General features: G+C 61.2%; 49 protein-coding genes (1 of these 49 running past the window's edge). 33 read left to right on the top strand and 16 right to left on the bottom strand.

What is annotated here, in order from left to right:
• From QD409_RS26355 to QD409_RS26345, 3 genes are all read right to left on the bottom strand, one after another.
• On the bottom strand, positions 1-2890 hold the 5' portion of the coding sequence (locus tag QD409_RS26355; RefSeq protein WP_092848463.1) for an efflux RND transporter permease subunit. Its footprint begins 308 nt before the window's first position; only the first 2890 of its 3198 coding nucleotides appear in the window; the start codon lies at positions 2888-2890; its stop codon lies beyond the left edge, outside the window.
• A gap of 120 nt (positions 2891-3010) precedes the next feature.
• Positions 3011-4201, bottom strand: coding sequence for an efflux RND transporter periplasmic adaptor subunit (locus QD409_RS26350; RefSeq protein ID WP_092848469.1), 1191 nt, complete (start codon positions 4199-4201; stop codon positions 3011-3013).
• A gap of 172 nt (positions 4202-4373) precedes the next feature.
• A complete protein-coding gene (locus QD409_RS26345) occupies positions 4374-5186 on the bottom strand; it encodes an alpha/beta hydrolase fold domain-containing protein (RefSeq protein WP_092848479.1) in 813 nt (270 codons plus the stop codon).
• 234 nt (positions 5187-5420) lie between these two features.
• On the opposite strand from QD409_RS26345, the gene QD409_RS26340 reads away from it, so the two are divergent.
• Complete coding sequence (locus QD409_RS26340) at positions 5421-6332, top strand: LysR family transcriptional regulator (RefSeq protein ID WP_092848486.1); 912 nt, start codon at positions 5421-5423, stop codon at positions 6330-6332.
• 61 nt (positions 6333-6393) lie between these two features.
• Here QD409_RS26340 and QD409_RS26335 read toward each other — a convergent pair whose 3' ends face one another.
• On the bottom strand, positions 6394-6852 hold the full coding sequence (locus QD409_RS26335) for a carboxymuconolactone decarboxylase family protein (RefSeq protein WP_092848488.1): 459 nt from the start codon (positions 6850-6852) through the stop codon (positions 6394-6396).
• 135 nt (positions 6853-6987) lie between these two features.
• On the opposite strand from QD409_RS26335, the gene QD409_RS26330 reads away from it, so the two are divergent.
• Positions 6988-7872 (top strand): sigma-70 family RNA polymerase sigma factor, encoded by an 885-nt coding sequence (locus QD409_RS26330; RefSeq protein ID WP_430764051.1) that lies wholly within the window; start codon positions 6988-6990, stop codon positions 7870-7872.
• 5 nt (positions 7873-7877) lie between these two features.
• Here the strand turns inward: QD409_RS26330 and QD409_RS26325 are convergent, their stop codons facing one another.
• Positions 7878-8639 carry an AraC family transcriptional regulator gene (locus QD409_RS26325; protein WP_092848494.1) on the bottom strand — a complete coding sequence of 254 codons (762 nt, stop codon included), beginning with the start codon at positions 8637-8639 and terminating at the stop codon, positions 7878-7880.
• 140 nt (positions 8640-8779) lie between these two features.
• On the opposite strand from QD409_RS26325, the gene QD409_RS26320 reads away from it, so the two are divergent.
• The 7 genes from QD409_RS26320 (at position 8780) to QD409_RS26290 (ending at position 16023) form a co-directional block, all read left to right on the top strand.
• Positions 8780-9727 (top strand): DMT family transporter, encoded by a 948-nt coding sequence (locus QD409_RS26320; RefSeq protein ID WP_092848497.1) that lies wholly within the window; start codon positions 8780-8782, stop codon positions 9725-9727.
• Positions 9728-9809: 82 nt separating this feature from the next.
• On the top strand, positions 9810-10532 hold the full coding sequence (locus QD409_RS26315; RefSeq protein ID WP_092848502.1) for a GntR family transcriptional regulator: 723 nt from the start codon (positions 9810-9812) through the stop codon (positions 10530-10532).
• Positions 10533-10633: 101 nt separating this feature from the next.
• The gene (locus tag QD409_RS26310; RefSeq protein ID WP_092848510.1) at positions 10634-11914 is read left to right on the top strand and encodes a cysteine desulfurase-like protein; all 1281 of its coding nucleotides are present in this window, start codon (positions 10634-10636) and stop codon (positions 11912-11914) included.
• Between the two features lie 181 nt (positions 11915-12095).
• Entirely contained in the window at positions 12096-12878 is a 783-nt protein-coding gene (locus tag QD409_RS26305; RefSeq protein ID WP_092848517.1) for an HpcH/HpaI aldolase family protein, read from the top strand.
• A 187-nt stretch (positions 12879-13065) separates the two neighbouring features.
• Positions 13066-14274, top strand: a complete 1209-nt coding sequence (locus tag QD409_RS26300; RefSeq protein WP_092848885.1) for a pyridoxal phosphate-dependent aminotransferase — start codon at positions 13066-13068, stop codon at positions 14272-14274.
• A gap of 80 nt (positions 14275-14354) precedes the next feature.
• Entirely contained in the window at positions 14355-15152 is a 798-nt protein-coding gene (locus tag QD409_RS26295; RefSeq protein WP_092848524.1) for an ABC transporter substrate-binding protein, read from the top strand.
• A gap of 196 nt (positions 15153-15348) precedes the next feature.
• Complete coding sequence (locus QD409_RS26290) at positions 15349-16023, top strand: amino acid ABC transporter permease (RefSeq protein WP_092848530.1); 675 nt, start codon at positions 15349-15351, stop codon at positions 16021-16023.
• Positions 16024-16088: 65 nt separating this feature from the next.
• Here the strand turns inward: QD409_RS26290 and QD409_RS26285 are convergent, their stop codons facing one another.
• Complete coding sequence (locus QD409_RS26285; RefSeq protein ID WP_430764050.1) at positions 16089-16604, bottom strand: MarR family winged helix-turn-helix transcriptional regulator; 516 nt, start codon at positions 16602-16604, stop codon at positions 16089-16091.
• Positions 16605-16701: 97 nt separating this feature from the next.
• Positions 16702-18270 carry a phytoene desaturase family protein gene (locus QD409_RS26280; RefSeq protein WP_092848542.1) on the bottom strand — a complete coding sequence of 523 codons (1569 nt, stop codon included), beginning with the start codon at positions 18268-18270 and terminating at the stop codon, positions 16702-16704.
• Positions 18271-18666: 396 nt separating this feature from the next.
• On the opposite strand from QD409_RS26280, the gene QD409_RS26275 reads away from it, so the two are divergent.
• From QD409_RS26275 to QD409_RS26265, 3 genes are all read left to right on the top strand, one after another.
• The gene (locus QD409_RS26275; protein ID WP_092848551.1) at positions 18667-19449 is read left to right on the top strand and encodes a cyclase family protein; all 783 of its coding nucleotides are present in this window, start codon (positions 18667-18669) and stop codon (positions 19447-19449) included.
• 77 nt (positions 19450-19526) lie between these two features.
• On the top strand, positions 19527-21116 hold the full coding sequence (locus tag QD409_RS26270) for a phytoene desaturase family protein (RefSeq protein WP_430764049.1): 1590 nt from the start codon (positions 19527-19529) through the stop codon (positions 21114-21116).
• Between the two features lie 24 nt (positions 21117-21140).
• Positions 21141-21647 (top strand): MarR family winged helix-turn-helix transcriptional regulator, encoded by a 507-nt coding sequence (locus tag QD409_RS26265; protein WP_092848557.1) that lies wholly within the window; start codon positions 21141-21143, stop codon positions 21645-21647.
• Between the two features lie 57 nt (positions 21648-21704).
• Here the strand turns inward: QD409_RS26265 and QD409_RS26260 are convergent, their stop codons facing one another.
• Together QD409_RS26260 and QD409_RS26255 are read right to left on the bottom strand one after the other, a co-directional pair.
• Positions 21705-23264 carry an indolepyruvate oxidoreductase subunit beta family protein gene (locus tag QD409_RS26260; protein WP_092848560.1) on the bottom strand — a complete coding sequence of 520 codons (1560 nt, stop codon included), beginning with the start codon at positions 23262-23264 and terminating at the stop codon, positions 21705-21707.
• 9 nt (positions 23265-23273) lie between these two features.
• Complete coding sequence (locus QD409_RS26255; protein ID WP_092848562.1) at positions 23274-25427, bottom strand: indolepyruvate ferredoxin oxidoreductase subunit alpha; 2154 nt, start codon at positions 25425-25427, stop codon at positions 23274-23276.
• Between the two features lie 376 nt (positions 25428-25803).
• On the opposite strand from QD409_RS26255, the gene QD409_RS26250 reads away from it, so the two are divergent.
• The 5 genes from QD409_RS26250 (at position 25804) to QD409_RS26230 (ending at position 31174) form a co-directional block, all read left to right on the top strand.
• Positions 25804-27339: an ABC transporter substrate-binding protein gene (locus QD409_RS26250; RefSeq protein WP_092848570.1), complete on the top strand. Its 1536-nt coding sequence runs from the start codon at positions 25804-25806 to the stop codon at positions 27337-27339.
• Between the two features lie 227 nt (positions 27340-27566).
• Positions 27567-28574, top strand: coding sequence for an ABC transporter permease (locus QD409_RS26245; RefSeq protein ID WP_092848579.1), 1008 nt, complete (start codon positions 27567-27569; stop codon positions 28572-28574).
• A gap of 37 nt (positions 28575-28611) precedes the next feature.
• The gene (locus QD409_RS26240) at positions 28612-29460 is read left to right on the top strand and encodes an ABC transporter permease (RefSeq protein ID WP_430764048.1); all 849 of its coding nucleotides are present in this window, start codon (positions 28612-28614) and stop codon (positions 29458-29460) included.
• Positions 29457-30329: an ABC transporter ATP-binding protein gene (locus QD409_RS26235; protein WP_092848591.1), complete on the top strand. Its 873-nt coding sequence runs from the start codon at positions 29457-29459 to the stop codon at positions 30327-30329. Before QD409_RS26240 ends, QD409_RS26235 begins: the two co-directional genes overlap by 4 nt.
• The gene (locus QD409_RS26230) at positions 30326-31174 is read left to right on the top strand and encodes an ATP-binding cassette domain-containing protein (RefSeq protein ID WP_092848599.1); all 849 of its coding nucleotides are present in this window, start codon (positions 30326-30328) and stop codon (positions 31172-31174) included. The genes QD409_RS26235 and QD409_RS26230 overlap by 4 nt, the downstream gene beginning before the upstream one ends.
• Before the next feature lie 13 nt (positions 31175-31187).
• On the opposite strand, the gene QD409_RS26225 is transcribed toward QD409_RS26230, so the two are convergent.
• On the bottom strand, positions 31188-32798 hold the full coding sequence (locus QD409_RS26225) for an AMP-binding protein (protein WP_092848609.1): 1611 nt from the start codon (positions 32796-32798) through the stop codon (positions 31188-31190).
• 300 nt (positions 32799-33098) lie between these two features.
• Between QD409_RS26225 and QD409_RS26220 the strand changes: the two genes are divergently transcribed.
• The 8 genes from QD409_RS26220 to QD409_RS26185 all read left to right on the top strand — a co-directional run bounded on the left by QD409_RS26220 (position 33099) and on the right by QD409_RS26185 (position 42342).
• Positions 33099-35417 carry a bifunctional salicylyl-CoA 5-hydroxylase/oxidoreductase gene (locus QD409_RS26220; RefSeq protein ID WP_430764047.1) on the top strand — a complete coding sequence of 773 codons (2319 nt, stop codon included), beginning with the start codon at positions 33099-33101 and terminating at the stop codon, positions 35415-35417.
• 7 nt (positions 35418-35424) lie between these two features.
• A complete protein-coding gene (locus QD409_RS26215) occupies positions 35425-36204 on the top strand; it encodes an SDR family NAD(P)-dependent oxidoreductase (protein WP_092848623.1) in 780 nt (259 codons plus the stop codon).
• A gap of 5 nt (positions 36205-36209) precedes the next feature.
• Complete coding sequence (locus tag QD409_RS26210; RefSeq protein WP_092848634.1) at positions 36210-37061, top strand: enoyl-CoA hydratase family protein; 852 nt, start codon at positions 36210-36212, stop codon at positions 37059-37061.
• A 4-nt stretch (positions 37062-37065) separates the two neighbouring features.
• Complete coding sequence (locus tag QD409_RS26205; protein WP_092848646.1) at positions 37066-38244, top strand: acyl-CoA dehydrogenase family protein; 1179 nt, start codon at positions 37066-37068, stop codon at positions 38242-38244.
• 113 nt (positions 38245-38357) lie between these two features.
• On the top strand, positions 38358-39539 hold the full coding sequence (locus tag QD409_RS26200; protein ID WP_430764046.1) for an acyl-CoA dehydrogenase: 1182 nt from the start codon (positions 38358-38360) through the stop codon (positions 39537-39539).
• 8 nt (positions 39540-39547) lie between these two features.
• Entirely contained in the window at positions 39548-39979 is a 432-nt protein-coding gene (locus QD409_RS26195; protein WP_092848657.1) for an acyl-CoA thioesterase, read from the top strand.
• Positions 39957-40352 carry a RidA family protein gene (locus QD409_RS26190; protein WP_092848660.1) on the top strand — a complete coding sequence of 132 codons (396 nt, stop codon included), beginning with the start codon at positions 39957-39959 and terminating at the stop codon, positions 40350-40352. Before QD409_RS26195 ends, QD409_RS26190 begins: the two co-directional genes overlap by 23 nt.
• A 22-nt stretch (positions 40353-40374) precedes the next feature.
• Positions 40375-42342: a 3-hydroxyacyl-CoA dehydrogenase NAD-binding domain-containing protein gene (locus tag QD409_RS26185; RefSeq protein ID WP_092848663.1), complete on the top strand. Its 1968-nt coding sequence runs from the start codon at positions 40375-40377 to the stop codon at positions 42340-42342.
• 15 nt (positions 42343-42357) lie between these two features.
• Here QD409_RS26185 and QD409_RS26180 read toward each other — a convergent pair whose 3' ends face one another.
• The 3 genes from QD409_RS26180 to QD409_RS26170 all read right to left on the bottom strand — a co-directional run bounded on the left by QD409_RS26180 (position 42358) and on the right by QD409_RS26170 (position 45454).
• Entirely contained in the window at positions 42358-43569 is a 1212-nt protein-coding gene (locus tag QD409_RS26180; protein WP_092848668.1) for an adenylate/guanylate cyclase domain-containing protein, read from the bottom strand.
• Positions 43570-43725: 156 nt separating this feature from the next.
• Entirely contained in the window at positions 43726-44628 is a 903-nt protein-coding gene (locus QD409_RS26175) for an SDR family oxidoreductase (RefSeq protein ID WP_092848670.1), read from the bottom strand.
• Positions 44629-44713: 85 nt separating this feature from the next.
• A complete protein-coding gene (locus QD409_RS26170; protein ID WP_430764045.1) occupies positions 44714-45454 on the bottom strand; it encodes an SDR family oxidoreductase in 741 nt (246 codons plus the stop codon).
• 121 nt (positions 45455-45575) lie between these two features.
• On the opposite strand from QD409_RS26170, the gene QD409_RS26165 reads away from it, so the two are divergent.
• The 3 genes from QD409_RS26165 to QD409_RS26155 all read left to right on the top strand — a co-directional run bounded on the left by QD409_RS26165 (position 45576) and on the right by QD409_RS26155 (position 48525).
• Entirely contained in the window at positions 45576-46487 is a 912-nt protein-coding gene (locus tag QD409_RS26165; protein ID WP_092848679.1) for a LysR family transcriptional regulator, read from the top strand.
• Between the two features lie 137 nt (positions 46488-46624).
• Positions 46625-47971, top strand: coding sequence for an LLM class flavin-dependent oxidoreductase (locus QD409_RS26160; RefSeq protein WP_092848888.1), 1347 nt, complete (start codon positions 46625-46627; stop codon positions 47969-47971).
• 11 nt (positions 47972-47982) lie between these two features.
• Entirely contained in the window at positions 47983-48525 is a 543-nt protein-coding gene (locus tag QD409_RS26155; RefSeq protein WP_092848687.1) for a hypothetical protein, read from the top strand.
• Between the two features lie 224 nt (positions 48526-48749).
• Here QD409_RS26155 and QD409_RS26150 read toward each other — a convergent pair whose 3' ends face one another.
• A complete protein-coding gene (locus tag QD409_RS26150; RefSeq protein WP_092848697.1) occupies positions 48750-49178 on the bottom strand; it encodes an OsmC family protein in 429 nt (142 codons plus the stop codon).
• Between the two features lie 151 nt (positions 49179-49329).
• Here QD409_RS26150 and QD409_RS26145 point away from each other — a divergent pair, with 151 nt between their 5' ends.
• A complete protein-coding gene (locus QD409_RS26145) occupies positions 49330-50595 on the top strand; it encodes a glycerate kinase type-2 family protein (protein WP_430764044.1) in 1266 nt (421 codons plus the stop codon).
• Here QD409_RS26145 and QD409_RS26140 read toward each other — a convergent pair.
• Positions 50579-50788 (bottom strand): hypothetical protein, encoded by a 210-nt coding sequence (locus QD409_RS26140; RefSeq protein WP_092848715.1) that lies wholly within the window; start codon positions 50786-50788, stop codon positions 50579-50581. The genes QD409_RS26145 and QD409_RS26140 overlap by 17 nt on opposite strands.
• 334 nt (positions 50789-51122) lie before the next feature.
• Here QD409_RS26140 and ggt point away from each other — a divergent pair, with 334 nt between their 5' ends.
• Both ggt and QD409_RS26130 read left to right on the top strand, forming a co-directional pair.
• Positions 51123-52865 carry a gamma-glutamyltransferase gene (ggt, locus tag QD409_RS26135; RefSeq protein WP_092848720.1) on the top strand — a complete coding sequence of 581 codons (1743 nt, stop codon included), beginning with the start codon at positions 51123-51125 and terminating at the stop codon, positions 52863-52865.
• Positions 52866-53218: 353 nt separating this feature from the next.
• Positions 53219-54673, top strand: a complete 1455-nt coding sequence (locus QD409_RS26130) for an MFS transporter (RefSeq protein WP_430764043.1) — start codon at positions 53219-53221, stop codon at positions 54671-54673.
• A 203-nt stretch (positions 54674-54876) separates the two neighbouring features.
• Here QD409_RS26130 and QD409_RS26125 read toward each other — a convergent pair whose 3' ends face one another.
• Positions 54877-55086 carry a cold-shock protein gene (locus QD409_RS26125; protein ID WP_034503699.1) on the bottom strand — a complete coding sequence of 70 codons (210 nt, stop codon included), beginning with the start codon at positions 55084-55086 and terminating at the stop codon, positions 54877-54879.
• Positions 55087-55476: 390 nt separating this feature from the next.
• Between QD409_RS26125 and QD409_RS26120 the strand changes: the two genes are divergently transcribed.
• Together QD409_RS26120 and QD409_RS26115 are read left to right on the top strand one after the other, a co-directional pair.
• Entirely contained in the window at positions 55477-55770 is a 294-nt protein-coding gene (locus QD409_RS26120) for a hypothetical protein (protein ID WP_245298009.1), read from the top strand.
• Positions 55771-55891: 121 nt separating this feature from the next.
• Entirely contained in the window at positions 55892-57445 is a 1554-nt protein-coding gene (locus QD409_RS26115) for a VOC family protein (RefSeq protein ID WP_092848733.1), read from the top strand.
• Positions 57446-57671 lie beyond the last annotated feature (226 nt).

Genomic DNA, 57671 nt, shown 5'->3' with positions numbered 1-57671 from the left:
CTTCGAATTCCAGCTCGCGGGCAAATTCCACGATCAGGATCGCGTTCTTCGCCGACAAGCCCACCAACACCACCAGGCCGATCTGGGTGAAGATGTTGTTGTCCCCACCCGTGAGCCAGACGCCGGTCAGCGCCGCCAATACACCCATCGGCACGATCATGACGATGGCGAGCGGCAAGGTCAGGCTCTCGTATTGGGCGGCCAGCACGAGGAAGACCAGCAGCAGCGCCAACGGGAAGACGACGACGCTGGAATTGCCTGCCAGAATCTGCTGGTAGGTCAAGTCCGTCCATTCGAAGTCTATACCGGGCGGCAACGTCTCATGCAGAATCTTCTCGATCGCTGCTTGTGCCTGGCCCGACGAAAAACCGGGCGCCGGGCCGCCATTGATGTCGGCCGCCAGGAAACCGTTATAGCGGTTCGTGCGTTCCGGACCGGTCGTGGCGTTCACCTTCAGCAGGGCTGAAAGTGGGATCATCTGACCCGATGCCGAACGGACCTTCAACTGGCCGATATCTTCCGGCTGAGCCCGGAACTTGGCATCGGCCTGCACGCGGACGCTGTAGGTGCGGCCGAAGGCGTTGAAGTCGTTCACATAGAGCGAACCGAGATAGATCTGCAGCGTCTGGAAGACGTCGGTGACGGAGACCCCGAGTTGCTCGGCCTTGGCGCGGTCGAGATCGGCGAAAAGCTGCGGCACGTTAATCTGGAAGCTCGAGAAGATGCCGGCGAGTTCCGGTGTCTGGTAGGCCTTGCCGATCACTGCCTTGGCCGCCTGGTCGAGCGCCTGGTTGCCGAGGCCGGCGCGATCCTCGATCTGCAGCTTGAAGCCGCCTGTCGTGCCGAGACCGTTGACCGGCGGCGGCGGGAACATGGCGATGAAGGCATCCTGGATGACGCCGAACTTCTGGTTCAGCGCCATGGCGATCGCCCCGCCAGAAAGGTCCGGCGTCTTGCGCTCGTCGAAGTCCTTCAGCGTCACGAAAACGACGCCGGCATTCGAGGAATTGGTGAAACCGTTGATCGACAGGCCCGGGAAGGCGATCGCATTGGCGACGCCCGGCTGCTTCAGCGCAATGTCCGTCATGCGCTTAATCACGTCTTCCGTACGGTCGAGGCTTGCGGCATCCGGCAACTGTGCGAAGCCGATCAGATACTGTTTGTCCTGCGACGGCACGAAACCGCCTGGAACCGTTGTGAACAGACTATAGGTTGCTCCCACCAGCGCGAGATAGATCACCATGACGATGCTCTTGCGCGACAGCAGGCCGCCGATGCCCTTACCGTAGTATTTCGAACCTGCTCCGAACGCCCGGTTGAAGCCGCGGAAGAACCAGCCGAAGACCGCGTCCATGATCCGTGTCAACCGATCCTTCGGCGCATGATGGCCCTTCAGGAGCAGGGATGCCAGTGCCGGAGACAGGGTGAGCGAGTTGAAGGCCGAGATGACCGTCGAGATGGCGATCGTCAGCGCGAACTGGCGGTAGAACTGGCCGGACAGGCCGGAGATGAAGGCTAGCGGCACGAAGACCGCGACGAGGACCAGCGCGATCGCGATGATCGGACCGGAGACCTCCTTCATGGCCTTGTAGGTAGCGTCTCGCGGACTGAGCCCGTTCTCGATATTACGTTCGACGTTCTCGACCACCACGATCGCGTCGTCCACGACAATACCGATCGCTAGCACCAGGCCGAACAGACTAAGCGCGTTGATCGAGAAGCCGAAGACATACATCACCGCAAAAGTGCCGATGATCGACACCGGGACGGCGATTAGCGGGATGATCGAGGCGCGCCATGTCTGCAAGAACAGGATGACGACGAGGACGACGAGCGCGATGGCTTCGAGCAGCGTGTCGATCACCTTCTCGATCGAGGCACGGACGAATTTCGTCGTGTCGTAGACGATCTCGTACTTAACACCCGCAGGCATGGCCTGCTGCAGCACGTTCATGGTCGAGCGCACGTTATTCGCGATCTCGATCGCGTTCGAACCGGGCGCCTGGAGAACCGCGACGGCGACGGCCGGCTTGCCGTCGAGCAGCGAACGCAGCGTATAGTCTTGCGCACCAAGCTCGACGCGGGCGACGTCGCGAAGGCGGGTGATCTCGCCGTTGGCGCCCGTCTTGACGATGATGTTGCCGAACTCCTCAGGGGTGCGCAGGCGGCCCTGGGCATTGACGTTGAGTTGCAGATCCACGCCCGGCCGGCTGGGTGAGGCACCGATGATGCCAGCCGCAGCCTGGACGTTCTGCGAGCTGATCGCATTGCTAATGTCGCTGGCGGCAAGATTATGCTCGGCCGCCTTCTGCGGATCGATCCACACGCGCATGGAATAGTCGCCGGCGCCGAAGACCTGCACCTGCCCGACGCCTTCGATCCGGGCGAGCCGATCCTTAATGTTCAGGGTCGCATAGTTTCGCAGATAGGTGATGTCGTGGTCGGCCCCGTCCGAGACGAGGTTGACGACCACGATGAAATTGGGCGAGCTCTTGACGGTTGTGATGCCGAGGGCACGGACTTCCGCGGGCAGGCGCGGCTCGGCCTGCGAAACGCGGTTCTGCACGAGCTGCTGCGCCTTGTCCGGATCGGTGCCGAGCTTGAAGGTGACCGTCACGTTGAGAGCGCCGTCTGATGTCGCCTGGCTGGACATGTAGAGCATGCCCTCGACGCCGTTGATCTGCTCTTCGAGCGGCGTCGCCACCGTTTCGGCGATGACGGTCGGGTTGGCGCCGGGATAGGTGGCGCGCACGACAATAGACGGGGGCACGACCTCTGGATATTCGGAGATCGGCAGCGCTCTGAGGCCGATCAGGCCGGCGACCACGATGAGGACCGAAAGAACACCGGCAAAGACCGGACGGTCGACAAAGAATCTGGAGATGTTCATATCAAAGCCCCCTCTGGGGTGAGAACGGATGCAAAATTCCTGTCCGACGATTTGAGAGCCGCCGGCGGATCATGTGATTTCGGAATGTCGGCCTTCTGCCCTCGGGCAGAAGGCGAAGTCTTACTGAGCGGTCGCGACCTTCTCTGCCAACTGCGGTGCGACGACTGCACCGGGACGGATGCGCTGCAGCCCGTTGACGACGATCTTTTCGCCGGCTTTCAGGCCGTTCTCGATCACTCGCTGGCCGTCAACCAACGACCCGAGCTGGACCTGCCGGTAATTGACCTTGTTCTCGCCATCCACGACGAAGACGAACTTCTTGTCCTGGTCGGTGCCGACTGCCCGATCGTCGATGACGATCCTGTTCTCGGCCTTCGGCTGACCCATACGGACCCGCACGAACTGGCCGGGGATGAGACGTCCGCCGGGATTGTCGAAGACAGCCCGAACGCTGACGGTGCCGCTTGCCGCATCGACTTCGTTGTCAATCAGCTGCAACTTACCCTTGATCGGCGTGCCGCTGTCACTGGAGGTGCCGATCTGAACCGGGATCTGCTCGACCGGCGGAACCGCGCCACCGGTCGCCGGCAGCTCCGCCAGCGCCTGGGTGACGGTCTGCTCGTTCGCATTGAAGCTCGCATAGATCGGATCGACCGAAACGAGCGTCGTCAGCGCCGGGGATGACGAGCCGGCAGCGACGAGGTTGCCGACGGTGACGGCGATCTTGCCGACGCGGCCGGCGATCGGAGCGCGGACCTGCGTATAGTCGAGGTTCAATTGTGCCGTCTGCAAGGCCGCTTGCGCCGCCTTCAGATTGGCTTCCGCTTCGGCATAGTTGCTGGTGCGCGCATCCATGTCGCTCTGCGAAATCGTCTTGTTGTCGAAGAGCTTCTGGCCGCGGCCGACTTCGACCTTGGTCAGATCGAGCTTCGCCTTGGCAGCCGATACCTGCGCTTGTGCCTGTGCGACCGTTGCCTCATAGGGTGCAGGATCGATCGTCACAAGCAGGTCACCCTGCTTGATCAAAGCCCCTTCGCGGAAGTGCACTGACTGAATTGCGCCGGCGACCCGTGGGCGAACTTCGACGCGGTCGATGGCTTCCAGCCGGCCGGAAAACTCCTGCCAGGATGTGATATCGCGCGGCTCCACGGCTGCGACCGTGACCGGGATGGCCGGCTTCGCTACCGGACCGGTTGCCTCGGTTGCCTGAGCACCGCGCGGCAGCTCCAGATAGAAAGCCGCGCCTGAAATGGCCACAGCAACACCCATGCCGGCGCCCCACAGGGCCCAGCGCTTACCGTTGGACTTCATGTTAGTCTCTCCTTTGGTCCCCTCTTGGGACGCGGGAACCGAAAATTCCTATTGTCTCGATACAGTCAGGGGCCTGAAGCGCCGCGTATCCTCGCGGAGATCGCTTCTGCCTTTGCTTCCGGCATCCCATCCAGATCGGCGTTTTCCCTCGCGATCGGAATGCTGCCGTCGATCAAGCCTGCACGTCTTCGACAAAACCCTTGAAACAACAGCATACATCGTGTTGCCATGAAGGCCTGTCCTTCGAATGCCCGCCGTAGAGAGTGGGCCAGCCTGTCCCGGCGGGGAGGACTTGCTGGCGAACACGGACGCCAGCATCTCTCAGCCGACTGCCGTATTCCATGCTCTCGTCGCGGAGCGGGTCGTCCTCGGCCGTGAGCACCAATGCCGGCGCAAGGCCCGAAAGCCGCGAACAGTATCGAGGCGCCGCATAGGGGTGACAGACACCGCCCAGGAAACCCAGGTAACGGTTCCAACCCTCCGTCCAGCGCTCGCGCATGCCGCTTTCCTCCGCCTGGAGGAAAGATTTCGACCCCATGAAAGGATCGAGCAAAGGCGATATCAACACCTGTCCGTCCAGCGAACCGGGTATTTGATCGCGCGCCTTTAAAGCGACACCCGCTGCAACATTGCCACCCGATTCCTCTCCGGCGACAAACAGCAGCGATTTTTTCGCCCCGCCCAGCGCAAGCATGTTCCGCTTGTTGCTGAGGTAAGCGAGAATCCCGTAGGCGCATTCGAGCACCTTCGGAAAAGCATTCTGATTACAGCTCGTATAATCAGCCGCAACCACGATGGCTCCGGCCTCTGCGAGGCTTGCCGCCACCGGTCTGTTGATCGCATGGTCGGTATCGAGAAAAGCGCCGCCGTGCAGATAGAGCACGAGGGGTGCCGCCTTCTTCAAACCTTCGCCGTTATAGATCCGAGCTGCCACCGGCCCCGTAGGCACGTTTTCCAGCACAACATCTTTCCACGGCGCACTCATCGACCCAAATCCCTATCTGTTCGAGTGAATATGATCCATATCCAGCAGCCCTCTAACATGCTTTCAATCATATTCTCGATAATGCGGTCTTTGGCGCCCCCATGCCGCATTGCAACAATCACGATTAGAACATATTGTTATTCCGCTTCGAGAATAAGTAGCCTATATTCGATCAGACTATTCAGGATCACAAACAATCGACCTCTTTTCTGCGAGGTCAAGGGACATCACAGAATGGACCAATTATCAGCAATGCGGGCGTTCGCGCGCGTGGTCGAGACGGGTAACTTCACCCGCGCCGCCGCAGCCCTTTCCATGCCGAAGGCGACGGTGACGACGCTCATCCAATCGCTCGAGGCGCATCTTCACGCCAAGCTTCTGAACCGGACGACCCGGCGCGTCATGGTGACGACGGACGGTGCGCTTTATTACGAGCGCGCCATTCAGATCCTCTCCGAAATCGAGGAACTGGATGGCAGCATCAGCAATTCGCAAAGCCTGCCGGGCGGCCGCCTGCGCGTCGAAATGGCCGGCGCCTTCGCAGAACGGATCGTCATGCCCGCGCTATGTGACTTCCACCAGCGCTACCCCGACATCCACATCGATCTCGGCGTCGGCGACCGGCTCGTGGACTATCTGGCCGAGAATGTCGATTGCGCCTTGCGCGCCGGCATGCCCAGCGACCAGTCGCTGATCGCCCGGCGCGTCGGCGAAATGCACTTCGTCACATGCGCATCTCCCCTTTATATCGAGAAGCACGGCGTCCCGGAACGGCCGGAGAACCTTGAAACCAGTCACCATGCGGTCTGCTACTTTCGCTCGCAAACCGGCCGTACGGTTCCTTTCCTCTTCGAACGCGGCAATGAGTCTCTGGAGATCAGCCCCCGCTATATCGTCTCGGTAAATGACGGCCGCAGCTACATTCATGCGGCGTTGACCGGCCTCGGCATCGCGCAGGTGCCGAGCTTCATGGCGCGAGATGCCCTTGCCAGGGGAGACCTCGTGCCTGTCCTCTCCGGCTGGACCCGGCCCGTTATGCCCATGCACATCGTCTATCCGCCCAACCGGCACCTCAGCAATAAGGTGCGCGTTTTCGTCGATTGGCTGGCGAAATTGCTGGTGACAGCACGGGTTGGAGAAGCCTGAGACCAGGAAATCGCCTTCTCCCCTTTCGCAGGGGAGAAGGATCGGCACGCTCCGGCGTCCTTCAGTTCCAGGAGGCTCCTGCGCGCTGGCGAACTGTGGAGTTCAGCCGGTTCCAGACATTGTCGAGCGCGATCGCAACGATGAGGGCGGACAATGCCTTCTCGTCGTAATGTCTTGCGGCTTCATTCCAAATCTCGTCGGTGACGGCATCCGGACGGTCGGCAAGCCGGGTGACGGCTTCGCCAAGTGCAAGAGCCGCGCGCTCGGCATCCGAAAAATAGGGCATTTCGCGCCAGGCAGAGACGCCGACGATACGTTCCATCGTTTCGCCCGCCTTCTGCAACTTGCGAAAGCCCATATCGGTGCAGACGCTGCAGCCGTTGATCTGGCTGACGCGAAGATGCACGAGGTCCATGGTGTTTTCCGAGAGGCCACGATCTTTGATCGAATTGCTGACGGCCATAAGCGCCTGCAGTGTTTCGGGCAGGACGAGAGCTGGGTTCTTCATGCGAGCTTGCATTGTTTCTTTCCTCTGTTTTTGAGAGCGCTGTTGCGGCTCTCGTTCAGACGATGCACTTTCCTGCCGATCCGCTGTCACACCGGCCGGATTTCGTTCGTCATAGGTCTGACGGAACACGATGAGGGAATGTGACCGATGGACGAAAAAAAGTGGCGGGCGGAAAAATTCGAGGCGAACCGGCCGCATCTGCGCGCCGTGGCCTATCGCATGCTCGGCTCGCGCACAGAGGCCGAGGATGCCGTGCAGGAAACGTGGCTGCGCCTGGTCAGAAGCGACACGTCTGATATCGAAAATCTCAGTGGCTGGCTGACGACGGTGACGGCACGCATCTGCCTCGACTTGTTGCGAGCCCGCAAATCCCGTCGCGAAGAGCCGCTGACAATCCACGTTCCCGAGCCGATGGTGGTGCATGAGGCCGGAAACGGCACCGACCCGGAACAGGATGCGTTGCTGGCCGATTCCGTCGGTCTCGCCCTCTTGGTCGTCCTGGAAAAGCTCAATCCGGCCGAACGGCTCGCCTTTGTTTTGCACGACATGTTCGACGTCTCTTTCGACGACATCGCCCCGATCGTCGGCCGCACAACGGTCGCGACACGGCAACTTGCGAGCCGCGCCCGCCGCCGCGTGCAGGACACGCCACCAACGACGGAGGTCGATCTCACCCGCCAGCGCCATGTGGTCGATGCTTTCCTGACGGCCTCCCGCGTTGGCGATATGCAGGCGCTATTGGCCGTACTCGATCCAGAAGCGATCTTCCGCCTGGATGCCGTCGCGGCTCATATGGGCTCCGTTGGAGAAATCCAGGGGCGTACCGCCGTCGCGGCAACCTTCAACGGCCGCGCGCAGGCAGCCCGGCCGGCGGTCATCGATGGCGCTGTCGGCGCCGTCGTGGTTATCGGCGGGCAGCTGCGCATAGCGCTTCGCTTCACCCTCAATGATGGCAATATGGTCACGGCTGTCGATGCGGTGGCCGATCCGGAACGGCTGCGCAAGCTCGAAATCCTATTGATCGAGCCATGAACGCGCTAACGCATCTGCGTCGGGCTCGTCCCCGTCAGCCGGCGAAACATAGCGATGAAAGCGGAAGCGTTACTATAGCCCAGTCGCGAGGCGATCTGCTGCACCGGCTCGCCGGCTTCGATCAACGACAATGCGGCAACGAGCTTCGATCGCTGGCGCCATTCGTTGAAGGAAAGGCCGAGATCGTCCTGGCATCGGCGCGACAGAGTCCGCTCGGTCGTGCCCATCCTGCGCGCCCATTCGCTGAGGGAGTGCCGATCGCCGGGATCGGCCTGCAGGGCGCTGAGCACCGGGCCGAGCAATGGGTCGTCGGAGAACGGAAGATAGTTTTCGCAGCCGGGCGCCAGGCAAATTTGGTCGACCAGAACCTGCGCGAGCCGCAGGTCTTCGACGGTTTCCGGCATGGTGATATCCCGGGCAGCAAAATCGGCAAGGATTGCCTTCAGCAGCGGGCTGATGCTCAGCATCGAGGGCTTGTCGGGCAGACCGGCGCAAAGCGCGCGCTCGACATAGACGGTCACATAGCGCAGATCATGCTGGTTATGGGCGCCATGCATCGTGTCCGGCGGCAGCCAGATGGCATAATGCGGCGGCGACAGATAGCGCACGCCCTGAATGTCGAACTCACAGACACCGATAAGTGCATAGTTGAGTTCGCCCCACGGCTGGCTCTTTCTGGGAAAGACCGTGCCCGCTTTGTAATTCTCCGTCCGAAAGGAAACGGGATTGGGCGGATCGCCCTGAATGCGTGGAAGCCTGTCCGGCATGTCGTCATTTCATTACTGATTGTCCTAATCTCGTTATATACCAGAATTCGGACAAGCGGTAGAAGAGCCTCACGGTGGCGGAGCATCTTCGCCATTGCTCGTTTCGCATCGAAGCCAGAACGACGTCGGGAGACTGTTCCATGAGCAACCAGTCGAACTCATCCGTATCCATCGTCAGTGCCGTCGGATTGGCGCCGCTGCTGACTGTGCTGATCTGGTCCGGCAACACCGTCGTCACCAAGGCCTCCGCCGGCGTGATCTCTCCGGGCTCCATCTCCTTCTATCGTTGGCTGCTCGCCTTCGTCGTGCTCCTGCCCTTCGTCGGCCGGACTGCATGGCGCAACCGTGCCGCGCTGCGCGAGCATTGGCTGAAGCTCGCCACACTCGGCGCGCTCGGCATGGTGATCTACCAGAGTCTCGCCTACGAGGCGGCCAAGACCACATCGGCCGTCAACATGGGCGTGATGGTTGCTCTGATGCCGCTGATGTCGACCTTGCTCGCCGGCCTGCTGGCAGGCGAAAGACTGACGACCGCCAGCCTCGCAGGCAGCGCCATTTCGCTGATCGGGCTTGTCTATCTGACATCACAGGGGGACCCGATGCGACTGGTGAATGGCGGCTTTCACGTCGGCGACGGCCTGATGATCATCGCCGTCCTCTCGAATGCGCTCTATGGCGTCATGCTGAAGCGCTGGGCAATGCCGATACCCATGTGGCAGCAGCTCTTCTGGCAGATCGGTTTTTCGACTCTGCTGCTGATCCCGATTTTCCTGATGGGCGATATCTCGCCGGTCACCGCCGCAAACCTGCCGCTGATCCTCTATGCTGCTATCCCGACCTCGCTCGTCGCCCCTCTCTGCTGGATGATCGGCATTCAAAAGCTCGGAGCGAGCCGGACGTCGCTACTGATCAATCTGCTACCCATCCTCGTCGCGGCACTGGCCTCGGCACTTCTTGGGGAGCAGCTGCATTCCTACCATGCCATCGGCGGCGCCCTCGCCCTCATCGGTGTCGGCCTTGGCCTGCGAAAGGCCCCGGCGAGGACCAGTCAAGCCGATGAGGCAAGCTGGGAGGCTGAGGAAGCCTGAGGGGGGGACGGAGACGCCCCTTTCCTTTCGCCTGTCCTTCGTTCTACGATGAACGAGTCCCAGCAGTGAAAAGGAAGCAAGCGTGCGCATAGCCCTGGAACCGGTGTCCTCCAGAACGACGATCCAGGAGAGCGTCTATCAGCAGCTGAGAAATGCGCTCATGGCCGGCAATTTCGATCCGGGCCAGACCCTGACGATCGCCTCGCTCGCCGAAACTTTCGGAACCAGCAACATGCCGGTCCGCGAGGCGCTGCGCCGGCTGGCCGCCGAAAATGCCCTGGAAGTCGCCGCCAACGGCTCGGCCCGCATTCCGATCGTGACACTCGCCCGTTTGGATGACCTTTGCCGCGCCCGCATCGCTGTGGAGGGCCTGGCCGCCGAGCTCGGCTTGCCGAACCTCACCCCCACCGACATTGAAACGCTCGAGCGCATCGCCGGCGAACAGCATGTTATCGGCCTCGGCGCCAACGTCTACGACCTGATGGCCAAGAACCAGCAGTTCCACTTCACCATCTACAGCGCCTCCGGTTCCGAGGTGCTGCTGCAGCTCATCGAGACTTTGTGGCTGCGCTTCGGTCCCTACATGCGCATGCTCTCCGCCTCCGTCGAGCCTTTGATGCGCAGCGGCCAGCTCGATCCTGCCGGCGAGCATGTTGCGATCGTCAAGGCGCTGAAGGCCGGCGATTTTGCCGCTGCTCGGGATGGGGTCGTCGCCGATATCAGACGTACCCATGAAATCCTGCAGGATTACTGCCCGGCAACGCAGGATGAGCCGCGCAAGGGCTCCAGCTCCTCCCGCCGCTAAGCTTCCGACATGGGGCTAAGAAATTTGGTTGAACCTTAAAGTATTTTGTGATCAAATGATCAAACTAGAGATTTCAACCCGATATCCAGAGCGAGATCCCCATGAGCTCCGCCGCTTCCGCATCGCAATTCGCCGGCCATAACAGTTTTCCGGTCGACGAGGTCCGTGCTTTGTTCCCGGCCATCCAGAAGGCGGGCGACTTCGTCTTTCTCGACAATGCAGGCGGGTCGCAGGTGCCGCAGACGGTGGTGGACGCCGTCGCCAACCATCTGATCGATTTCAACGTCCAGCGCATGGCGAAATACCAGTACAGCCAGGGCGTGGACCGCAATCTCGACGAAGCGCGCGAAAGCGTCGCCATGCTGGTCAACGCCTATCGCCCGGAAGAAATCTCCTTCGGCCAGAATGCTACCTCCTTCATTCGCCTGGTGAGCCTCGGCATTGCCAAGCTGCTCGGCGAGCGCAATGAGATCGTCATCACCGACATGGATCACGATGCCAACATCGCCACCTGGCTCGCCCTGGAAGCAGACGGCGCCAAGATCGTCTGGTGGCGCATGCGCGAGGACGGCACGCTGCATCCCGAAGATCTGAAGCCGCTCCTGAACGACAAGACCCGCCTCGTCGCCTGCACCGTCACGGCGCATTCCATCGGCACGATCGTCGATGTCGCAGCCGTCTGCAAACTGGCGCAGGCGGCCGGCGCCGAGACCTTCCTCGATTGCGTCCATTACGGCCCGCATGGCCTGATCGACGTTCAGGCCTGGGGCTGCGATTATCTCGTCTGCTCCGGCTACAAGAATTTCTCGCCGCACATGGGCTTCCTCTGGGGCCGCTACGACGCGTTGGTCAAGCTTCCCACATTCAAGGAAGACTTCATTCCGGACGTGCCGCCCTACAAGATCGAAGTCGGCACCTTCACCTATGAGAACGTCGCCGGCATGAACGCCGCAGTCAAATATCTCGAAGGCCTCGGCCGGCGCTTCCTGCCGACCGGCAACCATAGCCGCCGTGAAGCCTTGGCTGCCGCCATGGGCGCGATCCGTCAGTATGAGCTGATGCTGTCCCGCGAGATGATCGCCGTACTCAAGCGCCATGGCGCCACCATCTACGGCATCTCCGACGAAAACCGTCTCGAACAGCGCGTTCCCACAATCTGCTTCAACATGCCAGGCATCACCCCGCAGGAATTCGCCGATGAGATGGGCAAGGAACGCATCGGCTTGCGCGACGGTCACATGTTCGCACCGCGCCTGATGAGGCGCCTTGGCCTTTCGATGGAAACGGGCGCCATCCGTGTATCGCTGGTGCATTATAACAAGATCGAGGAGATCGCTCGGTTTGAGGCGGTGCTGACCAAGGTCATGGCGCGGCGCAAGTAAGCTGCGCCCATGAGCGGTGGCGGCGCCCGAACAACTCCGCCACCGCAATGCCTCCGTGTCGTCAGCTGCAATCGGCAATGACACGGAAAGCGGCCTTGAGTTCAGAGTGGAATACCGCTTCGCAGCTAGGGCTTTTCGGTCTATCCCTCGTTGAGAGGACCGCTGTAGTGTGAGGAAGAGGATGAGCGATTTTCGCCGGAATTGTATCGAGCGCAGGCTGATCGTCGGCACCTTTGCGGCCATCCCGCATCCGGTCGCCATCGAAGTTGCGGCGGCCTCCGGCGTGGATTTCCTCTGCATCGACTGGGAGCACGCGCAGATCAGCCGCGAGCGCATCGAGGACCTGATCCGCGCTGCAAATGTCCACCAAGTCCCGGCCATGGTTCGTGTACCTGGACACGCTGCCGAAGACATTGCAGCTGTTTTGGATGCCGGCGCGGCCGGCGTTTTGATACCAAGGATTTCAACCGCTGAGCAGGCTCGGGCTGCCGTACGGGCCACGCGCTATCCGCCGCTTGGTGCGCGTGGCGTCGGTCCTGGCCGCGCGGCGGCCTATGGCTACCGCATCCCCGATTATCTCGCCAAGGCCAATGCCGAACTGGTGCTTGCCATCCAGGTCGAGACGGCCGAAGGGCTGGCCAACGTTGCCGATATCGCCGCCGTTGACGGCATCGACCTCATTTTCATCGGCCCCGGCGATCTCTCGGTCTCGATCAATGCGATGGGACCGGCGGGCAAGGACAAGCTCGACGGCGCCATCCGCGCCATCGCCAAAGCGGCTCTTTCGGCCGGCCGTGCGGTCGGTATTTTCCGCCCGTCGCCAGACGATGTCCGCGCCTGGTCGGAAGGCGGAATAAGCTTCTTCGTGCTGGCCAGCGACACGATGTTTCTCGGCGCCGGCATGGCAGCGGGCATCGCTGAGGCAAAGAAGCATCAGAGCGCTTCGGAGGCCGAGGAAAAATGAACGATTCCAGGCCTTTAAAGCACACAACGACAGCAACCGAAGCGGATAAAAGCATGGACTTTTAAGCTTAAAATTTGTCCTTGAAATGCATTCGTTTTTGGATAAGCATTCGAAAATGAAGAGCAATCCAGGCGCAGGTTTGGGCCGTCGTTTCGTTCCTTCAACACCGATTTCCCAGGGGAATTCCTTGTCTCTTCTGCCGCAGCACAATTTGCCGAACGCAATCGCCGGTCGCGACGCCCTTGAAGGCATCCGCGCACAGATCCGCGACATGCGCACCGACAACATAGCCGTCCTCGCCAAGCGCGCGCGGGAACTCGGCGGCGTCATACCGCTCTGGTTCGGCGAAGGCGACATCGTGACGCCGGCCTTCATCCGCGACGCCGCAAAGAAAGCACTGGACGATGGCGCGACCTTCTATGTCCCGAACATGCGCGGTCTCCCGACACTGAACGAGGCGCTCTCGGAATATCAGACCCGCTGGCACGAGCGCCCCATCCCCATCGAGCGCACCACGGTTGCCCCCGGCGGCATGCAGGCGCTCTACATGGCGCTTGAATTACTCGTCGACGTCGGCACCAATGTCGTCTACGTCGCGCCGCAATGGCCGAACATCCACAATGCCATTCATCTGATCGGCGGCGAACCGCGCGCCGTATCGCTCGATTTCGATACCGACTGGCGCCTCGATCTCGACAAGCTCTTTGCCCGCTGCGATGCCCGCACCCGTGCAATCTTCCTGTCGACGCCCTCCAACCCGACGGGCTGGACGGCTTCGCGCGAAGAGATGCTGGCGCTGCTCGATTTCAGCCGCCGCACCGGCATCTGGATCATTTCTGACGAAGTCTATGCCCGCCTCTATTTCGACGGCGAGATTGCACCGTCGATCCTGCAGGTGGCGGAAGACGGCGATCGCGTGATTGCGATCAACAGCTTCTCGAAAGCATGGGCCATGACCGGCTGGCGCGTCGGCTGGCTGACGCATCCTTCCGCCGTCGCCGACCAACTCGGCGCGATGACGCAATATGTCAACAGCGGTACATCGGCGATGGTACAGGCGGGAGCTGCCGCGGCATTGCGCCAAGGCGAGCCGCTGATTGCCGAGATCCGCGGCCGGATCAAGGCCGGCCTCGACCTTGCCTATGAGAAGCTGCCAAAAATACCGGGCATGATCCTGCCGGAAAAGCCGCGCGGCGGCATGTACGCCTTCTTCGCGCTGCAGGGAGAGGCCGACGCGACAGCGCTTTGCGAGCGCATTCTGGAGACGGCCCGCGTCGGTCTGGCGCCCGGCTATCACTTTGGAGAATCGTCGCGCGCATTCCTGCGCATGTGCACCTTCCGCGAAACGGAACAGATGCGTCTCGCCCTCGACCGCATGGTCGATGCGATGACATGAGACGGCCGCCCGGACGGGCGGACGGGGAATACCGCGGGTAAGAGGAAAACCCGCAGCCATAACCAGAGGGAGACTAAAAAATGCATATAACTCGTCGCAGTCTGCTGGTCCTAGCGACCGCCGTCGGCCTTGCCGGCGGAAGCCACTTTACCTATGCCGCCGATGCGCTGAATGTCGGTTCCTATCCCAACAACCCGCCCTTCGAATACAAAACTGCCAATGGCGGTTTCGAAGGCTTCGAGGTCGATGTGGTCAACGAAGCGGCCAAGCGCGCCGGCATGACCACCAACATCGCCGACTATGGCTTCCAGGCCCTGTTTGCCGCAACGAGCTCCAAGCGCATCGACGTGGCGATCTCGTCCATCACCATCACGCCGGAGCGCCTGAAGTCGCAGTCCTTCACGCAGCCTTACTACGACTCCGACATGGGCGTCGCCGCCAAGGAAGGCAGCTCGATCAAGGCGCTCGCCGATCTCAAGGGCGCGGTCGTCGGCGTACTCTCCGGCTCGACCGGCGAAAAATGGGTCAATGACAACAAGGCCGCTAAGGGTTTTGCCGACGTCAAGGGCTACAATTCACAGCAGGACATGTTCCTTGATCTCGGCGCCGGCCGCATCGACGCCGTCGTCAGCGACATTCCGGGCATGCAGTATCTCTTCGTCAAGACCAAGGGCTTTGCCATCAAGGATCGCATCAAGACCGGCGAACAATACGGCCTGATGATGACCAAGGATTCGCCACTGCTCGGCAAGATCAACGACGCCATCACCGCGATGAAGAAGGACGGCACGCTGGAAAAGATCCACGAGAAGTGGTTCGGCAGCAAGGCGCCGGCAGGCTCCTCCACCGTCACCGAATTGCCTATCCCCAAGGCGTGATCAAAAGATCATCGTTGAAATGAAACTACGCCGGTCGTAACGGCCGGCGTAGATACAAGAGCAATTCCAGCAAAAGTGCGAAGCGGTTTTGCGTCCGGAATTGCGTAAAAACAAAGAGATAGAGCATTTCTGCGACTCCGTTTAATGCGGAAATGCTCTAAGAAATCTTGTCTTCGTCTTGCACACGGGAGTGCCAATGTCTTTCGTCGATACCTTCTTCAATTCCGACGTCATGATCTCGGCTTTCCCGCAGCTGCTGCGCGGGCTTTGGATGACCATCGCGCTCGGCGTGGTCAGCATCCTGATCGGCGTGACCGGCGGCCTCTTCGTCAGCCTGGTCCGCCTCTATGCCCCCAAGCCGCTGCAGCTGCTGACGATCGCCTATATCGACATCATGCGCGCTATGCCGATGCTGGTCGTGCTGATCCTGATCTACTACGCGCTGCCTTTCGTCGGCATCAGCTTTTCGGCCTGGTGGTCGGCGATCATCGGCTTTTCCATCGTGCTTGCAGCCTACTCGGCCGAAGTCTTCCGCTCGGGCATCGAAAGCGTGCCGCGCGGCCAGTTCGAAGCCGCTGCCGCTCTCGGCATTCCCTTCCTGATCACGCTCTACAAGGTCGTGCTGCCACAGGCGGTCCGCATCGTCATCCCGCCCACCACCAGCAACTGCGTGTCGATGTTCAAGGATACGTCGCTCGCTTCGACGGTGGCGCTGCCGGAACTGCTGAAAGAGGGCCAGAATGCCCAAGGCTTTTACGCCAATCCCTCGCCGCTGATCATGGCCGCGGTGATCTACGTCATCCTGCTTTGGCCGATGGTGCGTCTGGTGAGCGTACTGGAGAAGAAATTCAAAAGCGAACGCGCCCACTAAAACAACTCCGAGGAGTGCAGAGCGGTTGGGGGTTTCATGAAACGCGGAACCGCTCCGGAGGGGCGTCAATCGAAGTCGTTGCCGGAAAGATGGTTGCTGACGGAGGTCTTCACCTCACCGATATCCTGCCAAAGCTCGGTGATGATGGCGGGGTCTACATCGGCCATCATATCTCGCAACCAGCCCTCATGGGCAGCGGCCATGGCGCCGAACAGCTCCACCCCCCTTTCGGTCAACTTCGCGACCGTCACGCGCCGGTCACCGTCAGGCGTCGCGCGCAGCACCAGCCCATCCGTCTCCAACCGTTCCACCAGCCCCGTGACATTGCCGTTGGTAACCATGGTACGCTTGGAAAGCTCGCCGAGGCGTAGGCCATCGCGTTCGCGATAAAGCTGCGCCATCAGATCGAATTGCGGCAGGGTCGCGCCGAACTCGTTGCGCAGCCGGCGACGGATTTCCTGCGAAATCAGCTTCGTGGTCGACAGCATGCGCAGCCAGAGCCGTAGCTCCAGCTTTTTGCCTTCCTGCGCTCCTTGAACGATGATCTCCAGATCAACGTTTACACTCTCGGACTCTGTCATGACGTCGCCTCGGTCTATCGTTCCGCATCGCTGATCTAAGCGATCTAGGGAGCAATATTTGAAACGTCAAAGGTTTGGGCGTCAAGTCGCTTGGCAGTCACTTGGCCAGCATTTTCCCCAGCATGAAACCGGAACCGGCACCCGTTCCCGCACCCGGCCATGTCGAGGCCCCGCACATGAAGAGCGAAGCGACCGGCGTCTTGTAACGCGAATAGCCGGCAACGGGGCGGAACAGGAAGTTCTGGTCGAGGTGATGACTACCCGAGAGATTGTCGCCGCCGACGAGATTTGGATTCTCGCGTTCGAGATCGACGGGAGAAAAGACCGAACGGCCCAATATCTTGCCACGCAAGCCTGGGGCGTAGCGCTCGATGATGTCGAGGACCCGCTCCGCATAGGCATCCTTGATCGCGTCCCAGTTAGCGCCGGTGATTTCGCCTGCGGCGTCGCCACGGAATTGCGCCGGCAGGACGCGCACCTGTATCCAGAGCACATGCTGCCCGGGAGGCGCGCGCGAGGGATCGATGGCTGTAGGCTGGCCGACCACCAGGGCAGGCTCGACAGGCAGCAGGCCGCCCATCGCCTCAGCATAGACGCGGGACATCATTTCGAGATCCGGCGCGATATGCACATAGGCGAAATTCTGCAGCGCCTTGCCCGCCGTCCAGTCCGGAAGACCCGATAGCGCCAGATGGATCATCATCGTGCCGGGGCCGGCACGGAAGCGGGAAACCTTGCCGTCGAATTCCTGCCGCGACGGATCCTGATCGAGAAGCTTGCCGAAGAGGATCTGCGGATGGATGTTGGCGATAACGGCGCGCTTCGCTTCATAGCGGCGTCCATCGGCAAGAACGACGCCCGTCGCCTTCCCGCCTGCCGTGACGATCTTGTCGACGCGCGTGCCCAGCATCAATTCGCCGCCCTTGCTCTTCAGCACGGCCGCCATCGCCTTGATGATCGTATCGGCTCCCCCCTTGCCGATCACCATGCCGAAGGCCTGATTGGCCATGGATTCGAGATAAGGAAACAGCGCACCGCCGGCGACATCGGGCGCAAAATCGAGATGCAGCCCCCAGGCAGCCATCATCGTCTTGAGCTTGGTATTCCGGAAGCGGGCGTCGAGAAAATCGCGCGGCGAGGCAAACAGCGTGCGCGCCGTGTCGTAGACCCAGCCAGTCCCCTTTTCGCGCCACGCCTTCCAGACGACCTTGGCGGCGGCCATGGAGGGCATGGGCGAGCCGAGCAGACCGAAGATATGCGGAGCATCCGCACCGAACTGCGAGAGCATATTGCGCCAGGCGGCAGCATCCTGCGGCGATATATCGGCGATGGCACCCGCAGTCTTCTCCAGATCGGTACTGACGCCGAGGTAGCTATTGTCGCGGAAGACGCTGGCGAAGCAATCCGCAGCGGGCACGAAGCCGAGGCCTTCGGCCAACAACTCATTCTTGTACTGCGCAAAGAAGGCGGAGCCGGCGAACATGGAAAGGTTCATTGCGCAAAGATCGTGCCTAAAGCCGGGCAGCGTCACCTCGCGGGTTTTGACCGCGCCGCCCGGCTCGGCATTGCCCTCGATGACGGCAACCTTCCAGCCTTTCGCCGCCAGATGCACCGCCGCCGCCAGGCCATTGTGCCCCGCTCCCACTATGATCGCGTCATAGCTCATCGTTCGCCCCTCACTCGTCGGTGATTATTATTGTCACATGCATACATCTTGAGCTTTAAGCTTCAAGTATTTATTAGCGCGAATTTTATCTACAAAGACAATCCTGGATAGAATTGAATCAAGTCACTCTCGAAATTTACCTTCATTTTCAGCGCTTTGCCTGATCCGGGAAAGCAACTTAAAAGGTGTCAATTTTGGACGCTGGACCCATCGCGCGATGCTTGCAATATCATATATTGTGACATAGGCTTCCCTCATTCTGCCGCCGCGCGGACCCGGTGCCGGGAGGAAAGGCACCCCGCACCTGGCGAAAACGACTTCAAGCTCGACCTCGAAAAAGAACTCGCCAGGCGGCTTCTTGCATGGGGTCATGCGACAACAAGGGGAACCCAACATATGACCGCTACCACACTCGCCAGCCTCGCCTCGGCCCTGCTTTCAGGCTCCGTCAAGGTCGTCGATCTCACCGCGCCGCTCGGCCCGGACACTCCGGTGCTCTACCTGCCGCCACAGTTCGGCAAGAACACGCCCAAGGTCAAGGTCCACACAATCTCCGAATACAACCAGGACGGCCCGTTCTGGGCCTGGAACTGGCTGGAACTCGGCGAGCATACCGGCACTCACTTCGATGCACCCTGCCACTGGATCACCGGCAAGGACAATCCGAACAACACGACGGATACCATCCCGCCGCAGAATTTCGTCGCTCCGGTCAACGTCATCGACCGCTCCAAGGAAGCCGCCGCCAATCCCGACTATCTGCTGACGGTCGACAGCATCAAGGAATGGGAAGCCCAGCATGGCGCGATCGATGCCGGCACCTGGGTGCTGCTGCGCACCGACTGGTACAAGCGCAACGGCTCGACCGAGGCCTTCCTGAACGCCGATGAAAATGGCCCCCATTCTCCCGGCCCGACGGCCGAGGCGATCGAATATCTGCTGAGCAAGGGCATTGTCGGCTGGGGTTCGGAAACGATTGGCACCGATGCCGGATCCGCCGGCGGCATGAACCCGCCCTTCCCGGCGCACAACCTCATGCACAAGGCCAACCGCTATGGCCTCGCCAGCCTCTCCAATCTCGATCAGCTTCCGGCCAAGGGCGCCGTGCTGATCGCCGCTCCGCTGAAGTTCGTCAAGGGAACCGGCTCGCCGGTTCGTGCTTTGGCGTTGATTGCATGATAGTCTGGGAAGGCTGGGGCCTGGGGTAAATTAGGCCCCTCCTTTCCACTTTATCTTGCCTATGAGGGGCAGCGGCAATGGGCGATCATGATTACATCATCGTCGGCAGCGGCATCAATGCGCTTGTCGCGGCCGCAATGCTCGGCAAAAAGGGCCACAAGGTGCTCGTCCTCGAGCGCAACGACCGCATAGGCGGTTGCCTGCGCACCGAAGAGATCACCGAGCCCGGCTTCATCCACGACGTCATGGCAACGACCATGGTGCTGTTCCTCACCTCGCCCGCCTATGGCGCCATCGGCAAGGATCTCGAGGCGCGCGGCCTGGAATTCGCCCATGCCGACCTTCCCACAGGCGTGCTGCGGCCCGACGGTTCGCATGTCATCTTCTCCAAGGACAGGCGGCGCAATATCGCCACCTTCGACGAATTGTCGCTCGGCGACGGGCAAACCTTCTCTCGTGAGATGGAAGCACTTGCCGCCGACGCGCCATTCCTGTTTTCCCTGCTCGGCGGCGCACTGTGGTCGGGATCGACCCTTAAGACTGTTGCCAAGCAAGGCTGGAACCGCGGCCTGCGCAAGCTGGCTGCCTGGTTTGGCGACGCCTTGACGCCGGCACGCGGCTATCTCGAAACCAGTTACAGGTCCGAGGATATCCGCGCACTTTGGGCGCCCTGGGTACTCCATTGCGGCCTCGGACCCGAAAGCGCCTACTCCGCCGAAATGCTGAAGGTGATCGGCTTTGCACTGGAACTCGGCGGTGCGCCAATCGTCAAAGGTGGCGCCGCGAAACTGCTCACGGCCTTCGAACAACTGATTACCGATCACGGCGGCGAAATCCGTGTTGGCGCCGATGTCGCAGCCATCATTCCAGGCCCTAATCGCCGTGCTGACGGCGTGCGCCTTGCAAGCGGCGAAATCTTGAGGGCCAAATCCGGCGTCATCTGCTCGATGACACCCAACCAACTCTATGACCGTCTGATGGGGGATTGGCCGGATCCGATGCCGGTCGAGGTCAAATCCGGCGTCGCCAACTACCGTTACGGCAAGGGCGACATGCAGATCCACTATGCGCTCTCGGAGCCGCCGCGCTGGAAGGCCGATGCCGAACTCGGCAAGGTTGCGCTGCTGCATCTGACCCCTGGCCTCGACGGCGTCTCGCGCGCCGCCAACGAATGCGAGCGCGGACTATTGCCTGCCGAACCCACCGTCTGCGTCGGGCAGCCCGTCGCGCTCGATCCGAGCCGCGCACCGGAAGGCAAATCGATCCTCTGGCTGCAGCTTCCAGAAGCACCCCGCCATATCAAGGGCGACGCCGCGGGCGAGATCGCAACACCGGAGGACGGCCGCTGGACGGTAGAGGTGCGGGAACGCTACGCCGACCGCATCGAAGCGATGCTAGCAAGCCATATCGAGAATTTCTCCAACATAAAGCTCGCACGGCGATCCTATTCTCCGGGTGATCTGGAAGCGATGAACATGAACCTCGTCGGTGGCGACCCCTATGGCGGCTATTGCGGCCTCGACCAGTTTTTCATCTGGCGTCCCTTCAAGTCATCTGTTAACCACCGCACCCACATATCGGGCCTGTACCACATCGGCGCTTCCGCGCATCCCGGTCCAGGCCTTGGAGGAGGCTCCGGCTTCCTGCTCGCATCATCGCTGAAGTAACAAGTTTCCTAGGGAGCATCGTCGATGGAAGAACGGTTTTCAGGCACCGTTTTGAGGCGCAAGCGGGATGAGAACGCTAAGCGCCCGACCATGGGCGAAATCGGCCTCAATCATTTCGCGCCCTATCTGATGAACCGGCTGATGGCGCGCTGGAACGCCAATCTTTCGGAAGAGCTGCGCGAATACGACATGACGACCGCCAAGATGCGCGCGCTCGCCGTCCTTTGCGTTTCCTCCAGCGTTACCATCAACGAGCTCTCCGTCTTTGCCGTAACCGAGCAGTCGACGATGAGCCGCACCTTGGATTCTCTCGAACAGCAGGGCTACATCCGCCGCCAGCCGCGTGTCGAAGACATGCGCATCCGCGACGTCTCCATCACCGAGGAAGGCCGCGCCGCCTTCGAAAAGGTGTGGCCGACCATGTACGACCTCTTCCTGCAGATGTTCGACGGCGTCGACGAGGCCGAATATCGCACTTTCATCTCGACACTGCACAAAGTGCTGCACAACATCCGCAAGCACGAGATCTGAGGAGGGCTGCTTATCCGCCCCTGGCGGGCGAGATAAGGCTCCGCACTCGCCGCAACCTCAGAGCGTCTCCACAGTCTTCAACGCGCCATCGAGAGCCGTACCCTTCTCGTCCAGCAGCGCCGCCTGCCGCAGTCGCTTCATCCAAGCGGCTCCGTCCTCACGATCGCGCAGCATCGGCAGGGCCGACATGACGCGATCGAACTTCGACAGACCGCGCGCATGCGTATCGGAATAGCCTTTGACAAGGCGGCGGTTGCCGAGCACCTCGACGGCGAGATCGTAGTTCGCCGCCAGCAGGTTGGTCGCGGCCGTGAGCCAGGCTTCGCGATGCTCGACCTCGCGCGAATGACGCAAAGTGCCGCGACGGATACGGCGCAGCGCAGAGACCGTATAGAGGCCGAAGAACCAGAACAGCGTGCCTGTCTTGACGCGCCGGCCCTTATTGACGAAGCGGTCGAGCCGCGCGAACAGGAGCGGCCGGCTCTCGATCCACAGGCCCATGCCCTTCGGCATCGTGCCGCAGACTTCATCCATGCGCGGATGCATGTATTCCGTCATGTAGACGATCTGGTCGTCCTTGGCGCCGACCTCCTTGCGCACCCGCTCGAAGCGCGAGCCGCGCACCTTCAGATCGGCGACGCGAATGACATCGTCGTAAGCCATGGCAACGGCAACATATTTCGCCGCCTGGACGGTGAAAGCGAAGGTTTTGTCCGCGCCCCCGGCTTTACGGTCAAGCGCATGAAGTGCAGCGACACGGGTCAGATACTCATCGGCATAGGCCGGATCCTGATAGTCCGTGAGCCTCCTGGCGCCGGCAAACAGAAGCGGATGAGCCACTTCCGGAAATTCCGCACGGATGCGATTGACCAGCCGGTCGAGTGCCGGGTGGCCGGCCGTGTCAGGCAGAGCATCGAAATGCTTCGTCGGCGTCGCGGAAACCGCATCGCGCGGCTTTTCCTTAACCCTGTCGAAAGCGGCATTGAACGCTTTAAGGCTCGGCTCGATGCCCTTGCCGCCAGCGCGGATCATCGCTTCGAAGGCCTGCTTTGCGAAAGGAAGCGCACCGGAGCCAGCCAGCGCCCCGAACATGGACGCAGAAATCACGCTGCCGTTCCTGACGGCCAGCGTCTCCATATCGAAGGCGATGGTGCGTTTGGCGGCGAAATCCGTGGCGTCGACCACGACTTCCGGGTTGCCGATGCCATCGCCTGGCTTCTCTTTCTCGCCCACCGCGAAAGAGCGATGCGTCGAGGCGATCAGCACGGTTTTGTCCGGCGTGACGAGGCCGCGCAGCACGGAACGGCCGGCCTCCATCAACTCGGCCGCCATGACGACATCGACATCGCCCGGCGTCGGCATCAGCGAAAAGATCGGCGCGTGGCCGTCGCGGGCCGGCAGCATCTCGATATAGTAGATCGTCGCGCCCGTTCGCTGCGCCACGCCGGGCACGGATGTCGTCTGCGCCATCCATCCTTCGGCTTCGGCAAGGCCGACGATCCAGTCGGCCAGCACGCCGCCGCCCTGCCCGCCCATGGCGAGAATGGCAAGTGACAACGGCTTGTCCGTCGAAAGTCTGTTAGCGCCGAGATCACTCATACTTACATGCTCGTTCATATCGCCCTCTCAATCTGCGAAGACGATGCGGCCGGCGCGGCGACGCGCCTGCAACCAACCGATAACGCGGGAACGCAGGCGGGCAACGAAGCGATCCCAACCCGTTGGATTGTGGATGATATCGGCACGGTAGAAGGAGGGACAGAGCGCCGCCGCCTCCGAAACCTCGCCGCAATTCCCGCAGCCGACGCAATTATTGTCGATCGCCGCCACCGGATCGTCCTTCAGCGGATCGTCGGTATGCTTGACCGACAGCGAAGGACAGCCGGAAAGACGGATGCAGGCGTGATCGCCGGTGCAGACGTCTTCATCCACGCCGAAGCGCTCCTTGACCATGCGCTTGCCGTCCTTGACCGCCTTGGCGAATTGCGGCTTCACGCGGCGCTGCTTGTTGAGCATGCATTCCGATGAGGCGACGATGATCTTCGGTCCCGGCTCCTTCGAGGTCAGCGCCTCACGCAGCGTGTCGCGCATCTTGCCGACATCATAGGTCCGGTCGATCTGGCGCACCCAGGTCGCGCCGATGCCCTTGACCGCATTGACGATTGAATTGTTGGTCTTGCGACGCGGATTGAGCGCGCGCGAGGACGGTATGTCCTGCCCGCCGGTCGCCGCCGAGTAATAGTTGTCGACGATGAGGATGACGCCGTCCTGCTTGTTGAAGACGGCATTGCCGACGGAGGTCGCCAGACCGTTGTGCCAGAAGCCGCCATCACCCATGACCGAGATCGCGCGCTTGTCGGCCGCGACATTGAAAGCCGAGGCGGCAGCCGGCCCAAGCCCATAGCCCATGGTCGTGCTGCCCAGATTGAAGGGCGGCAGGATCGAGAACAGGTGACAGCCGATGTCGCCGGAAATGTGGTGCTGGCCAAGCTCGCCTTCGACCAGCTTCATCGCCGCAAAGATCGGCCGCTCGGGACAGCCGATGCAGAAGCCAGGCGGGCGCGGCGGCACGACTTCCGCCAATGCCTTGATCTTCGGGTCGTTGAGGATCGGCGTCGGATCCGGCAGCGGCGCCTGGTTGCCAAGCAGCACGCGCTGATGGGTTTCCAGGAAATTCTTGATGCCCTTCATCAGGACAGGCGCGGTATATTCGCCGCCCATCGGCAGGACATCTTTGCCCGCGACCTTGGTCTGGATATCCCGGCGCCGCAGGATGGTGTTGAGCGACTGCTCGATATATTCGGGCGCCCCCTCCTCGACCATCAACACCGCTTTCTTATTGGCGCAGAATTCGGCCATCTGATCGTCGATCAGCGGATAGGCGACGTTGAGAACGTAAAGCGGCACGGCGGAATTACCGTAGACATCGGCAAGGCCGAGCTGCTGCAGCGCGCGCATGACGCCATTATAGGCGCCACCGAGCAGGATGATGCCGACCTCGCCCTCGGAGGGACCGAAATACTCGTTGAGCTGGCGTTTCTTGATGAAATCGACCGCCGCCGGCCAGCGTTTCTCCAGCTTCTCCTTCTCGTGCAGGAAGGAAGCGGGCGGCAGCACGATGCGGTTGACGTCACGGATCGGCGTCTCCAGCGCCTGCTTCAGCGTATAGGCCGGGCGCTTGTTGTCCTTGGCGACGAACTGGCCGTGCACATGACAGCTGCGGATGCCGACCTGCAGCATGACTGGCGTGTTGGAGGCCTCGGAAAGCTCGAAACCCTCCTCGACCGCCTGCACGATCGACGGCAGGTTCGGGCGCGGATTGAGCAGCCACATCTGCGATTTCATCGCATAGGCGTGGCTGCGCTCCTGCATGATCGAGGAGCCTTCGCCATAATCCTCGCCGATGATGATGAGCGCGCCGCCTGTGACACCGCCCGAAGACAGGTTGGAAAGCGCATCGGAGGCAACGTTCGTGCCTGCCGTCGATTTCCAGGTGACGGCGCCGCGCACCGGATACATGACGGAGGCCGAAAGCATGGCGGCAGCCGCCGCTTCAGATGCCGAGGTCTCGAAGTGGACGCCGAGATCCTCCATCACGTCCTTGGCATCGGCCAGCACGTCCATGAGATGGGAAATCGGCGATCCCTGATAGCCGCCGACATAGGATACGCCGGACTGCAGAAGTGCCTTGGTGATTGCGAGAATACCCTCACCGCGGAAGACATCGCCTTCCCCGAGCTTCAGATCCTCGACCTCGCGCGCAAAAGATCGCTCGGCCATAGATGTTACCCCTTTGCCCTACGGGCTTCTTTTAAATCATTTGCAAAATCATATTTTGAACCTCCATGGGCTGTCAACGAACAAATAGGAGATATCATACGCCATATTGCCATTGTAAGCGGGAACAAAGCAGCCATCTTCGGAAACCGCAACCGCCACACCAACGATTGCCAACGCATATATATGCATACGCATAAAATATAGGCACCTTATCAAGGCACATGACAATCAGGGATCTGGATTTTTTGAAAGGGTCAGAGAAAGCGCTTGCCGCTCCGAAATACGTATTTTAAGATTAAAACATTCCGACAATAAATCGCCAGTGGCAGGCGGGCGTCATGCTTTTTCTGCCGCTTAACAGGGGAACGGAGTGACCATGACAACACTTACTCGGCGCGAGGCCCTGAGCCTCGGCGCAGCAGCATTCATTACTGGGATTCTCGCAGGCCGGACGCCTGTGGAAGCCGCCGAAGCCGGCACGCTGACCATCGCCTTCAACGTCAACCTGCCGTCCTTCGACCCGACTACCGGGCCGTCGGCAGTCAACCCGACGATCCAGGCGATCTATCGCTCGATTTTCGACCAGTTCATCGGCCAGGGGCCGGACCTGAAATTCCAGCCGGGCCTACTCACCGCCTGGGGCTGGAACGACGACAAAACCAAGGTCTGGATGGACGTCCGTGAAGGCGTCACCTGGCATGACGGCTCCAAGTTCACGCCGGCAGACATCGTCTGGTCGCTGGAGCGGGCCGCCAAACAGGAAACCGGCAACCCGATCCAGTTCATCTGGTCGACCGCCAGCAATTATAAGGTGGAAGGCAACCGCATTACCGGCGATGTCGTCCGCTTCGAGCCGACCTTCTTCAAGTGGATGGCGTTCCTCACCGGCTACGTCCTGCCGAAGGACTATTATACCAAGGTGGGTGCGGAAGGTTTCGAGAAGAAGCCCATCGGTACTGGCCCCTATATGGTCGACGCCTATGAGGGCAATTCCTATCTGCGCCTGAAGGCGAACCCCAACTATTTCGGCGGCAAGCCCGCCTTCGACACTGTTATCTTCAAGTTCGTGCCCGACACGACGAGCCGCGTCGCCGAAATCGAGTCCGGCTCGTCCGACGTGACGCTGGAAATCCCTTACGAAGATTTCGACCGGCTGAAACAGAAGTCCGGTCTGGCCGGCGTTGCCACTCCGATCTCCGACATCGGCATGATCTTCATCAGCAACGTCGACCCGATGCTCGATAAGAATGTCCGCCTTGCTGCCAACATGGCGATCGACAAGGACGCGATCATCAAGCGGCTGCTGCGTGGCTACGGCAATCCGCTGTCGACGCTCGAAGCTCCGGAATACGAAGCCTACGATGCCTCCATCAAGACCGCTTACGATCCGGAACAAGCCAAGAAGCTCCTGGCTGCCAGCGGCTATTCGACGAAAAAGCCGGTCAAGTTCACCATCAAGACGACCCGCGGCTTCAAGCCGAAGGACTACGAGATGATCCAGGCGATCGTCGGCATGTGGCGCAAGGTCGGCATCGAGGCTGAAATCGAAGTCTACGAAATCGCCAAGCACTACGAGCTGCGCGCAGCCCACAAGCTCGGGCCGGCGGCTTTCTACAACTGGGGCAACGCCATCGGCGACCCGACGACCTCGACCGGCTTCGCCATGTTCGGCCCCTCGCCGCACTCCGCCTGGAAGACCAAGGATGTCGACGACATGCTGGGGCCACTCTGGGTGGAAAAGGATGAGGCCAAGCGCATTGCCGGCTGGAAAGCGGCGATCAAATACATCGCCGAACAGGGCTATGTGATCCCGCTGCTGCAATATGTTCAGCCGATCGTCTACAAGTCGAGCCTGAAGGTAACGCCGAACGTTTCCGGCGCCTTGCAGCCGACGCTGGTGTCTAAGGGTTGATACGTCTAGCTTTGACCGTGTGGCCTTGCCCCCTCACCCTAGCCCTCTCCCAGCAAGCGGGGAGAGGGGACGACTTTTGTATCCTCGCCGGAACGCGTCGTTAGGGGTAGGCTGTAGATGCCTCTTTCCCCTTCTCCCCGTCAAAACGGGGAGAAGGTGCCCGACAGGGCGGATGAGGGGCTCAGGGCTCTCATCGCAATCAGCCGTGCGATCGGAATTCATAACGAATGATAGCAGTTTCCATTCTCAACCGCCTGATCATGGCCGTCGTTACGCTCTTTGGCGTAGCGCTGATCGTCTTCGTGCTACTGCGCGTCGTGCCGGGCGATCCGATCGCCATGATGATCTCACCGGGCGCAAGCCCCGCGGACATCGCAGCGCTCCGCGCCCATTACGGTCTTGATGCAAGCCTGACAACACAGTTCGGAATCTGGCTGAAATCGGTCCTCATAGGTGATTTCGGGACGTCGATCTCCCTGAAGCGTGATGTGCTATCCCTGCTCGGAGAGCGCCTCCCCGCGACGCTGGAACTTGCTTTTGCGGCCCTCGTATTGGCGGTTCTTCTCGGCGGTGCGGTCGCCATCGTCGGCACGCTTGCCCGCCGCACGATTTTCGAGCCCGTTATCGACAGCCTCAACGGCCTTTTCCTCGCCGTTCCGGATTTCGTCTGGGCTCTAGCGCTGGTCCTGGTTCTGGGGGTCCTGTTTCCGCTTTTCCCGCTCTCCGGCCGCATCGATCCGAGCATCGACGTGCAATTCGCAACCCCCTTCTATCTCGTTGAAAGTCTGGTGACGCTTCGCTTCGGGATCTTGGCCGACATCTGCGCGCATATGGTCATGCCGGTCCTGGCGCTGGGCCTGCCGCTGGCAGCCATCATCGCTCGCGTGCTCAAAGCCGCGCTCTCCGAGGCCATGGTGCAGGACTATATTCTGCTCGCCAAGCTGAAGGGCATGTCCGATCTGCGGCTGGTGCTGCAGGAAGCGCTGCGCAATGCCGTCGGCCCGACGATCGCGCTGACCGGCGTGCAATTCACTTTCCTGATCGGCGGCACCGTCATCGTCGAGCGCATCTTCGCCTATCCCGGCATCGGCAACATGGCCATCGATGCTGTCATCAACCGCGACCTACCGCTGATCCAGGGGCTTGTCCTGGTCTTCGGCGCCATCTTCATTCTTGTCAATCTGGCGGTCGATCTCCTGGTCGCGGCCTTCAATCCGAGGCTCGCCCATGGCTGACGTCACCTCGCCCGCCCTACCGAGACCACCCTCAAGAATGGCGAAACGCATTCGGGCACTGCTCTCCGAGCCGAAAGTGATCTTCGGCGGTGGCTTCATCCTGATCCTGATCATTCTCGCAATCTTCGCGCCCTATATCGCGCCGAAGGATCCGCTGGAGCAGGACCTGATGTCCGGAACATTACCGCCGGCCTGGGTGGATGGTTCCGATCCGGGCTTCCTGCTCGGCACGGATGATCTTGGCCGCGACGTGCTGTCCCGCGCCATCTTCGGCACGCGCATTGCTTTGACGGTCGCTTTCGTTGCGGCAGGGCTCGCGGCCTTCATCGGCACGCTGCTCGGCCTCCTCGCCGGCTGGTACGGCGGCTGGATCGACAAGGTGATCTCGCGCCTCGTCGATATCTGGATGGCCTTCCCGCCGGTGCTGCTGTCGATCCTGCTGGTCGCGGTCTTCGGATCCGGCGTGCATTCGGTCATCGCCGCCATCGTCATCATCGACTGGACGCGCTTCTGTCGCGTCGTGCGCTCCGAAACCCAGGCACAGGCGCAGATGGATTACGTCACCGCCGCCCATACGATCGGCTTTTCGCGGGCAAGAATCCTCTTCAGCGAAATCCTGCCCAATGTGACGCCCGTACTGATCGCCCTCGTCAGCCTGGAAATGGGCATCGCCGTCATCGTCGAAGCCATCCTGTCCTTCGTCGGCCTGTCGGTCGCATCCGACACGCCGACATGGGGCGGCATGATCGCCGAGGGGCGGCAGATGATCTACCAGGGCTGGTGGGTGCTGGTGGTGCCGCTGATCGCCCTTTTCGCGACGGTGCTGGCCTTCAATCAACTCGGCGATGGCCTGCGCCGCGCCCTCGATCCGGTGATGCGCCGATGACATCTCCGCTTCTTTCCATTGCCGGCCTTAGCGCCGTATCCGACCGCGACGGCGGCGCACTGATCCTGCGCGACGTTTCTCTCACGCTTGAGCGCGGCGAAGTACGCGGACTCGTCGGCGAAAGCGGCGCCGGAAAATCGACCATCGCCAAGGCGCTACTCGGCATCCTGCCTCGCAGCGTCCGCATCACCACCGGCTCGATTCTGTTCGAGAACCGCGGCCTTCTCACCCTTTCCGCGAGGGAATTGCGCGGCATCATGGGCAGCGAGATTTCGCTGATCCCGCAAGACCCGCAAACGGCGCTCAATCCCGGCCGCCGTATCGAGGCGCAACTGACCGACGGCCTCCGATTGAAGCGGGGCATGTCATCACGCGATGCTCGGCAGCGCGCGCTGAAACTGCTTGATGAAGTCCATATCCACAATCCCGAACGCGTATTGCGCGCCTATCCCCACGAATTGTCCGGCGGCATGCGCCAGCGCATCTTGATCGCCGCCGCCTTCGCACTGGAGCCGAAGCTGGTCGTGGCCGATGAGCCGACAACGGCGCTCGACGTCACCGTGCAGAAGCAGATCCTGCGGCTGATCCGCGGTCTGCAGGAGGCGCATGGCACCGCCGTCATCTTCGTCACGCACGATCTCGGCGTCGTCGCCCAGATCTGCGACAGCGTGACCCTGCTCTACGCCGGCAAGGTCATCGAAGAGGGGCGCACGAGCGACGTGCTCGCGCATCCCCAGCACATTTACACAAAATCGCTTGTTGCCGCCGGCCCGCGCTACGACCGGCCGGATGCCGGGCTGACACCGGTTCCGCAGGCTGTGTTCGACCAATTGCGCCGCGAGATCGGCATTGCGAAGGAAAGCCGATGAGCGTTTCCGACACCCTCCTGTCTGCTAAGGGCGTTGAGGTCACCTATGGTGCCAAACCACATCTCTTCGGCCCGGCGGGCCATGGCATCAAAGTGCTGCACGGCGTTGATATCGACATCCGCCGCGGCGAGACGGTCGGCATCGTCGGCGAAAGCGGCTCGGGCAAAACGACGCTGGGTCGTGCGCTGCTGCGGCTCGTCGATGTGACGGCAGGCGGCATCCATTTCGACGGCAAGGACATCACCCGCCTGCCCGATGCCGAAATGCGGCCGTTGCGCCGCCGCATGCAGATGATCTTCCAGGATCCGATGGCTTCGCTCAATCCACGCCACACGATCCGCCGCATCCTCGTAGAACCGCTTCTCCTGCATAGACTTGCGGCAGACCGGAAAGGCGCCGAGCGACAGGTTGCTGAAATCCTCGAGCGCGTGACGTTGCCGCAAGCCTGCCTCGATCGCAATCCGCATGAGCTTTCCGGCGGCCAGCGCCAACGCATCGGCATCGCGCGGGCGGCCTTGTTGAAGCCGGATTTCGTGCTTGCCGACGAGATCGTTTCCGGCCTCGACGTGTCGACACAGGCGCAGGTGCTCAATCTGCTGAAGGAACTTTCGCGCGACCTCGGCCTTTCCATGGCCTTCATCAGCCATGATCTCTCGGTCATCCGCGCCGTTTGCGACCGCGTCTACGTCATGCGCCTTGGCCGTGTCGAAGAAGAAGGCGATTGCGAGCGCGTCTTCACCGCACCCGCCTCCGCCTATACGCGCATGCTGCTGGACGCTATTCCCCTGCCGGAAATCGACCCGAAATGGCTTGGGCGCGATGCGGGACAGGAGCACGCAGCCTGAAAAGGCATTTCCGCTATTTGAGGCGGAAACGCTGTATCTTGCCCGATTCCGTCTTCGGCAAAGCCTCGACGAAGATGATGGAGCGCGGATATTTGTAGGGCGCGATCACGGCTTTGACGTGATCCTGCAGCGCCTTGACCAACAGCTCCGAGCCGGAAACGCCCGGCGCCAGCACCACGTGGGCCTGAACGATATGGCCCCGCTCTTCATCCGGCTTGCCGACGACGGCGCATTCCAGCACGTCGGCATGCGAGAGAAGCGCAGCTTCCACTTCCGGCCCGGCAATATTGTAACCGGCGGAAAGGATGATGTCGTCGGAGCGTGCGGCGAAATGAAAATAGCCTTCTGCATCCTGAATGAAGCTGTCGCCCGTCAGGTTCCAGCCGTCACGCACATAATCGGCCTGCCTGTGGTCTGCGAGATAACGGCAGCCGATCGGCCCGCGAACGACAAGCTTGCCGATCGTGCCGCGCGGAACCTCGTTCATCTCGTCATCGACGACGCGGGCCTCATAGCCCGTCAGCGGCTTGCCAGTGCTCTTCGGCTTGGCATCGGAGAGCCGGTTGGAGATAAAGATATGCAGCATCTCGGTCGAGCCGATGCCGTCGAGGATCGGCTTGCCGGTCTTGCGCGTCCACTCCTCGAATATCGGGCCGGGCAGCGTCTCGCCGGCGGAAACCGCAATGCGCAGGGACGAAAGATCCGCCCCCTCCTCCATCGCCGCCAGCATGGCGCGATAGGCCGTCGGCGCGGTGAAGCTGATCGTCGCGCCGTATTCCTGGATGATCTCGACCATGTTCTTCGGCGACGCATTTTCAAGCAGGGCCGTCGATGCGCCGAAGCGCAGGGGGAAGATAACCAGGCCGCCGAGGCCGAAGGTGAAGGCGATCGGCGGCGAGCCGATGAAGACATCATCGGGCGTCACCTGCAGCACTTCCTTGGCATAGGCATCGGCGATGATCAGGATATCACGATGGAAATGCATGGTGGCCTTGGGCACGCCCGTCGAGCCCGATGTGAAGCCGAGCAGCGCTACGTCATCCCGGCCGGTTTTGACCGCTTCGAAACGAACGGGCTTGTTGAGCGCGACGCGATCGAGTTCGGCATCGTGGTTGGCGGTGCCGTCGAAGCCGATGACCTGCTTGAGGAAGCGGCTGTCCTTGGCTGCCGTGACAAGCTCCTCCAGCAGCCGTGTATCGCAGAGCGCGAAGGAGATTTCCGCCTTGTCGATGACCTTGGAAAGTTCGCCTGCCCGCAGCATTGGCATGGTATTGACCGCCACGGCACCGGCCTTCGTCACTGCCAGCCAGCAAGCAATCATCGCCGGATTATTACCGGAGCGGATGAGAACGCGATTGCCGGGTTTAACGCCGAAGTCTTCGACAAGCGCATGGGCAATACGGTTGGTCCAGTCCGCCAGCTCCTTATAGGTGCGGCGACGGCCATTCCCGATCAGGGCCACATGGTCGCCGAAGCCCTTCTCGACCATTCGGTCGCTGAGCTCGAAGCCGGCATTCAGCCATTCCGGATAATCGAAACCATCCATCAACAGCTCGGGCCATTCACCCAAAGGCGGCAGATTGTCTCGTGTGAATGTATCGATGTGACCGGTCGGTCCCAGCATTGCCTCGCTCCCACATGCTTCTCGATCAATCGCCATCATCGCCGCCTCCCCAGGGCGGTATGTGTGACGTCGCTAAAAAGATCGCACCGCCGAATGAAATGTTCAAGCAAGAAATTTTAAGCCTAAAATATTTTTGCCTATCATTTGATTTAAAAGGACTTTTTGAAATTTTCGCGGTATCGTGCAAACGCTCGGCCCCAAGATTCCGGAACGAAATCTCTTGACGAATGCCAGCAGCGAGATATTTTAAACTTAAATGATTTTTCGGAACCAACCTCGGTTTCACAGGAGGGAAAAGCGATGCGCATCGTCTGTATCGGCGGCGGCCCCGCAGGGCTCTACTTCTCGCTTCTGATGAAGAAGCTCCATCCCGAGCATTCGATCCGCGTCGTCGAGCGCAACCGCCCTTATGATACCTTCGGCTGGGGCGTCGTCTTCTCCGATGCCACCATGGTTTCGATGCGCGAATGGGATCCGGAAAGTGCTGCCGAAATCGAGGACGCGTTCAACCATTGGGACGATATCGAAGTCCTATTCAAGGGCACGCGCCAGCGCACATCGGGCCACGGCTTCGTCGGCATCGGCCGCAAGAAGCTTTTGAATATCCTGCAGAAGCGTTGCGAAGAGCTCGACGTCGAGCTGATCTTCGAAACGGACGTCAATTCCGATCTCGATTACCCCGACGCAGATCTGGTCATCGGGTCGGACGGCCTCAATTCCAGGGTCCGCAATCATTATCCGGAAATTTTCCAGCCTGATATGATCACCCGGCCGAACCGCTATATCTGGCTCGGCACGAACAAGCTTTTCGACGCCTTCACCTTCGATTTCCGCCGCACCGACCACGGCTGGTTCCAGTCGCATATCTACAAGTTCGACGACAAGACCTCGACCTTCATTGTCGAGACGACGGAAGAAGCCTATCTGGCCCACGGCCTCGACAAGATGGACCAGGACGGCTCCATCGCCTTCTGCGAAAACCTGTTTTCCGAAGTGCTCGACGGCGCTTCGTTGATGACCAATGCCCGCCATATCCGTGGCTCGGCCTGGCTGAACTTCAACCGCCTGATCTGCGGCAAGTGGAGCCATTTCAACGGCAATTCCCATGTCGTGCTGATGGGCGATGCCGCTCACACCGCGCATTTCGCCATCGGTTCCGGCACCAAGCTTGCCATCGATGACGCCATCGAGCTAACCCGCCAGTTCCAGATCCACGGGCACGAGAAAGACAAGATTCCGGCCGTTCTGGAGACCTACGAGGAAATCCGCCGCGTCGACGTCGCCCGCATCCAGAATGCCGCCCGCAATGCGATGGAATGGTTCGAAGTCGTCGGCCGCCGCTATGCCGACACGCTCGAGCCGCCGCAGTTCATGTATTCGATGCTGACGCGCTCGCAGCGCATCAGCCACGAAAATCTAAGGCTCCGCGACAAGACCTGGCTTGAAGGCTATGAGCGCTGGTTTGCCGAGAAATCCGGCCTCACCGTCGGCAACGATCGGTGCCTGCCACCGATGTTCACACCCTACCGGCTGCGCGATGTCCAGCTCGTCAACCGCATCGTCATGTCGCCGATGGCGATGTATTCGGCTCAGGATGGCGTGATGAATGATTTCCACATCATCCATCTCGGCTCGCGCGCTCTTGGCGGCGCCGGACTGATCTTCGCGGAGATGACCTGCGTGACCCCGGACGCGCGCATCACCCCTGGCTGCCTCGGCCTCTGGAACGAGGAGCAGGCTGCGCAGTGGAGGCGGCTCGTCGACTTCGTTCATGCGAGCAGCGCCGCCAAGGTTGGTATCCAGATCGGCCATGCCGGACGCAAGGGTGCGACGAAACTCGCCTGGGAAGGGATCGACCAGCCGCTTATCGAAGGCGACTGGCCGCTGATCTCGGCATCATCAGTCCCCTACCTCAAACACAGCCAGGTGCCGAAGGCCATGGATCGCGCCGACATGGACCGCGTCAATGCCGATTTCATCCGCTCGACCAAGCTAGCAATCGAGACAGGTGCCGACTGGCTGGAATTGCACTGCGCCCACGGCTATCTGCTGTCGAGCTTCCTGTCGCCGCTGACCAATCTGCGCGACGACGAGTATGGCGGCAGCCACGAAAACCGCGCCCGGTATCCTCTTGAGGTCTTCAAGGCGATACGGGCGATCTGGCCGGCAGACAAGCCGATCTCGATCCGCCTCTCCTGCCATGACTGGACCGATGGCGGTAACACGCCGGAAGATGCCGCGATCTTCGCCGCCATGTTCAAGGAAGCCGGCGCCGACCTGATCGATTGCTCTTCGGGCCAGGTCTCCAAGCAGGAAAAGCCAGTTTACGGCCGCCTGTTCCAGACGCCTTTCTCCGACAAGATCCGCAACGAAATCGGCATTCCCACGATCGCCGTCGGTGCGATCTCGGAGGCCGACCACGCCAATTCGATTATTGCCGCCGGGCGAGCCGATCTCTGCGCCGTCGCCCGCCCGCATCTGGCGGATCCAGCCTGGGCGCTGCATGAAGCCGCCAAGATTGGGCTGACTTCTATTCCCTGGCCGAAGCAATATCTCTCGGGCAAGATCCAGTACGAAACCAACCTCGCCCGCGCGGCCACCGCCGCACCGGCGAAATGAGGATGAAATGACGACTTCGGGCAAACTCGCTGGCCGTCACGCCCTCGTCACCGGCGCCGGCAGCGGCATCGGTGCCGCGATCGCCAGGGCGCTCGTCGTCGAAGGAGCGCATGTCAGCCTGGCCGGCCGCCGCAAAGAGCCGCTTGAAGCGGTTGCCGCCGAAATCGGTGCGCATGCGTTCGTGGTCGATGGTTTCGATGTCACGAGCCCCGACGCCGTAGCCCGGGGCCTCGCTAACGCGCGCGAAAAATTCGGCCCGGTCGATATCCTCGTCAACAATGCTGGCGAAGCGCCGAGTGCTCCCTTCGAGAAGACAAGCCTGGAAGCCTGGAACCATGTCCTCTCGGTCGACCTGACGGGCGTTTTCGTGGTGACGCAGGCAGCCCTTCCCGACCTGAAAGCTCGTGGTCCCGGCGCGCGCATCATCAATATCGCCTCGACAGCCGGCTTGAAGGGATACGGCTACGTCTCGGCTTACGTCGCCGCCAAGCATGGCGTCGTCGGCCTGACCCGCTCGTTGGCGCTCGAACTTGCCAAGACCGGCATCACGGTCAATGCCGTCTGCCCAGGCTTTACCGATACGCCGATCATCCAGCGGTCGATCGAGACGATCGTCGCCAAGACCGGGCGCACGCCCGAACAGGCGCTTGGCGAGTTCACGAAATCCAATCCGCAGGGACGGCTGATCAAGCCGGAAGAGGTTGCCGACACCGTGCTATGGCTGGCATCGCCTGCAGCGGCATCGATCAATGGACAGGCAATTGCGGTTGCCGGTGGGGAGATTTAAGGGCGATGAGCGATCGGGACATGACGATGAAGGGACACCTGAAGCCCTTCAAGGATTACAGGCCGCAGCATTTCCTCTGGGATGTCAGCGAAGACGGACGCGTCGCAACCATCCGCCTGAACCGCCCGGAACGTAAGAATCCGCTGACCTTCGACAGCTATGCCGAGCTGCGCGATCTCTTCCGCGATCTCGCCTATGCATCCGATATCCGCGCCATCGTGCTGACAGGCGCCGGCGGCAATTTCTCCTCCGGCGGCGACGTCTTCGAGATCATCGAACCGCTGACCCGCATGGCGATGCCCGAGCTCCTGGCTTTCACGCGCATGACCGGCGATCTCGTCAAGGCGATGCGCAAATGCCCGCAGCCCATCATCACGGCGGTCGACGGCATCTGCGCCGGTGCCGGCGCCATCCTTGCCATGGCCTCCGATCTGAGGCTCGCGACGCCCGAAGCCAAGACGGCATTCCTCTTTACCCGCGTCGGCCTTGCCGGTGCCGATATGGGCGCATGCGGGATCCTGCCCCGCATCATCGGCCAGGGCCGCGCCGCAGAACTTCTCTATACCGGCCGCTCGATGACGGCGGCGGAAGGACACGCGTGGGGCTTCTACAACGGCCTGCACAACAATGCCGATCTGGAAAGCGAAGCGGTCAAACTCGCTCGTTCGCTGGCAGATGGCCCCTGGTTCGCCCACGGCATGACCAAGACCATGCTGAATCAGGAATGGGCGATGGGTATCGAGGAAATGATCGAATCCGAAGCGCAGGCGCAGGCGATCTGCATGGCGACGCAGGATTTCCGCCGCGCCTTCGAAGCCTTCGCGGCCAAGCGCCGGCCGGAATTCCAGGGGGATTGAGCTGATGTCCACGGCACGCAGCCTCCCCGGCCCGACACGCGATCACCTGGATTGGCCCTTCTTCGAGGAGCGTCATCACCGCTACACCGCGGAGCTCGACGCCTTCGGCAAATCCGCCGCCATGGCCTCGATCGACCATGCCGATGTCGATGGTGCTTGCCGCAAGCTGGTCAAGTCGCTCGGCGACGCCGGGCTTCTGGCCGCTGCGACGGGCACATCCCATGACGATCCCCTGATCGATTCCCGTATGGTCTGCCTCGCTCGCGAAACGCTGGCCTGGCATGACGGCCTAGCCGATTTCGCCTTTGCCATGCAGGGGCTCGGCACCGGGGCCATCGGCCTTTCCGGTTCGCCGGCATTGCGCACCGCTGTGTTGCCCAAGGTACGCTCCGGCGACTGGCTTGCCGCCTTTGCGCTTTCCGAAAAAGACGCTGGCTCCGACGTGGCTGCCATGAGCTGCGCCGCCCGTCTCGAAGGCGATCACTATGTTCTCGACGGCGAGAAGACCTGGATTTCGAACGGCGGCATTGCCGACGTCTACACCGTGTTCGCACGCACGGGCGAAGCACCGGGGACCCGCGGCATCTCCGCATTCGTCATCTTTGCCGATGACCCCGGCTTCTCGATCGCCGAACGCATCGAGGTGATCGCGCCGCATCCCTTGGCAACGATCCGCTTCGAGAATTGCCGCATTCCCGCGTCGCGCCGCCTCGGCGCACCGGGCGAAGGCTTCAAGATCGCCATGCGCACGCTCGACATCTTCCGCGCCTCGGTCGCAGCAGCAAGCCTTGGCTTTGCCCGCCGCGCGCTGGATGAATCGCTCGCCCACGTTCGCGCACGCCCCATGTTCGGCGCCACGCTCGGCGACCTTCAACTGACGCAAGCTGCCCTCGGCGACATGGCGACCGGCATCGACGCGGCAGCATTGCTGACCTATCGCGCCGCCTGGCGTCGCGACGTGCAGCGCCTACCGACAACGCGTGAAGCGGCCATGGCCAAGATGACGGCGACAGAAACCGCGCAGAGCGTCATCGACCGCGCCGTCCAGCTCTTTGGCGGGCGCGGCGTGAGGTCGGGCGAGATAACGGAAAGACTTTATCGGGAGATCCGCGCGCTTCGCATCTATGAAGGTGCGACGGAAGTTCAAAAACTCATCGTTGCGCGCGAACTTCTGAAGACCTAGAGCAGTTCCAGGAGAATTGCATAGCAATTTTCCATCCGGAATTGCGTGAACAAGGAAATTGAGCGGTTCAGGGCTTACGAAAACGCCGAACCGCACCAATGGGAGATAAGAGCATGAGCCGCGAGATTTTCGACTGGGCCGACCCGTTCCGGCTTACGGAGCAGCTGAACGACGACGAACGTATGGTGCTTGAAACAGCGCATTCCTATGCGCAGGAGAAGCTTAGCCCCCGCGTCCTCGAAGCCTTCCGCAATGAAAAGACCGATCCGGCGATCTTCCGCGAAATGGGCGAACTCGGCCTGCTCGGCCCGACGATTGCGCCGGAGTACGGCGGCGCCGGCCTCAGCTATGTCGCCTATGGCTTGATTGCCCGCGAAGTCGAACGCGTCGACAGCGGCTATCGCTCGATGATGAGCGTTCAGTCCTCGCTCGTCATGGTGCCGATCGATGCTTTCGGCTCGGAAGCGCAGAAGCAGAAGTATCTGCCGAAGCTCGCAACCGGCGAGTGGATCGGCTGCTTTGGTCTCACGGAGCCGAACCATGGCTCCGACCCGGGCTCGATGGTCACACGCGCAAAGAAGGTCGACGGCGGCTACAGCCTGACGGGCGCCAAGACCTGGATCTCCAATGCGCCGATCGCCGATGTCTTCGTCGTCTGGGCCAAGACCGAAGATGGCCTCATCCGCGGCTTCATCCTCGAAAAGGGCTGGAAGGGTCTGTCGGCACCGGCTATCCACGGCAAGGTGGGTCTGCGCGCCTCTATCACCGGCGAAGTCGTGATGGAGAATGTCTTCGTACCCGAGGAAAATTTCCTGCCGAACGTTTCCGGCCTCAAGGGTCCCTTCACCTGCCTCAACTCGGCGCGCTTCGGCATTGCCTGGGGTGCGCTCGGTGCGGCCGAGGATTGCTATGCCAAGGCGCGGCAATATGTGCTCGACCGCAAGCAGTTCGGCCGGCCGCTCGCCGCCAACCAGCTCATCCAGAAGAAGCTCGCCGACATGGTGACCGAAATTACGCTCGGCCTGCAGGGCTGCCTGCGTCTCGGCCGCATGAAGGAAGAGGGACATCCGCCGGTCGAGCTGACCTCCATCCTCAAGCGCAACAGCTGCGGCAAGGCGCTGGATATCGCCCGCGCCGCCCGCGACATGCTGGGCGGCAACGGCATTTCGGACGAATTCGGCATCGCACGCCATCTCGTCAACCTCGAAGTGGTCAACACCTATGAGGGCACGCACGATATCCACGCCCTCATTCTCGGCCGCGCCATCACCGGCATCGCCGCCTTTTCGAACTGAGGCCCGCCTTGGCGTTTAAAACCACCAGACCCCTGCGTTTCGGAGATTGCGACCCCTCTGGGATCGCATATTTCCCCTCCTATCTGAACATCCTCGTGGGGGTGCTGGAAGACTACTTTGCCTCGCTCGGCTTCCCCTGGAGGCGATTGATCGATGACCGCCGTATCGGTGTGCCCACCGTGCGGCTCGATCTGACCTTCATGAAGCCGGGCCTGCAGGGCGACGATCTCGAATTCGTGCTTGTCGTCCGCGGTATCGGCCGCTCCTCGCTCGATCTGGAACATCAGGTCTCGGCGAACGGCCATGTGCTGTGGACGGCCAAACACCGCGTCGTCGCCACCTCGCTCGATAACAATCAATCGCACGCATGGCCGGATGATATCCGCGCCGCGCTGACCTCTCATCTGGAGAAGACCGATGCACACCATCCTGCAACCTGAAGGCTGGGCCAAGCCGATCGGCTATGCCAATGGCATGGCGGCAACAGGCCGTATGGTGTTTGTCGGTGGCCAGGTCGGCTGGAATGCCGCCTGCGAATTCGAAAGCGACGATTTCGTCGAGCAGGTGCGCCAGACGTTGAAGAACGTCGTCGCCATCCTCGCCGAGGGCGGTGCCGAACCGAAGCACATCACCTCCATGACCTGGTATTTCACCGACAAGGCTGAATATCTCAGCAACCTCAAGGGCATCGGCCAGGCCTATCGCGAAACCATCGGCCGCCATTTCCCAGCCATGGCCGCCGTGCAAGTCGTCGCTCTCGTTGAGGATCGCGCCAAGATCGAGATCCAGGCAACCGCGATCATCCCCGAATAATATCGCACAGGCGGTCAGGATCATGTCGGCATTGCGCTTTTCGGACACCATCTCGGCGGCGCTCGCCGATGGCGTCCTCGTCGTCACCATAGACAACGCGCCAGTCAACGCGCTCTCAGCCGATGTGAGAGCCGGCCTGATGGCCGCGCTCAACCATGCAGAGAAAGACGGCGCGGTTGCGGGCGTCGTCCTCACCGGCGCAGGCAGTACCTTCATCGGCGGCGCCGACATCAAGGAATTTGGCAAGCCGCCGGTCGAGCCGCTGCTGCCCGATGTCATCTCACGCCTCGAAGCCTTTGCAAAACCCATTGCCGCAGCAATCAATGGCGCGGCGCTCGGCGGCGGCCTGGAAGTAGCTCTTGCCTGCCACCGCCGCCACGCTGCTCCATCAGCCAAGCTCGGACTGCCGGAAGTCAAACTCGGCATCGTTCCCGGCGCCGGCGGCACGCAACGCCTGCCCCGCCTGACCGGCATCGCCGCCGCCATCGACCTCATCGCCAGCGGGCGCATGATCCCTGCCGCTGAAGCCCTCAAGCTCGGCATTGTCGATAGCCTATCCAGCGGTGCTCCGGTCACGGATGCCGTTGCGGACATCAAGGCAACCGACATCTCCGCCCTTCGCCGCACCGGCCTGCTACCCGTCCCTTCGGAAGCAGCAGACACCATCGACAAAGCGGCAGCCGATGCATTGCGCAAGGCGCGCGGTCAACGCGCCCCGTCCGAAGCCGTCCGCCTCGTCCACCTGACAGCAACCTCCTCTCTCTCAGAGGGACTGGCGGAAGAACGCCGCACCTTCGTCGAGCTGCGTGACAGCGAAGAGGCAGCCGCCTTGCGTCATGTTTTCTTCGCGGAACGGTCCGCCGGCAAGGTCGAGGGGCTGGAGGCAGTCGCTCCACGCAAGATCGAAACGGTCGGCATCGTCGGCACGGGCCTGATGGGCTCGGGCATTGCCGTCTCGGCCCTCAACGGTGGCTACCGCATCATCGGCGTCGAGCAGAACGCTGAAGCGGCGGAGAAAGGCCGCGAACGTATCATCGGCCTGCTCGACAAGGCAGTGCAATCCGGCCGCCTCGATGCGGCTGGCCGTGAGGACCGCGTTGACCGGTTGGCGGTAACGGCCGACATGCAGCAGCTGACGCAGGCCGACATCGTCATCGAAGCCGTCTTCGACGATCTCACCGTTAAGACGGACCTGTTCCAGCGCCTCGATACGATCGTCCGGGCCGAGACAATTCTCGCGACCAATACGAGCTATCTCGACCCGGACGTTATCGCCGCCGCCACAGCATGGCCAGAGCGCGTCGTCGGGCTGCATTTCTTCTCGCCGGCGCATATCATGCGACTGCTTGAAGTGGTGAACTGCAAGCAGACGGCACCCGACGTGCTGGCATCAGCCCTTGCCCTGGCAAAGCGGCTGGGTAAACTGCCCATCGTCTCCGGCGTCACCGAAGGCTTCATCGGCAACAGCATCTTTTCCGCCTACCGCCGCGAAGCCGAATACATGCTCGAGGATGGCGCCTCGCCGCAGGAAATCGACGCAGCTCTGGAAGCCTTTGGCTTTCCGATGGGCCCGTTTGCCGTCTTCGACATGGCAGGCCTGGAAATTGCCTGGGCACGCCGCAAGCGGCAGGCCGCGACACGCGATCCTTCGGAACGCTATGTCGTCATCCCTGACCGGCTCTGCGAAGCCGGACGCTTCGGCCAGAAGACCGGGCGCGGCTGGTACGCCTATCCCGACGGCAAGAAGACGATCGATCCCGACGTAGCGGCCATGATCGACGCCGCCCGCGCCGAAAAAGGCATCGTGCCGAAAAAGTTCACCGCAGAAGAGATCGTCGCCCGGCTGCTTAAGGCCATGACCGACGAAGGCAACGCCCTGCTTTCGCGGGGAATCGCCGCCCGCGCCAGCGACATCGATCTCGTGATGATCAACGGATACGGGTTCCCGTCGAGCAAGGGCGGGCCGATGTTCGCCGCCGGCCGCCGCTAAACCGGTTCCGAATAGTCAGGCGGCCGAAGATAGCAGCGTGAATAGTTCCTGCGGCCGGTTGACGCCACGCAGCGCATAACGGCCGACGGAGACAAGATCGTTGCCCCGATTGGTCGACAGCGCCTCGACGAAATTCGACGACATCAGAATGTTGCGATCGGCCGAACGGCACATCGAGGCGATACGGCTGACCTCGTTGACGGCCGGCCCGATGACTGTGAAGTCCAGCCGGTCCATACTGCCGATATTGCCGTAGAAGACATCGCCGATATGCAGGCCGAGATAGACCTCCGTTACAGGCCTTCCTTCGATCTGCCGCTGCGAGTTGAGGTCGCGCAGTCGCTGGCGCAGCAGCGATTCCGCCATCAGCGCGGCAGCACAGGCATCTGCGGAATTCCTGGCCTTGAAAATCGCCAGCGTGCCGTCCCCGATCAGCTTCAGCACATTGCCGCCCGCCTCGTGGATCGAGGAGATGACCGCATCGGCATAGGCATTCAGCATCGGGATGATTTCGTCCGGCTCGGCGGTATCCGAGATGCGCGTGTAATTCGCGAGATCGGAGAACCAGAGCGCCGCCGAAATCCGCTCCGTCTTACCGCGGGTGATCTTGCCTTCAAGGACATGCCGCGCGGCATCCTCGCCGAGATAGACCTCGGCAATGGTGCGGGCGATGCGGCTCATGCCGGTGCACTTGACTGCGAGCGCAAGCGCCGGCGTCAGCTTGCGCAGCACGCGCAAATCCTCTTCCGGAAAACCCACTTCGGCTGCTGTAGCAAAGTTGGAATAGAAGCAGTCCATTTCGCCGATCGTGCCGCCTTCTTCGAAGCGGTGCACCATAGCGATGTAATCGGTATGACCATCGGCCAATAGCGTATCAAGCCCGAAGAAATCGGCAGGCTCGCCAAAACCGATGCGCCGGCGCACCTCGTCCCCGCCCGTCGCCAACAAGTGATAAAAGGCGGAACGCTGCCAATTCTCGGAGGCGATCCCCTGATGCGACGGGCCATATTCGAATTCGCGCTCGATCACCTGGTTGCCATCCCAGCGGAAGGCGCGGCCTTCATATACTGGATGCAACGTATCCATCAGCGCCATGGCCCGATCGAGGTTGAGGCCATGCTGACGGCACTGCTCGCAAAAGCCAGAGAGGATATCGACTTCCGTCATACCCTTGAGACCAGCCTGCATGAGCCAGCTGGCAATTTCGCCGATGTCCTTCGCGTCCATGGATATCTCCCGACCCTCTGAAGGATTCGCTTTAGTACGAAAATCCAAGGCTTGGAATGCCGTACTGCACAAAATAGTTTCGACGAACGTAAGTCATCGCCGCTCCTGTGGCACAGAAGCGGCGATTTGACAGGCTGGAAGGGCGGCGGCGAAGCCTTAGCCCCGGATATGAGGCTTCAGCAGATCTTCCAGACCGATGCGCCGGAAGAGCTCTGCGCGCACCCGATCAGCAACACCATTGACGATTTCCGCACCATCCTCAGAGGGATCTATGTGGGTACGGAAGGGCCGCGTTCCAAACGGCATATCGACGACATCGACGATTGCAGTCGCCACCGAAGCAGCATCGGCGTCCGCGGGCTCCAGCGAAGCAAGCCCCTTCAACGCCTGATCGGGAACGCCGGCATAGGGGCCATTGTCATATTCGGCGGCACGGGCTTTGTCTGCCGGCGAACCGGAATGGGCAAAATGATTGGTGCCTTTGGTGAAGGCGCCGGGCACGATAATGGCGGTCTCGATACCCCAGCGAGTTAGCTCCGAAGCGTAGGAGACGGCAAGCGAATCCATCGCCGCCTTGGCTGCAAAATAGGGAGAAAGATAGGGCGGCGTGCCACCGCGGGTGCTGGACGAGGATACCCAGACGACGAGCCCTTTCCCCTCTTTACGCATGTGCGGCAGCATGGCGCGATTGACGCGCTGGGTGCTGAGCACGTTGATGTCGTAAAGCTCCGCAAACTGCTTGGGCGTGAAAGCCTCAGCCGGACCGAAAGACATGTGGCCGGCATTGTGGATGATGGTGTCGATGTGGCCCTGCTCGGCGATGACAGCCGCAATGCCGGCTTCGACGGAGGCATCCGAAGCGACATCAAGTTCGACGCTTCTGAGATCGACGCCATTCTCCTTGGCAAATGCTTCAGCGGCAGCGACCTGCGCCGCATTGCGCCCTTGGGTTTCGCGGATGCCGGCATAGACCGTGTGGCCTGCCTTCGCGAGAGCCCGCGCCGTTAGAGCGCCGAAGCCGCTCGATGCGCCAGTGATAACGATGACTTGCTTGCTCATGGTCCTGTTCCTTTACTGGATTGGCTGTCGTTGACGATTGATGGGGGAAGATCGGCGGCGGGCATTATCCTGCCGCCTGGTTGGCTCAGATCATGCCGCCATTGGCGCGCAGCGTCTGGCCGTTGACCCAGCCGCCGTCCAGGCCGACGAGGAAGGAAACGGCAGCGGCAATGTCCTGCGGCGTACCCAAGCGCTCCAGCGGGTTCATCTTGGCCATGCGGTCGATGAGTTCATCGCTCTTGCTGTTGAGGAAGAGGTCCGTCGCCGTCGGGCCGGGAGCGACGGCATTGACGGTGATCGACCGGCCGCGCAGTTCCTTCGCCATGATGCCGGTCAGCAGCTCGACGCCGGCCTTCGTCGCGGCATAGACGCCGTAGGTTTCCAGCTTGAGGCCAACGATACTGGTCGAGAAGTTGACGATACGGCCGCCGTCGCGCAGGCGCTTGCCGGCTTCACGCAGCGTATTGAACGTACCCTTGAGGTTGATGGCGATATGGCGGTCGAAATGCGCATCGTCAGCATCGGCGATCTTGGCGAGCTGCATAATGCCGGCATTGTTGATCAGAACATCGACACCGCCGAAGGCAGCCTCGGCTGCATCGAACATGCGGCGCACGGCCTCGACATCGGAAACATCGGCTTTCGCGGTCAGCGCCTTGCCGCCCTTTTCTTCGATCTTGCGAGCGAGTTCCTCGGCGGCGGCCTCGCTGCCGGAATAGTTGACGACGACGGTGAAGCCATCCTCGGCCAAACGCTCCGCAATGGCGGCGCCGATACCCCTGGATGCGCCGGTGACGATCGCTACCTTGTTGGAATTATTGCTCATTTTCCTCATCCTTCATTGTTTTGCGCTGTAGCGCGTTTCGATGAGGAGAAAATGCCTCTTTTCAGAAGGCGGATAATCAGCCATTAATTGGCATCACTATCCGAAATTAGCGAACAGATAGATGGACAGATTCGATGCCATGCGGGTGTTTTGTCGGGTCGTGGAACGGCGCAGCTTCACGCTTGCCGCCGAAGACACCGGCCTGCCCCGCTCGACGGTGACGGACGCAATCAAGCAGGTCGAGGCACGCCTCGGCGTGCGCCTGCTACAGCGGACGACCCGGCACGTGAGCCCGACCCTCGACGGCGAGGCCTATTACCAGCGCTGCCTGCGCATCCTCTCCGACATCGAGGATGCGGAAGGCGCCTTTGCCGGCGCCAAGCCGAAGGGCGTGCTGCGTGTCGACGTGCACGGAACGCTTGCCCGGCACTTCGTCCTACCGAACCTGCCCTCCTTCCTCGAAACCTATCCCGATATCGAATTGCAGATCACCGAGGGCGACCGGTTCGTCGATCTGATCCGCGAGGGGATCGACTGCGTGCTGCGCGTCGGCACGCTGCAGGATAGCGACATGATCGGTCGTCGCGTCGCGATGCTGGAAGAAGTGACGCTAGCGGCACCCGCCTATGTCGAACGGTTCGGCATGCCCTCCCATCCGGATAGGCTTGACGGCCACCGCATGATCGGCTTCCGCTCCTCCGCAACGGGCGGCCTGCTGCCGCTGGAATTCCAAATCGACGGCGCGGTCCGCGAGATCACCCTGCCGGCGACCATCTCCGTCAATGCGGCAGAGAGCTACTTCGCCGCGGCCAAGCTCGGCCTCGGCCTGATTCAGGTTCCGCGCTACCACGCCGAGGAAGCGTTACGATCTGGCGAGCTGCTGCATGTCCTTCAGGACTATCCACCGACACAAACGCCTGTTTCGATGCTCTATCCGCGCAGCCGGCAGCTTTCGCCGCGCGTGCGCGTCTTCATAGACTGGCTGGTCAAGGTTTTCGCCGGACAGAACGGCGTCGAAACCGAGGCCGGATGAATATTCCGCGAAAGCGATCAAATAAATGAAATCGGCTCTTTGAATGCGCGAGGAGCACGCCTACGTCGTAGGGCATCATTCCGCTCGCGATGCCGTTTCGACGTCGTGACAGCCTGACGATTTTCGAGAGGGAGCCGATGACCGAACAGAAGCAATTGAAGCTCGGGGCCTTCATGCGTCCCGTCAGCCTGCACACCGGTGCCTGGCGTTACCCCGGCGCCTATCCGGACGCCAACTTCAATTTCCAGCACATCAAGAGCTTCGCACAGGAGCTGGAAAAGGCGAAATTCGACGCCTTCTTCATGGCTGACCATTTGGCGGTCCTCAACATGCCGATCGAGGCCCTGAAGCGCAGCCAGACGGTTACCTCTTTCGAGCCTTTCACCCTGCTTTCGGCGCTGGCAGCCGTCACCGACCGGATCGGCCTCGTCGCCACCGCCTCCACCACATTCGACCTGCCCTATCACATCGCCCGCCGTTTCGCCTCGCTTGATCACATCAGCGGCGGCCGCGCCGGCTGGAATATCGTGACGACATCCAATCCCGATGCGGCGCTTAACTTCGGCATGGAAGAGCATATGGAACATGGTGAGCGCTATCATCGCGCCCGCGAATTCTACGATGTCGTCACCGGCCTCTGGGACAGCTTCGCCGATGACGCCTTCATCCGCGATCCAGAAAGCGGCATCTTCTTCGATCCAGAGCGGATGCATGTGCTTGGGCACAAGGGCGAGGAGCTTAGCGTTCGCGGCCCGCTCAACATCGCCCGCCCGCCGCAGGGCTGGCCCGTTATCGTGCAGGCCGGGCAATCCGACGCCGGCCGGCAGCTTGCTGCCGAAACGGCGGAGGCGGTCTTTGCCGCTCCCCGCAATCTTGCCGACGGCAAGGCGATCTTTGCCGACATCAAGGGACGCATGAGGGCGATTGGCCGCAATCCGGACCATCTGAAGATCCTGCCCGCCGCCTTCATCGTCGTCGGCGACACGATCCAGGAGGCAAAGGCCAAGCGCGCGAAGCTCGATAGCCTCGTCCATTACGACAGCGCCATCGCATCCCTCTCGATTGCCCTTGGGCACGATGCCTCCAAATTCGATCCGGACGGCCCGCTGCCGGAGATTCCGGAGACCAATGCCAGCAAGAGCGGCCGCGAACGCGTCATCGCCCTTGCCGAAGCCGAAAAACTCACCGTGCGCCAGCTTGCCCAGCGCCTCGGCGGCTATGCCGGCCTCGCCTTCGTCGGCACGCCGCAAAGCATCTCCGACGAAATGGAGCAATGGTTGCACGAGGAAGGCTCGGACGGTTTCAACGTCGTCTTCCCATTCCTTCCGCAGGGCCTGCTTGACGTAACGACCCGTGTTGTTCCAGAGCTTCAACGTCGCGGCATCTTCCGCCACGACTACGAAGGCACGACACTGCGCGAGCACCTCGGCTTGCCGCGCCCGGAAAACCGCTTCTTCAAGGCAACGGCTGCAGCTGCGCAGTAAGAGAGAATGACATGAGCCATATCACACCGATCGACTACGAAACCGCTTCGGAGGCCGTGCGCGCCGAGCACGATCGCGAGGTACAGCTGCGCGGCCGCATGACGAACATGAAGCGCACTCTGCTGCATTCGCCGGTGGCGCATCGCATCTATGCGGAATGGTTTCCCTTGCGCGAAGAGCTGCGCCCGGCGCTGGACGATCGCGCCGTCTGGCTGCTTTGCCATGCCATCGCGCTGGAATGCCGTTCGATCATCCCCGTCGGCTTTTTCCGGCGCGCGCTGATCAATGCCGGCCTGACGCCGGAGACAATCGTGCCGACCGAGGATGAGGCACTGCTGATCGAGTTCGGCAAGACCATCGTCAGGGATTCGAACGCCATTCCTGAAGACGTCTGGGCACGGCTGAAGGCGCGCTACGACGAACCGACCCTTGCTAATCTCGTGGCTTTCGCGGGGATCATGATCGCGACGGCAATCTACAATAACGCGGTGAAGATCGATATCGATCCGGAGCTTGGGCCTTATCTTGAAGGGGTTGAGTTTCCGGCGAAATAGCGAAAGGCCCCTCACCCCAGCCCTCTCCCCGTTTTGACGGGGAGAGGGAGCGATCTCGCCTAGACCTCTTCTGACCGCGCGCAGAAGGAGGAAGAATGCGCACCCTCGCCAACTCAGCGCTGAAAGAGGGAACGGTGATGGCGCCGCTATCCCCTTCTCCCCGTCAAAACGGGGAGAAGGTGCCCGACAGGGCGGATGAGGGGCTCTCGCCACCTACTCCAAAGTTACCCCGAAATCGTCGTTGAAAACTGCGGATTGCCCCGGATCGTGTTGCTCACGGTGCAGATCTCATCTTCGGCGGCATGGGCAATCGCGTTGCGGACCTCGTCGCTAAAATCGCCCTTGATGGTGAAGGCGATGTTGAACTTCTCGACGCGGGAAAGGCCTTCGGTCGCCTTTTCGCCTGTTACGACGGCGGTGACTTCGGTGAGCCTGTCGAGCACGCCGAGGCTGCTGGCCGCCATGCGGGCGCTCAGAACGAGGCAAGCGGACAGCGACGAATAGAGCAGATCGAGCGGGTTGAAACCGGGCTGCGACGGCGAGGTGACGATGTCGATCTCGCCGCCGGTCACGGACGTCACATGCGGAAAACCGGTACGGCCGACCGTAGCGGTGGCGCCCGTCTGCCTCGTCTTCACTTTCAGTTCGGCCATTTCGAAAATCCTTGAAATAAAAGCGTGAAACCCTTTTCCTCTACATAGGGATTCATCGTGCCGGACACAATTGCAGTTCCAACCCCTTGCGTCTTCGAACCAGTTAAGCCACCAAGTGGTTACACGCTCATCGCAAGACAGGCAGCTAGACATGACCGTTTCCGATCCTCGCGCCTTCCTGACCTCGCTGTTTGATGCAGCCGTTCGCGCCGCCGATCCGCTGACCGGTATCCGCGCCAATCTGCCAGCAAAGCCGAAGGGCCGGACGATCGTCATCGGCGCCGGCAAGGGCTCCGCCCAGATGGCGGCCGCGCTGGAGCAATGCTGGGATGGCCCGCTGGAAGGTCTGGTGGTGACGCGTTACGGTTTCTCCGCCCCCTGCCGCCAGATCGAGATCATCGAAGCCGCCCATCCCGTACCCGACGAGGCCGGCCTCGTCGCCTCCCGCCGACTTCTGAAGCTCGTTGAGGGCTTGACGGAGGACGATCTGGTGATCGCCCTGATATCAGGCGGCGGCTCGGCCCTGCTGCCCTCGCCGGCCGGCACGCTGAGCCTCGACGACGAGATCGCCGTCAACAAGGCGCTGCTCGCATCCGGCGCACCGATTTCGACGATGAATGTCATTCGCAAGCATCTGTCGACCATCAAGGGAGGCCGGCTCGCAGCCGCGGCCTATCCGGCTAGGGTCGTCTCTCTCGTCGTCTCGGACATCCCCGGCGACGATCCGGCGCTGGTGGCATCCGGCCCGACCGTGCCCGGCGCGGGCACGCGCACTGAGGCGCTCGACCTCATCCGCCTCTACCGCATAGAGCTGCCGCCGGCCGTTCTCGCCCATATCGAGAAAGCCGAAGCGGATGCGCCGCGCCCGAACGACCCGCGCTTTGCTGGCAATGAAGTGCATCTCATCGCATCTGCCGGCGTCTCGCTGGAGGCTGCTGCCGAAGTGGCTCGCGCTACGGGTATCGAAGTGGCCATACTCTCCGACGCCATCGAGGGCGAGGCTCGCGAAGCCGCCCATGTCCATGCCGCAATCGCCCGCGAGGTGCTGCATCGCAATCGCCCCTTCACCAAGCCCGTCTTGCTGCTCTCCAGCGGCGAAACGACGGTGACCCTGAAAGGCAAAGGCAAGGGTGGCCGAAACTCGGAGTTCCTGTTGTCGCTGGCAATCGATATCGACGGCCACACCGGCATTCACGCCATGGCTGCCGACACGGACGGCATCGACGGCAGCGAAGACAATGCCGGCGCCTTTGCCGATGCCGGCACCGTGGCGCGATTGCGCAAGGCTGGACTGGTTCCCGCCGAGCTGCTGGCAAACAACGATGCCTGGACGGCTTTCAATGCGATCGGCGATCTATTCGTGCCCGGCCCGACGGGAACGAACGTCAACGACTTCCGCGCTATCCTGATTGTGTAGGCTCGCGTAGCAGGCTGGCGTCGCTGCAATCGTCGCAGCGCCAATAGGCAGCAGCCATCGATGACCATCGGAAGAAGTGCCGCCTGCAATGGCCGCACTCGATTTCAACGACATGCGTCTTTTCAGAAACGACGAGTGGCTTGACCTGCGTCTTGCGCTCGCTTTTCCACCGTTCAAGCCTCGTCACGGTCATCAACACCCCCAACGCAATACAACTATCTTGCCCGAAGACGCCCTAAAATAGATTCAACTAATAAAAGAAATATTACAGATGCCGGGTCGTCAACTGCTCTTGCGCCTCGGGAAGAATGGAATTGATCCAACGCTCGCATCTGCTCGATTTGACGCGCTTCCGCAGCGCATTCGACATCGGCAGCACCAGGCCCCGTGAGAGCCTGCACATCTGTTACCGGCTCTCATCGCAACGGCGCCCTCGAAAATTTGCAACTGAGGATATCGCCATTTCCGCCGGGGACGCCATTTCAAGGATGGGCTACGTTCCCAAGCCAATAATGTGAGGCATTATCATGCGCCATTTCCGCCATCGAGCGATTTCGTCGGTGACCCTGCTCACCTTTGCCCTCTTCTCCGTAACAGCCAGAGCCGCCGCGCCGCCGCCAGTCGAGGCCGAACATGGCATGGTCGTCACGGCGCAGCATCTCGCCACCGATGTCGGCGTCGAAGTGCTGAAAAACGGCGGCAATGCCGTCGATGCGGCCGTTGCCGTCGGCTATGCACTGGCGGTGGTCTATCCGACCGCCGGCAATATCGGCGGCGGCGGCTTCATGACCGTCCGCATGCGGGATGGCAAGACGGACTTCCTCGATTTCCGCGAGCGCGCACCGCTGGCAGCCAAGAAAGACATGTATCTCGACGACAAGGGCAATATCGTCAAAGGCGCAAGCACCGATGGCTATCTCGCCGTCGGCGTGCCGGGCTCGGTCATGGGCCTCGAAACGGCCCGCGAGAAATACGGGACGAAATCCCGTCAGGATCTCATCGCGCCGGCCATTCGCTACGCCAAGGAAGGCTTCACGCTGAACCAAGCCGATGCCGCAGAACTGAACGAAAACAAGGATTGGCTTTCCCGCGATCCGGCCGCCGCCGCGATCTTCACCAGGGCGGACGGAAAGCCCTTCGCGACAGGTGACAGGCTGATCCAACCGGATCTCGGCAACGCTCTCTCCGGCATTTCAGATCAAGGACCGGATGGTTTCTACAAGGGGCCGGTCGCCAACGCCATCGTCAAGGCAAGCCAGGACAAGGGTGGCATTCTCGCGAACCAGGATTTCGAGCAGTACAAGGTCCGCGAACTCGAGCCGGTTAAGTGCGACTATCGCGGCTACCAGATCATCTCCTCGCCGCCACCTTCTTCTGGCGGCGTCATCATCTGCGAAATCCTCAATGTATTGGAAGGCTACCCGCTGTCCTATACCGGCTACGGCTCGGCCGACACCGTGCACCTCATGGTCGAAGCCATGCGCCATGCCTACGTCGACCGCAATTCCACGCTCGGCGATCCCGATTTCGTCGACAATCCCGTCAGCAAGCTGTTGGACAAGGATTATGCCAAAAAGATCCGCGACAGCATAGATCCCTACAAGGCCGGCGTCTCCAAGGATCTGATGCCGAAAGGCCTCGGCGAAAGCCATGAGACCACGCATTATTCCATCGTCGACAATGACGGCAACGCAGTCGCCGTCACCTACACGCTGAACGGTTCCTTCGGCGCCGGCGTTGTCGCGCCCGGCACGGGGATCCTCTTGAACAACGAGATGGACGACTTCACCTCCAAACCCGGCGTGCCCAATCTCTACGGCCTGGTGCAGGGCGAGGCCAATGCCATCGAACCGAAGAAGACGCCGCTGTCTTCCATGAGCCCGACGATCATCGCCAAGGATGGCAAGCCCTTCATGGTGATCGGCAGCCCGGGCGGTTCGCGTATCATCACCATCACGCTCGAGGCGATCATCAACGTCATCGATTTCGGCATGAACATTCAGGAAGCCATCGACGCGCCGCGCATCCATCATCAATGGCTGCCGGATAAGGTCTACATGGAGCCGCATGCGCTTTCGCCCGATACGATCAAGCTGCTGGCCGGCATGGGCTATACGGTTCAGGTCGATAAGGATTGGCCGATCTGGGGCCAATCGGCCGGCATCCTCGTCGGCGGCAAGAGCCTCAGCGATATCGCCAAGGGCGGTGGTGCCCGCTACAACGGCGCCATGGACAGCCGTGCCGGCTCCGGACTAGCGGCTGGTTACTGATAGCGGCGCGCCTGTCGACTCAATGAATCAGGCCGGTGCCGCACACGGCGGCGCCGGTCTTTTGACATCCAAATGCCTGCCGAAACGAGCACATTATCTTACGCCGCAAAACCAACCGTGAGCATTTCAGCGCCATATTGCGCTATTCATTCACTTCGCGTTCATTTGCCGCTGCGTTCACGCTTATGTGAGCCATTTTTTCCATTCCGATCAATAGGATTTGCGATTTCTGATATGGCATTCGCGTCCGAGCGGGAGTATACAAGCGGCCGTTCAAATAGGCCTTCGCGCCGTGACCAGACTTGCGGTTCTGTCTTAGGACCCCACCGCACCATCGAGAGCGATCCCCGACAATGTCGGATCAGATATTCCAGGCCGCCCCCACCCGGCGGGCCGCACCGAATTTTCGTGTAGTAGCACTTATCGTAGCAAGTGCGATGTTCATGGAACAGCTTGACGCGACCGTGCTCGCAACAGCCCTTCCGACCATGGCAAGAGACTTCGGCGTCAGCGCGCCGGCCATGAGTATCTCGCTGACGTCATACCTTCTCAGCCTCGCAATCTTCATTCCCGCAAGCGGCGCCATCGCCGACCGCTTCGGGTCGCGTACCGTCTTCCGATCCGCCATCGCGGTTTTCGTTCTCGGCTCGCTTCTGTGCGCGCAGGCGCCAAACCTGTTCTTCCTCGTCCTTGCACGACTGCTGCAGGGTCTCGGCGGCGCGATGATGCTGCCGATCGGCCGTCTCGTGCTGATGCGTAGCGTCGCCCGCAAGGACATGGTCAATGCCATGTCCTGGCTGCTGATCCCCGCGCTCATCGGCCCCATCCTCGGCCCGCCGGTCGGCGGCATGTTCGTGACCTATCTCGACTGGCGCTGGATCTTCTACATCAACGTGCCGATCGGCATCATCGGCTTTATCCTGGTGACGATGTTCATCGAGGAGGTGAAGGGGCCACGCATTGGCCGCTTCGATCTCTCGGGCTTCATCCTCTCGGGTATATCGCTGGGTTCGCTGCTCTTCGGCTTCGAAATGTCGAGCCGCGAGGGCGAAGGCTATCTCGCTATCTTCCTGATCTCGATCGGCCTTCTGTTTGGCATCGCCTATCTGCGCCATGCCCGCAAGCATCCTTCGCCGATCATGGATTTCTCGCTGATGAAGGTGCCAACCTTCCGCACCTCGGTTATCGCCGGTTCGCTGACGCGCATCAGCCAGGGCGCCCACCCCTTCCTGATCCCCTTGATGCTGCAGCTCGGCTTCGGCCTTTCGGCGGCCGCAGCCGGCCAGATCGCCATTGCGACCGCGCTAGGCTCCATGGCAATGAAACCCTTCCAGGTTCGCATCCTGCGCACCCTCGGCTTCCGTACTGCCCTCATCATCTTCGGCCTGATCGGCACGCTTGGCTATGGCCTATGCGCCATCTTCAAGCCGGATTGGCCGCTGCCGGTCATCTTCGTGATCCTGTTCTTCTGCGGCTTCTTCATGTCGTTCCAGTTCACGGCCTACAACACGATCGCCTATGACGAGATCGAGCGCGACCGCATGAGCATCGCGACCAGCTTTTACTCGACCTTCCAGCAGCTGATGCTTTCACTCGGCATTTGCGTCGCCGCCCTTGCTCTGCATGGCTCGACGCAGTTCCTTGGCCATGCGAAGCCCGAGATGGTCGACTTCTCAGTCGCCTTCATCGTCGTAACGGCCATTGCGCTTCTCGCGGTGATCTGGAACGCCAGCTTCTCGCGCACAGCCGGCTCCGAGATCAGCGGCCATCGCCGCAAGTCGCTGGAAGACACCCTCGGCGAGCATTGAACTGGCTCAAGCTGCCCCTGATGTAAAGTCAAGAAAAAGCGCCTATCATCTCTCAACGCTTCGATCTCGACGAACGGCTTTATCCGCCCTGCCGAAGCAGGGATGAGGACAAAACAAAAAGGCCGGGTCAACCCGGCCTCTTCCTTCATTGTCTCAACGATCTATGCCGGCACATCCGTGGACAAAGACCGGAAACAAATGGCTTACATGGCTTCCAGCTGATCAGCCGACATCTTGCCCGAACGCTTGTCCTTGACAAGCTCGTAAGAGATCTTCTGACCATCGCGCAGCGTGCTCATGCCGGCGCGCTCAACGGCTGAAATGTGCACGAAAACATCCGTCGCGCCATCATCGGGCTGAATGAAACCAAAACCCTTGGCTGCATTGAACCACTTTACAGTACCTGTGCTCATAACGATGACCTTTCAATCACTCATACTAAGATACCAATCCAGGTAACCTCCGGATGGCAGTCGACCGATTTTGGGAGGTAAGTTCGTCAATGTCGCACGGAGTGCATCGAGGCAAAGCTCATTCACAAATATCGATGGCTAATTTGTATCCGATAAGCACACCCTTCACAAGTAGGAACATCTAAAGTATCAGAAGGTTGGACGGCTCGCCTGAAAATGGCATAGGCGACGTCGACCGGTATCGCAATTTAAGATTGAATATCAACAGCCTTACCTTTGGGCCTCCTCTCCTCTTGCCGCGGACGACGACAGACTTCTATCGCTAATGCAGGGCGTCCACCGCCAAAGGATGAGATTAACGTCTTGTACATGTGGCCGATGAGCTTAGGCTTGAAGCCAATACCGATACCTATACGAGCCCAGGAGGCCAGTATGACGCCACCGAATAAAGACAGCCTGTTTGGCTCCAAAAAGCAGGCGCCGTCAGCGAAGGCCGATCACCTCGATTCCACGGTCAAGGAAATTCTTGCCAGCGAGCATTCGATCCGCGAGAGAAAAACAGCTCGCCTGCGTGAGCTTCGTCTTGAGAAGGAAGCGTCGCAGTCGCCGCCTGAGCCCAAGACAAAATCCAAGCGAAAGACTGCAAAAACATCCGGAATGGGCGAAACCGATTCTGGCAAGTAGCGTAACGCGACAAACGACGTTGCGCTTTTTGTGAACACTGCCTCCACGGACTGCGCATTGCATTGAACAATAGCCGCGGCCTAAATAGTGACCAGAATGAAATAACAGTCTGGAGCATCCCATGGTCGCCGGCATCCATCACATCACGCTGATCACCCGCAAGGTACAGGCGAATGTTGATTTCTACGTCGGCTTCCTTGGCCTGCGCCTCGTCAAGCGCACTGGCGGCTTCGAGGACGCTACGCAGCTTCATCTCCTTTACGGCGATGCCACCGGCTCGCCCGGCTCGCTGATCACTTTTCTCGTCTGGGAAGACGGCTCTCCCGGCCGCGCCGGCGTCGGCCAGGTCGGCGAAATCTCGCTCGCGATCAATCCGACGAGCATCGGCTTCTGGCTGACGCGCGCGCTGACGGCCGGCCTCAAGCCGGAAGGCCCTTCCGAGGAATTCGGCGAGCCGGTCCTGCGATTGAAAGATCCGGACGGCGTCATCGTCAAGCTCGTGGGAACCACGACCTTGCAGGCGGCGGCTCCGTGGACGGTCGACACCATTCCGCAGGAACACGCCATTGCCCGCATCCGCGGCGCAACGCTGTTCAGCGAAACGCCCGAGGAAACACAGGCGATCCTGATCGATCACTTCGACTACCGGCCGCTGGCTACCACCGGAGCGGTCAGCCGGCTCGTCTCGGCACCGGGCGACATCCTCGATATCCGGGATGCGCGTGGCTTCTGGGCAAGCGCGCCGGGCACTGGCACGGTCGATCATGTCGCCTTTCGTGCTACCGATGATGCCGAGTTGCAGTCGGTTCGCACCGCGCTGCAGGCGATCAATTCCTGGCCGACGGCGATGCATGACCGCAAATATTTCCGCTCGCTCTACGTCCGCGAGCCCGGCGGCATCCTGTTCGAACTCGCCACGGACGCACCGGGCATGCTAATCGATGAGGACGAGGCGACGCTTGGCACGCGCCTCTTTGCCCCAAGCGACAGTCCGGCACTTCTGGCCGAGTTGAACGTGGTGTTGCCGCAGTTCTCCATGCCCGGCGAACCGCGCGTCATCTATCGCGATCTGCCCTTTATCCATCGCTTCTTCACACCCGAGCAGCCGAACGGCAATATCTTCATTCTGCTGCACGGCTCCGGCGCCAACGAAACGACGATGCTGCCGGTCGCCCACAAGATCGACGCCGGCGCAACATTGCTCACGGTGCGCGGCCGTGCACTCGAGGAAGGTGCGCCGCGTTGGTTCCGTCGCAACGGGCCGATGTCCTTCGATCAGGCCGATATCGCCAGCGAGGCCGAAGTCTTCGCCGCCTTCATCGATGGCGCGATCCATGCCTACGGGCTCGATCCGGACCGCATCGTCTATATCGGCTATTCGAACGGCGCCAACCTGCTGAACGCCATGCTTTCGCTGCACCCGCACGTCATCCGCCGCGCCGTGCTGCTGCGCTCCATGACCGCTCTCGAAAATCCGCCGGCGGCTGATATGTCAGACGCGGAAGTACTCGTTGTTGCTGGCGAGAAGGATCTATATGGCCCTTACGCTCAGCCGTTGGCCGAGCGCTTGCGTGAAGGCGGCGCCAAGGTCGAGCTTGCGACGGCGCCTGCCGGTCATGAGTTTGACGATGCCGACGTGCCTGTCATCCAGGCATGGTTGAACAAGTCTGCCTGAGGCGGATCTTCTGAGCATGAACGACAAAAGCCCGCCGGATGGCGGGCTCAGACTGCTGACAAACCTCTGGCTTTGGCCGGAGGTTTTTGATTCAATGGGACATGTTGAAGAAACCTTGTGCCGAACAGACGGCTCTCGAGATGGTGACGCTCGACAGCCTGGTGCCGAGAGATCATCTGCTTCGCAAGATCGATGCGGTGATCGACTTTACTTTCATCCATGATCG

This window comes from Rhizobium sp. BR 315, from assembly GCF_050577975.1.
GTDB classification, from domain to species: domain Bacteria; phylum Pseudomonadota; class Alphaproteobacteria; order Rhizobiales; family Rhizobiaceae; genus Rhizobium; species Rhizobium miluonense.
The sequence above is the reverse complement of the archived record's forward strand: the minus strand, read 5'-3'. Positions and strand labels throughout refer to the sequence as shown.

Bases quoted from the DNA above. Each gene is read 5' to 3' on its own strand.
- QD409_RS26350 (WP_092848469.1), bottom strand. From the start codon at position 4,201: ATGAAGTCCAACGGTAAGCGCTGGGCCCTGTGGGGCGCCGGCATGGGT.
- QD409_RS26345 (WP_092848479.1), bottom strand. From the start codon at position 5,186: ATGAGTGCGCCGTGGAAAGATGTTGTGCTGGAAAACGTGCCTACGGGG.
- QD409_RS26340 (WP_092848486.1), top strand. From the start codon at position 5,421: ATGGACCAATTATCAGCAATGCGGGCGTTCGCGCGCGTGGTCGAGACG.
- QD409_RS26335 (WP_092848488.1), bottom strand. From the start codon at position 6,852: ATGCAAGCTCGCATGAAGAACCCAGCTCTCGTCCTGCCCGAAACACTG.
- QD409_RS26330 (WP_430764051.1), top strand. From the start codon at position 6,988: ATGGACGAAAAAAAGTGGCGGGCGGAAAAATTCGAGGCGAACCGGCCG.
- QD409_RS26325 (WP_092848494.1), bottom strand. From the start codon at position 8,639: ATGCCGGACAGGCTTCCACGCATTCAGGGCGATCCGCCCAATCCCGTT.
- QD409_RS26320 (WP_092848497.1), top strand. From the start codon at position 8,780: ATGAGCAACCAGTCGAACTCATCCGTATCCATCGTCAGTGCCGTCGGA.
- QD409_RS26310 (WP_092848510.1), top strand. From the start codon at position 10,634: ATGAGCTCCGCCGCTTCCGCATCGCAATTCGCCGGCCATAACAGTTTT.
- QD409_RS26305 (WP_092848517.1), top strand. From the start codon at position 12,096: ATGAGCGATTTTCGCCGGAATTGTATCGAGCGCAGGCTGATCGTCGGC.
- QD409_RS26295 (WP_092848524.1), top strand. From the start codon at position 14,355: ATGCATATAACTCGTCGCAGTCTGCTGGTCCTAGCGACCGCCGTCGGC.
- QD409_RS26290 (WP_092848530.1), top strand. From the start codon at position 15,349: ATGTCTTTCGTCGATACCTTCTTCAATTCCGACGTCATGATCTCGGCT.
- QD409_RS26285 (WP_430764050.1), bottom strand. From the start codon at position 16,604: ATGACAGAGTCCGAGAGTGTAAACGTTGATCTGGAGATCATCGTTCAA.
- QD409_RS26280 (WP_092848542.1), bottom strand. From the start codon at position 18,270: ATGAGCTATGACGCGATCATAGTGGGAGCGGGGCACAATGGCCTGGCG.
- QD409_RS26275 (WP_092848551.1), top strand. From the start codon at position 18,667: ATGACCGCTACCACACTCGCCAGCCTCGCCTCGGCCCTGCTTTCAGGC.
- QD409_RS26270 (WP_430764049.1), top strand. From the start codon at position 19,527: ATGGGCGATCATGATTACATCATCGTCGGCAGCGGCATCAATGCGCTT.
- QD409_RS26265 (WP_092848557.1), top strand. From the start codon at position 21,141: ATGGAAGAACGGTTTTCAGGCACCGTTTTGAGGCGCAAGCGGGATGAG.
- QD409_RS26260 (WP_092848560.1), bottom strand. From the start codon at position 23,264: ATGAACGAGCATGTAAGTATGAGTGATCTCGGCGCTAACAGACTTTCG.
- QD409_RS26255 (WP_092848562.1), bottom strand. From the start codon at position 25,427: ATGGCCGAGCGATCTTTTGCGCGCGAGGTCGAGGATCTGAAGCTCGGG.
- QD409_RS26250 (WP_092848570.1), top strand. From the start codon at position 25,804: ATGACAACACTTACTCGGCGCGAGGCCCTGAGCCTCGGCGCAGCAGCA.
- QD409_RS26245 (WP_092848579.1), top strand. From the start codon at position 27,567: ATGATAGCAGTTTCCATTCTCAACCGCCTGATCATGGCCGTCGTTACG.
- QD409_RS26240 (WP_430764048.1), top strand. From the start codon at position 28,612: ATGGCGAAACGCATTCGGGCACTGCTCTCCGAGCCGAAAGTGATCTTC.
- QD409_RS26235 (WP_092848591.1), top strand. From the start codon at position 29,457: ATGACATCTCCGCTTCTTTCCATTGCCGGCCTTAGCGCCGTATCCGAC.
- QD409_RS26230 (WP_092848599.1), top strand. From the start codon at position 30,326: ATGAGCGTTTCCGACACCCTCCTGTCTGCTAAGGGCGTTGAGGTCACC.
- QD409_RS26225 (WP_092848609.1), bottom strand. From the start codon at position 32,798: ATGCTGGGACCGACCGGTCACATCGATACATTCACACGAGACAATCTG.
- QD409_RS26220 (WP_430764047.1), top strand. From the start codon at position 33,099: ATGCGCATCGTCTGTATCGGCGGCGGCCCCGCAGGGCTCTACTTCTCG.
- QD409_RS26215 (WP_092848623.1), top strand. From the start codon at position 35,425: ATGACGACTTCGGGCAAACTCGCTGGCCGTCACGCCCTCGTCACCGGC.
- QD409_RS26210 (WP_092848634.1), top strand. From the start codon at position 36,210: ATGAGCGATCGGGACATGACGATGAAGGGACACCTGAAGCCCTTCAAG.
- QD409_RS26205 (WP_092848646.1), top strand. From the start codon at position 37,066: ATGTCCACGGCACGCAGCCTCCCCGGCCCGACACGCGATCACCTGGAT.
- QD409_RS26200 (WP_430764046.1), top strand. From the start codon at position 38,358: ATGAGCCGCGAGATTTTCGACTGGGCCGACCCGTTCCGGCTTACGGAG.
- QD409_RS26190 (WP_092848660.1), top strand. From the start codon at position 39,957: ATGCACACCATCCTGCAACCTGAAGGCTGGGCCAAGCCGATCGGCTAT.
- QD409_RS26185 (WP_092848663.1), top strand. From the start codon at position 40,375: ATGTCGGCATTGCGCTTTTCGGACACCATCTCGGCGGCGCTCGCCGAT.
- QD409_RS26180 (WP_092848668.1), bottom strand. From the start codon at position 43,569: ATGGACGCGAAGGACATCGGCGAAATTGCCAGCTGGCTCATGCAGGCT.
- QD409_RS26175 (WP_092848670.1), bottom strand. From the start codon at position 44,628: ATGAGCAAGCAAGTCATCGTTATCACTGGCGCATCGAGCGGCTTCGGC.
- QD409_RS26170 (WP_430764045.1), bottom strand. From the start codon at position 45,454: ATGAGCAATAATTCCAACAAGGTAGCGATCGTCACCGGCGCATCCAGG.
- QD409_RS26165 (WP_092848679.1), top strand. From the start codon at position 45,576: ATGGACAGATTCGATGCCATGCGGGTGTTTTGTCGGGTCGTGGAACGG.
- QD409_RS26160 (WP_092848888.1), top strand. From the start codon at position 46,625: ATGACCGAACAGAAGCAATTGAAGCTCGGGGCCTTCATGCGTCCCGTC.
- QD409_RS26155 (WP_092848687.1), top strand. From the start codon at position 47,983: ATGAGCCATATCACACCGATCGACTACGAAACCGCTTCGGAGGCCGTG.
- QD409_RS26150 (WP_092848697.1), bottom strand. From the start codon at position 49,178: ATGGCCGAACTGAAAGTGAAGACGAGGCAGACGGGCGCCACCGCTACG.
- QD409_RS26145 (WP_430764044.1), top strand. From the start codon at position 49,330: ATGACCGTTTCCGATCCTCGCGCCTTCCTGACCTCGCTGTTTGATGCA.
- QD409_RS26140 (WP_092848715.1), bottom strand. From the start codon at position 50,788: ATGACCGTGACGAGGCTTGAACGGTGGAAAAGCGAGCGCAAGACGCAG.
- ggt (WP_092848720.1), top strand. From the start codon at position 51,123: ATGCGCCATTTCCGCCATCGAGCGATTTCGTCGGTGACCCTGCTCACC.
- QD409_RS26130 (WP_430764043.1), top strand. From the start codon at position 53,219: ATGTCGGATCAGATATTCCAGGCCGCCCCCACCCGGCGGGCCGCACCG.
- QD409_RS26125 (WP_034503699.1), bottom strand. From the start codon at position 55,086: ATGAGCACAGGTACTGTAAAGTGGTTCAATGCAGCCAAGGGTTTTGGT.
- QD409_RS26115 (WP_092848733.1), top strand. From the start codon at position 55,892: ATGGTCGCCGGCATCCATCACATCACGCTGATCACCCGCAAGGTACAG.